Genomic DNA, 57,671 nt, shown 5'->3' on the forward strand with positions numbered 1-57,671 from the left:
TATTTTAAACTGGGGGCGGTGCGGGGGGGCGTGGCGCGGGTCTACCGCCGCCGGCGGTGGCGGCCGGGGGGGGGGCGGGGGCGCGGCGCGGCGCGGGGGGGGGGGGGGGATGCCGGCGGCGCCGGCGACGACCGCGATCTCGATCGTGTCCGGCAGCGTCACCTCCAGTTCGTCCCCGCCATCCAGACGGATGAACGGCCGCTGGTTGTCGGCGTAGCCCTGCGCGGTGCCGGTGCCGCGGTTCAGGCGGCGCACGCCGGCGTCGATCTCCCAGACCGGCCAGAGGTGGCCGTACGCGTAGTCGGTGCGGCCGTTGTGGGTCACGCTCCAGACCAGATCCTGCTCCCGGCCCCAGTCGGCCGGCACGCGGACCGTGAAGACGAACTGCTGCCGGCGGTTGTAGAAGTGGGTCGGCTGGCCGCGGTCGGCCGGCCCCGGCTCGAAGAAGTTGTTCGGCCCGACCGGGATGCTCGGCTGCTCCTGGTAGTTGCGGTTCAGGTAGCCGAAGACCATGGTGAACGACCCGTCGTCGTTCCGCTCCCAGCCCTCGAAGACCGGCTGCACGTTCTGGCCCCGGTTCCAGCGCTCCTGGGCGGACGCCGGCGAACCGATCGCCGCCGCCAGCAGGACGGCCGCGGCCACTGCACGAACGATGCGAATCTGACCCCTCATGATGCTCTTCCCGCGACCTCTCTCGACCGCCGCAACGGCACGAAGCCTCCGCGATCCACGACCGCGAAGGCTTCGCCCGAATGCGCGCGCAGGGCCGCACAGGCCCTGGTCCTAGTTGTCGTTGTTGGCGGACAGCGCCTCGCGCTCCGCCACTTCACTCTCGAACGCCTCGTCGTCGAGCTCGTACCAACTCACCCACGCGAAGCTCATCTCGTCGCTCGACCGCTGTCCGAAGCCGGCCCAGTTGGTCGGATCGTCGTTCCAGCGGTTCGCCTCGGAGTTGTCGTGCCAGCTCGTCACGTGCAGGATCGTGTCCCGCGGGAGCAGCGGCGCCACGTGGTCCTCGTAGTTGTAGACGATGTGCCAGCCGAAGTCCCAGTCGGCGCAGCTCAGGATCTCCTTGCTGTTGTCCGGGTAGATGGCCTCGAGGCACTGCCGCTTGCCGAGGTTGTGCAGGTGCGCCTGGAACGCCGTGATGCGGGAGTTCTCCTTCAGGCGGTAGTAGCCGTCGTGCCGCACGTTCGACGCCCCGGCCGGGATGTCGAGATCCTCGTCGTCGCCGACGTGGGCCGAGATGAGCTTCCGCTCCGGCACGACCCCCCGCGGGTAGAACTGCAGGCCGACCCGCGTGCGGTCGGTCGTCTCCACGCCGATGGCGGCGTAGTGCATGTTGAAGCGGATTTTCGAGTTGGCCTTGATCAGCCGGCCGGTGCCGTCCGGGAAGATGTCGCCGTTCTTGCCGAGGGCGTACTCGTTGAGGAACTCGCCGATGCCGCTGGTGTCCTCGGTGTCCTCGTTCACCATGCCGGTGACCGCGTGATGCACCACCGGGAAGCCCTCGATCGACGGCTTGGTCTCGACCGCCTTGATCCAGCGGTCCTCGGTCAGGCCCGACTCGGACTCGAGGTTGCCCCACCAGTTGGGCGCCTCGGCCGCGACGACGAACGGCTCGGGAATCTCGACCACCCAGTCCGGCTCGCCGATCTTCCACTCGGCGATGTCGCGGAACTCGCGCGGCGGCGGCAGGTCGGCGGGGTTGCCCCGCGGCGCGCCGGCGTCGACCCAGGCGGCGACCGTGGCGATCTCGTCGTCGCTCAGCGAGTAGTCGTACTTGAAGCCCTGGACGCCGATGTTGCGGTCGATGTACCACGGCGGCATCGCACGGGTGACGACCTTCTCGCGGATCGAACGCGCCCAGGGCCGCGACTCCTCGTAGGTGAGGAGCGACATCGGGGCGATGGAGCCGGTGCGGTGGCACTCCTGGCAGGAGCGCTGCAGGATCGGCGCGACATCCTTCGTGAACGTGATCCGCGCATCGTCCTGGGCGGCAACGGTCGACGGCGCGGCGAGGACGCCGAGCGCGAGGACCAGGACCGTGGCAAGACCGAGTCGGCAACCGGTTGTGAGTGACATCTTGGAGGCCTCCAGAGCCGAGCGTGCGTCGTTTACTTCCAGAGCATGAACATGATGTCTCGCCGCGAACTCCCGGACAACGCCGTCCGCGTCGGCGGGGTCCATGCGGTGCAGACTGCTGGCCGTCTATTGTGGACCAGCCGGCGCCGGAACGCCAAACGTTCTTTCGGCGTCGGTGTCTGGTACATTGGACACGGGATGACCGATCTCGAAGGGGTGCGCGACGACGCGATCCGCCGCATCGGCGACGACCTCGCGCGCGGGATGAGCATGGAACCGACCGTCCGGCTCGCCTGGCTGTTCGGGAGCCGGGTCAGGGGCACGGCGCGTGCGGAAAGCGACATCGACGTCGCGGTTCTCGTCGACGACGCCTGTGCCGCCGGACCGGGGGCGCTCAAGGACTCCTACTTCCGCGTGATTGGCGTCCTCGGCCGGACCGTCCGTAGCGACCTGATCGACTTGGTGATCCTTAATCACGCACCCCCGCTATTGCGACACCGGGTCGTGCGGGACGGCGTCCTGCTGTACGCATGCTCCGACGCGGAGCGGGTGCGCTTCGTACGGAGCACGCTCCGCGAGTATCTGGATATGGAACCCTGGTTCCGCGAGCAGACCCGCCTGCTGATACGCCGGCTCAAGGAGGAACGGGCACGCCATGATGGTCGACACCAGGATCTTCGCGAAGCGGCTCGGCGCCCTGGAAGACTATCTGCAGCGGCTGCGCAGCCTCGGCGAAGCCAGTGAGGCCGACTACCTCGCCGACCCGACGATCCACGACCTCGCCGCACGCTACCTGCATCTGGCGATGGAAGCGACAATCGACATCGCCAATCACTGGATCTCGGACGCGCGCCTGCGGACGCCGGACACCTATCGCGACTCCTTCACCTCCCTGGAAGAGGCGGGTGAGCTGGAGCCCGACTTGGCAAGACGCCTCCGAGAGTGGGCCGGATTCCGAAACGTGCTCGTGCACGACTACCTGACCATCGACCACGAAATCGCTTACCGGGCGATCCGCGACGACCTCGACGTACTCGACGCGTTCCGGCTCTGGGCGCTCGGCAAGCTCGACCCCGACGAGGCCTGACCGCCACACCGGCGAACCGCCGGTCACCCAGCCGCCGAAGACCGTCCCGCCGTCGGCCAGTCGCGCTGATGCCGAACTCGAAGCTGCTCTTCCGGCGCCGGTGTCTGGTACATTGAAGTTGGAATGTGTACGCCCGAATATCGAGACCGAAGATGGCTTAGTGCCGGCCCGATGACACGGACTCGGACAGGCCATGCCCAATATGCTCCCTCATCGCGCCCTGCCACGCGGGCGCCTCGCCCCTCTCGGTGCCGCGTGGCGCTTCATCACGGGCTGCTGGCTCTGGCCATGCTCCTGCCCGTGTGGACCGCACCCGCCTCCGATGCACGCGCGGCGACCCGGGAGAGCGACGCGCACGCGCAGACGGCGGAGGAGACAGACGCGCAGATCGAGACGTTGGGCCGCGCTCTCGGGATGGCGCCCGCCGAAATCGAGGCCCTGGGATTGTCACCCGCCGAGATGCAGACCCTGCTCGCCGGCTTCCGGGAGGAGACGGTCGTGGTCGGCTCCCGCGCCGAGGCCCGGAGCGTCACCGCGTCGGCGGTCCCGGTGGATGTTCTGACCGCCACCGACCTCCTCAGGCAGGGAACCGGAGACCTGAAGGAGCAGCTCCGCGCCATCGTCCCGTCGTTCAATACGAATACGCAGCCGATCCAGGGAGCGTCGACGGTGGTCCGCCCCGCCATGCTCCGCAACCTGGCGCCGGACCATGTCCTGGTGCTCGTCAACGGCAAGCGCCGGCACCGTTCGTCGGTCCTCGAATGGCACGGCGGCAACGGCGTCGCCTACGGTTCGCAGGGCCCCGACATATCGGTGATCCCCGCCATCGCGCTGCGGCAGGTCGAGGTGCTGCGGGACGGCGCCGCCGCGCAGTACGGCTCCGACGCCATCGCCGGCGTGATGAACTTCCAGCTCAAGGAGGCCCGCTCGGGCGGGTCCGTCGAGCTCAACACGGGGATGTACGGCGCCGGCGACGGCGAATCGGCCCGGTTCGCCGGCAATGTCGGCCTGCCGATCGGAGCGGACGGGTTCGCCAACCTGAGCCTGGAGTACGGCAACGCGAACCCCACCGACCGGGCCGCGACTCGGCGGGACGCGATTGCGCTCGTTGCCGCCGGCAACACGCACGTCCGCTCCGAGCATCCGCAGGTCTGGGGCGATCCGGACATCGACGACGACCTGATGCTGTTCGGCAACTTCGGCTACGCGCTGCCCGCCGGCGTGCAGCTCTACGGCCACACGAACTTCGCCCGCAAGAAGGTGACCCAGGGCTTCTTCTTCCGGAACCCGAACACCCGGCTCGGCGTGTTCAGCAACGACGGCGGGCGCACGCTGCTGATCGGCGACGTGCTCGCCGCCAACGGCAGGGGCTCGGCCGACTGTCCGACCGTGACCGTCACCGGCCATGTGCCCGACCCGGCGGCGCTGCAGAGGGTGTTCGACGACCCGAACTGCTTCTCGTTCCAGGAGATGTTCCCGGGCGGCTTCACGCCGCAGATGGGCGGCACGGCGCTCGACGCGTCGCTTGCGGGCGGCGTGCGGGGCGCCACCACCGGCGGCTTCGACTGGGACGTGAGCGGCTCGGTCGGCCTGCACGGCAGCGACCTGTTCATCCGCGACACCGTCAACGGCTCGCTGGGCCCCGCCTCTCCCACCGCGTTCGACGTCGGCGCGAACCGGCAGCGGGAGCTCAATCTCCACTTCGACGCTTCGTACGCCGTCACGGACCGGATCAACCTGGCCGCCGGCGCCGAGTGGCGGGACGAGCAGTTCCGGACGCTTGAGGGCGACCGGGAGGGCTGGCTGGTCGGCCCCTACGCGCGGCAGCGCTTCATGGCCGGCGCCAACGGCTTCTTCGGCTACGGCCCGCTGCACGCGGGCGCCTGGAGCCGCTACAACGTCGCCGCCTACGGCGATCTGGAAGTGACCGACCCGGGCGACGCGTGGACGCTGGGCGGCGCGCTCCGCGTCGAGAACTTCGAGGACTTCGGGACCACGACGAACGGCAAGGTCTCGGGCCGGCTCGGCTTCGTGCGGGGCAGCGTGAGCACCGGATTTCGCGCGCCGACCCCCGGCCAGCAGAACGGGTTCAACATCTCGAGCTGGTTCGACCCGACCGTCGGCGACCTGGTCAACAACGCCGTCATTCCGTCGATCTCGCCCGCCGCGCGGCTCCGCGGCGGCCTGCCGCTGGGGCCGGAGCAGTCGGTCAACTACACGGCCGGCGTGGTGTTCGACACCGGCTCGTTCACGCTGACGGCCGACTACTTCCACATCGACGTGTCCGACCGGATCGGGATCACGAGCAACTTCTACCTGACCGACGCGGAGGTCGCGGACCTGGTGGCCGGGGGGTTCGACGCGGCGGAGAGCGTCAGGAACTTCCGCTTCTTCACCAACGCCTTCGCCACCTCCTCGCGGGGCGTCGATGTCGTCACCACCTACACGCCGCTCGCGCTACGCGGGAACACCATCGTCAGCGCCGCCTTCAACCACACCGATACCCGGGTCGCCGACAACGCCAGGGGACTGCTCGACGGCCGGCGGCTCGCGGAGTACGCCTACGCGCTGCCCCGCACCCGCGGGAACGTCGGCGTCACGCAACGCCTCGGACCGGCCAGCCTGCTCGGCCGCGTCAGCTACTACAGCGGCTGGTACGACTACGACAGCGGGTACGGCGAGATCTTCGCGCCCTCGGGCGGCCTTGCCCAGGGCTTCTTCGCCGGCCGGCCCATCGTCGACCTGGAAGTCGGCTTCCCCCTCGGCGAGGGAGCGACGCTGGCCGTCGGCGGCCGGAACGTCTTCGACGTCTACTCCCAGGTATCGGCGATCGCGATGTCCGTCGGCGAGCGGTACAGCGAGTACACGCCGTGGGGCTACAGCGGCGCCTACTACTACGTGCGTATCGGCTACGGCTGGGGTGGGTGAGTCCGGCGGGCCGCGCGCATGCCGGCCGGCGAGATCCCGGCCGGTGCCTGATTCTCCGCCCGGAGTCTGCGTCGCGGGACGGCGCAGACTCCGGGACAGATCCGGTTGAGCGGAAACCGGAGTCAAAGGGCGGCGATTGAAGAGCTACCGGCCCAACTTGAACACGTACAGCGCGTTTCCGGTGTCCGGGTGCACGATGTCGGGGCTCAGCAGCGCCGGGACGCGGCGCGGACTGCCCCCGCCCAGCCCGGTCGACACCGCGATGTACTGCGCGCCGTCGACGCCGTAGCTGACCGGGAATCCCTGCACGGACGTCCCCAGCCGCGTCTCCCAGAGCACCTCGCCGGTGGCCGCGTCGTGGGCCCGGAAGTAGCGGTCGACGTCGCCGGCGAACGCCAGTCCGCCGCCGGTGGTCAGCACCGCGGTCATGAACGCGGCGCGCTGCTCGATGCTCCAGCGCTCCTCCAGCGTGTCGACGTCGTAGGCGGCCAGCTTGCCCAGGTTGCCGTCGGTGCCCGGCATCTCGAACCAGGTCCGGTCCGCCTGCGAACCGCCCGAGCCGATCTCCAGCGCCACCTCGCGGCCGGCGATCTCCAGGCAGCTCTGGCTCAGCGGGATGATCAGCGAGCGCGTCTGGGGGCTGTAGCCCGACGCGTGCCAGTTGTGGCCCCCGGCGGTGCTCGGGCAGACCGAGACCCAGTCGCCGATGCCCATGTCGGCGATGTCCTGCCGGTAGGTCACCACGCCGGTCTCCGGGTCGATGCTCTCGAACACGTTCTGGAAGACGGTCTCCACGTGCCCGAGGTGCTCGCCAGTCTCCCGGTCGAGCTTCCACAGGATGCCGTGCTTGCCGATGGTGAGCAGCGCCTTGCGCCCGTCGCTGTCGACGAGCACCTGCTCGAACCCCTCGTCGAGGTCGAGCGCCTCGCCCGGCACGTGCTGCCGGTACCAGCGGATCGAGCCGTCGGCAGGCTCCAGGGCCAGGGTCGAGTTCGTGTAGAGCGCCGGATCGTAGACCGTCAGTCCGCGGCTGACCGGCACCCACGGCTTGGCCTGCGCGACGGGCCAGTAGAACAGGTCCAGCTCGGGATCGTAGCTGCCGGGAATCCACGAGTCGCCCCCGCCGCGCAGCGCCAGCGGCAGGTCTCCCCACGAATCGCCCCCCGGCTCGCCCGGCGCGGCGATCGTCAGGCGGCGCCACAGCTCCTCGCCGGTCTCCGCGTCGTGCGCGGTGATGAAGCAACTGTCGGGCATGAACCGCGAGCAGCCGTTGATGCCGTTGACGACCCGCCCGCCGGCGACGATCGGGCCGCTGGAGTTCGAGTAGCCGTCGTTGTAGTCGGCCATCCGGCTCTCCCAGACCAGCTCGCCGGTGCGGGCGTCGAGCGCCACCACGTGGGCGTCGCGCGTCCCCATGTAGATCTTGTCGTCGTAGATGGCGAGGTTGCGGCTGTTCGCCCCGCGCAGCGCCTCGGGCAGCGGCCGGCGGTACTCCCACAGCAGCGACCCGGTGGCGGCGTCGAGCGCCTGCACCACGTTCCCGGGGTTGGCCAGGTACATCACGCCGTCGTAGACCAGCGGCGTCGGCTGGTTGCGCCCGTCGGCCATCGACCAGACCCAGGCGAGCTGCAGACCGCCGACGTTGTCGGGATTGATCTGGTCCAGCGGACTGTGCCCCCAGCCGTCGTAGGTGCGTCGGTAGATCAGCCAGTCCTCCGGATCCGGGTCCCGCAACATCTCGTCGGTGACCGGAGCGCGATCGGCGATGGGATGCAACGTGTACGTGCCGCCGGGCAGACCGGCCGCCGCCGCGCGCGCCAGCGGCTGACCGCTGGAAGTCTGCCCCGCCGGGGGCGCCGTCACCACCCCGCCCAGCGCCACGGTCCCGGCCGCGAAGTCGTTCTCCTGCAGGATGTAGGCGACGATGCTCACATACTCTTCCGGCGCCAGCGAGCCGGCGCTCTCCGGCGGCATCGTCACCGCGATGAGCTCCAGCAGATCCTCCACCGGCTGCTCACCCCACCCGGCGCGGAACGTCGGGCCGGCCAGCTCCGGCGCCTCGAACGAGCCCCTCAGGTTCGGCAGGTGGCACGCCGCACACTCCCGATCGTAGAGCGCGCGGCCCGCCTCGGCCTCCGCGGCGGTGTACGACGCCGAGGCGAGCTGCGCCGACGCAACCGCCGGCAACGCCAGCAGCGCCGCCGCGGTCAGCATCCCCCGGACCCCACTCTTCACGTGTCCGCCGAATCGTCGTCGCTGCATCAAGTGCCTCCCCGTCTGCTCCACGCATCGTAGCCGCTGAGACATGGTCGCCGCTACTGATCTCGCCTCGCCTCGGGCAGCCGCACGCTGAGACTGCTCATGATTCCACCTCGACTTGCCGCGCCGGCGTCAGGTGCGCAAACCAGCGCCAGGCGATGTACGAGACCGCGGCCGCGCCCAGCACCGCCCCGAACAGGGCGCCGCCGTAGGCCTGGTCCAAACCGCGCTCCAGGATGCCGGGCACCGTCATGGCGGCCGTCGCGAGCACCGCGACGGCCGGTCGGTCGCGCAACACCAACAGATAGGCGCCCAGCAGCAGCCCACCGCTGAGCAGGCCCAGGACCGCCCAGGACAAGAGGCCGTCCGGCGACGTCCCCGGCGCCAGCAGGGCCCCGACCAGCACCAGGGCGGCCCCGACGGCCACTTGCCGTCGTGTCCAGTGCGCGGTCAGCGTGTTCGCCGCGGTGACGATCAGCAGCGTCAGCACGGCCAAGGTGAAATATCGTTGCAGCGGCGCGACCGCGGCGCCCAGCCAGGGAGCCAGCGCGGAGGCGGGACCGTATGCGGACCACGGCGGCACGCCGCGGTCGAGCATGCTTCCGGCCACGGCGAGCACGCCGAGAGCCCCCAGCCCGAGGGCCAAACCGGTCAGGGCCGCCGGCTGGCGGTCGCTCGCCGCCGCGCCGCTCGCGGCCGCGGCGGTATGCCCGGCCAGCAATCCGAACAGGGCGGCGCCGAGGCCACCGCCGATGAGACCGCCCACCAGAGCGATCCCGACCTGCAGCGGCAGCGGTTGGGCCGTGGACAGGCCGCTCATGAGCAGCGGCCAGTTGTTCGCCATGGTGACGACCGCGGCGGACAACCCGATGCCCGCCACGGCCAGCCCGACTCTGATGTCGAAGGCCCCGCGCGTCCAGCGGACCACGGCCAGCACCGCGCCCGCCACCAGCAGCACGCCCAGCACGACGGCGGAGGCGACACCGGCGATCGACAGCGTCGTCCGCCGCTGCTCGTCGGCCCGGCGCCACTCCTCGGGCAGGAAGACGTAGCGCCGCGTGTCGGCCACCTCGTCGCCGGCAATCTCCACCGCCACGCGAGCCTCACCGCCGGCGAGGTCGCCGACGGCCTCGTCACGGAAGGTGAACGTCCAGTCGACGCGGGCGGGCCGCCGCGACTCCTCCGCCGATACCTCGGACAGATCCGCAACGGCGCCCATTCCGGCGAGCGCCTCCCGCGCCAACGTGCGCGCCTCGTCTTCCGACAGCGCGGCGCCCGCCGTGTCCTCCGCGAGCCGGTGCTCCCGGCGACCCGGTTCCCCGTCGGGGCCGACCCACACGATGTGCTCCTCGGCGCGCGCCGCCACGTCGCCCTCGAAGCGGGCGTAACGCACACGCCAGCCCGGCCTGCCCACGTACTCGTCGAGCAGCGCGCGGTAGCGTTCCTCTCCCGCCTCGGTCCAGACGAAGCGGTGCTGCAGCCCGAGGCCGCTCGCCACCCGGCTCGACTCGGTCCACGCATCGGGATCGACGCCCCGCGCCGCGAGCACTTCGCGGGCGGCGGCCACGGCCTCGGCCCGGCCCACCTCCAGCGGCGGCGACTCGCTCGGCGTAGCCGCGGCATAGGCCCAGAGCCCGAGCCCCACGATACCGATCGCCGCGACCGCCGGCAGGCCCGGCAACCCGGCCGCCTCGCGCACCGGCGGGGCCGCCGGCTCCACGGGCGCCTCCTCCGCGGGCGGGCTCCACGCCTGGTTTCGCAGCGCCGCGGGCGCCTCGATCCATCCGCCGCCGCGATAGCGGGCGCTGCCGACCACCCACAACGGGATCAGGAAGATCAGCCCGAAGATCGACTGATCCACCCACGCGCCCGGCGCCGACGAGACGAACAGCGGGATGCCGAACAGCACCGCGTCGAACGCGAAGTGCATGACGATGGCCGGCAGCAGTCCGAAACGCAGGTACAGCAGCCCGAAGATGGTCGACGGCACGATCAGCTCGATGAGCCGCGCGTAGGACGGCTGCGTCGGGTAGGCCGCGTGGCCGGCCCCGAAGATGACGATCTGCAGGACGAACGCCCCCGCGATCCAGGCCCGGCGGTTGCCGAACCGGTCACCGATGAGGGCGGCGCCGGCCAGCGGGACCGCCCGGAACAGGCACTCCTCCCAGAATCCCGCCTGCAGCGAGATGGCGAGCGGGCTGAGCCACGGCAGCACCGTGGCGAGCGAATCGGGGTTGACCAGCGCGTCGGACGGCGACCACCAGCCGAGGTAGCCGATGGTGAGCCAGTAGAAGGTGACGAGAAACGCCAGGTCGATGCCGACGATCAGGTAGCCGGCCACGGTATGGCCCAGCACCGTCCACGAGCGGGCGCCCTCGCGCGACCAGACGCGCCAGAACTGCAGGTGCTCGGGGAACGCGCGCCGCGACAGGCTCTCGGCGGCCATGAACGAGAGCGTGAAGACACCGGTGAACGCCAGGAACGCGGCGATCTGCGTGGTCACCTGCTGGATCGCGAAGCTGGTTTCGGATGTCGCCGTGTCGTAGCCCATCCACAGCAGCGGCCACTGGTTCAACCCCGACAGCAACTGCGCGAAGGCAATCGACGCGCCCCACACGAGCGGCATGCGCCACAGCACCCGCCGCTGCCGGAGCAGCACGAACAGCCCGACGCCGAGGCCGCCGACGCCGTAGACGAGGAGCATCGCGAAGCTGCCGGCGATGGTGATGCCCTCGTTGGCCGAGCGCATCCGCTCGAAGCGGCGGTCGAAGGCCTCGGGAACCTGCAGCAGGTGCGTCAGCTCGCTCAGCCGGTCGCCGCTGACGACCAGGCGCAGGCGGAAGCGGCCCTCCCCGGCCTGTACGTCCGTCCGCTCGTAGACGAACGTGTGGTCGACCCGCCCGCCCGGATGCTCTTCCTGTGATGCCTCCACCGGCGCGTAGAGATCGAGCGTGACGTTCCACGGGACACCGATCCCATCCTCCGCGATGGCGCGGGCCGCGTCGGGGTCCAGCGCGGGGCCCGGCTCGTCCTCCGACAGCCGCTCGCGGAAGCCGTAAGGCGTGCCGTCGGGACGGAAGCGCACCTCCGCCTCGCGCACCTCGCCCCCGCGGAAGTGCCGGACGACCCACTGGTAGGGTTGGAACGGCCCGTCGGCGAGCAGCCCGGCGAACGCATCGGGTCCACCCCCTTCGAGCTCGACGAAGCTGCGCACCCGGTCGTCCACCCGGAAGCTGGCCGCCTGCCGGAAGTCCGACGGTCCCCAGTCGAGCTCGCCGGCGAGCCGCCGCGCCTCGGACAAGGCCGTGGCCCGGTCCATCTCCAGGTCGAGCTCGACGATGGAGAACGCGCGCGGGAAGTTGGTTACCGCGAACGCGGCGCACGCGACGGCGAATGCGGCGAACGCCGCCCAGAAAACCGGTTTCCGGAACATGGCCTACTCCATGGGGAAGCGATCGCTGCGCGAGGCAATCGAGTTCGGGGCTGCCGGCGCCCTGCTCGTTCGCCTGCGTCTTCCGGCTCGGCGACCCACCGGGCGGGAAGCGCCGTTTGAGTTTCCTCGCTATTCCCGTCAGTGTAGAGCACATCCATGCCACAGGACACACAGTGCTTTATCGCGCTGATGCGCGGCCTCAACGTCGGCGGGCAGAACGTCATCGGCAAGGACGACCTGGTCCGCTGCTTCGCGGATCTCGGGTTCGACAGCGTTCGCACGTACATCCAGAGCGGCAACGTGCTGTTCCGCTCGGAAGAATCGCGCGTGGCGACGCTGACCGGCGCGATCGAGGCGGCGCTTTCCGAGCGGCTCTCGAACCCGGTGCGGGCCGTCGTCCTCGCCCGCGCGCGCTACCGGGCCGCGGTGGCGGCCGCCCCGGACGGTTGGGGCAGCGACGACGACCGGAAGCACAACGCGGCGTTCACCCTCCGCGGCGTCACGCCGCAACGGGTCATCGCGCAACTGCCCCTCCCGAAGGAGGACATCGAAACGGTCACCGCCGGACCGGGCGTGATCTTCTGGTCCATCTCGAAGCGGCACCAGACCCGGACGACGTGGATGAAGGTGGCCGCGGCCCCCGTCTACCAGCACGTCACCGTCCGCAACCACCGGACGGTCTTCAGGCTGCGGGAGCTTCTGGAAGCGCTGTAGGCCGGACCTGCCGGGTCAGCCGCGACAGGTCCCGGCCGCGGCGAGTCGCAGCCGCAGCTACGTCCCGGCCGCGGCGAAGGACTACAACCGTGCGCGCTGCTTGTCGGCGCGTGCCCTCGTCACCAGCAACCAGTCCGGCAGGTGCCGTACGAGGTAGCGCACGAGGACGGACATCCGCCACGGGAACTCGCAGACCTGCTTCTTGCGCCGGATGGCCCGGGCCATGAGTGCGGCCGCGCGCTCGGTCTCCATCAGGAACGGCATGCGGAAGCGGTTGCGGTCCGTCATCTCCGAGCGCACGTAGCCGGGATGGACGAGCGTGGCCCGGATGCCGGCCAGCGCCCAGTCCGGCCGCATGCCCTCGATCAGGCGGGTGAGCGCCGCCTTGGTCGCGCAGTAACCTGCCGCGCCGGGGAGTCCGCGGTATCCGGCGAGACTCGAGATGGCGACGACGTGGCCGGCCCTGCGCTCCCGCATCGACGGAATGACCGCCTCGATGGCGTAGAACGCGCCGAAGACGTTCACGCCGAACTCGGCTTCGAGCGCGTCCGCGTCGGGCTCCAGCGCCTCCGTGCCGAGTGCGATGCCCGCGTTGACCACGAGCAGGTAGATGGGGCCCAGCCGCTCGGCCAGCGTCCGCATCGCCTCGTGGACCTCGTGGCGCTGTGCGGCGTCGGCCGCCACGCATTCGGCGCGGGCGCCGGTCGCGCGAATCGCGGCGGCCAGGCTCTCCAGCCGATCCAGGCGGCGGGCGGTCAGTCCGAGGTTGTATCCGTCGCGGGCCAGCTCGAGGGCCAACGCCCGCCCGATCCCGCTCGACGCGCCGGTGACCACCGCAACTCGTCGCATGCTTCTCTCACTAGTAGAGCCGATCGCTGCTGCATTCTACGCGCTGGCACGCAAGGCTCGGCACACGACTCGATGGACCCGTTTCGTCAGTCCAGCCGGGCCAGACGGTCCGCGCATTCGGCCACGCCGGCCTCGACCCCGACGGCGCTGTACAGGTCTCGAGCCCGCTCCCACAGTATCCGGGCCTCCTCGACCTGCCCCAGCTCCTCCTTGAGGATCGCCATCGGCCGCAACGCATTGGCGTGATCCAGCTTCGCGGCGCCCGTCACGTGACTGCCATAGAGGGACAGTGCTTCCTCGTAGCACGCCTCGGCCTCGGTCAAGCGCCGGGCGTGCCGATGCACGTCTCCGAGATGCCGCACGGCATGGGCCAGCCGGAGCGGATCGGCGACGGCCCGCGCCACCGTGACCGCTTCCTCGAAGCAGGCACGTGCGGCGTCGTGGCGCCCGGCGTCCTGCTCGACGTGGCCGAGCTTTCCGAGCGCCACGACCAGCTCCCGGTCGGCGCCGGCCGCGCGGCAGATGGCGATCGCCTCGACCAGATACCCACGCACTTTCCCCGCGACGGCTCGGGCATCGGCCTCCGCGGCGGGCGGTGCGGCCAGCTTGTCACGACGGAGAGCCCAGGCTTGCCGGATGAGCGTCAACGCGTCAGCGGCTGAAGGCATCCGGGAAGTCTAGTGGCAGGCTCGATTGCGACCTCCGACCGTAGTCATTCGTCCACGGTAGGCAGGGGAAACAGGGCACGTGAACGGGGATGCGACGGAATCGCCGCCGGAAGGAACGAACCCGCCTCCGCGCGGGCGGGAACGGATCCGTCCCCGGTGCTAAACTACGCGGTTTCCGCGGCGCCTCGCTGGCCTCTTCCTGCGCTCGTTGCCGATTTCACCGTGGTCCCATGACCCATCCCTCGCGCGTTTCGCTCGTGGCCGCCTTCGCGGCCGTTTACATCATCTGGGGGTCGACCTACCTGGCCATCAGCTGGGCGGTGGCGGAGATCCCGCCCTTCCTGACGGCAGGCGGGCGCTTCCTCGGCGCCGGACTCGTCTTCGTGGCGCTGGGCGTACGCGCGGGCGCGGCGCGGCCGACCGCCCGCGACTGGCTGACCACGGCGCTCATCGGCCTGCTGATGGCGGTCGGCGGCAACGGGTTGGTGAGCTGGGCGCTGCAACGCGTGCCGTCCGGCATCGGCGCGCTGCTGGTCGCGATGGTGCCGTTCTGGGTGGCGCTGATCGACTGGTTGCGGCCCCGCGGCGGGCGGCCGCCGGGACAAGTGATCCTCGGGCTCGCGCTCGGTTTCGCCGGCGTCGCGCTGCTCGTCAACCCGACCGACATCGCCGGCGCGCGCACCCTCGACCTGGTCGGCGCGGGAACCATCGTCGTGGCCAGCCTGCTGTGGGCGACCGGCTCGGTCTACTCCCGCCACGCGTCGCAGCCGGCGTCGCACTGGCTGTCGGCCGGCATGCAGATGCTCGGCGGCGGCGCCGTCCTGATGGCGCTGTCGGCGACCACGGGCGAGTTCTCCACGGTCGACTGGACCACCGTCTCCCCCACCGCCTTCGGGGCCTGGGTCTACGTCGCGGCGTTCGGGTCGGTGGCCTACGGCTGCTACCTGTGGCTGCTGAAGGCGTCCACCCCGGCCAAGGCGGCCACCTACGCCTACGTGAACCCGGTCATCGCCCTCTTCCTCGGCTACCTGCTCGCCGACGAGACGCTGACGCTCTGGTCGATGGGCTGCTCGGCCGTGGTCGTGGCCGGCGTGCTGCTGGTCGTGTCGCGCTGACGGCTCAATGCAGTTGCGACCCCGACCACAGATTGATGACGGCGACGCCCGCGATGATGAGCCCCATCCCGACGACCGCGGGCGGATCCAGCCGCTGGCCGTGCACGACCAGGCCGAGCAGCGCGATCAGGACGATCCCGACGCCGGCCCAGATCGCGTAGGCGATGCCGACCGCCAGCCGCTCGAGGCATAGCGACAGGAAGTAGAAGGCGGCGCCGTAGCCCACCACCACCACCGCGCTCGGCAGCAGGCGCGTGAATCCCTCGGTCGACTTCAGCGCGGTGGTGGCGGCCACCTCCGACGCGATGGCCAGCGCCAGGTAGAGGTAGTGCATTTGCTCGATTCCCTTGCGTAGCGGAAGGGACCGGAAGGTAGCCGGATCCTCCCGGCTATTCACCCTGTTGGTTGCGCGAAGGATCGAGCCGAAACGTCACCCTGACGTACCGGTTGCGATCGTCCTGTGCAATCTCCGGCTCACTCCCGTTGAACTCACGCATGTCTCGACGCATCATCGGCCAACCTCTTCCCCGCTGCTCCATGAATCCCATGGCAAGCATGTAGTTCGCCAGAGACTCGTTGCGCGAACGGGGATGGGCACCGGCGCGAACGCTCTCCACGCTCATGTGGTTGGGTAGCGTGCCCGGGCTCGTGACGTCGACATGCCGGCCAAAGACCTCGAACAGCACTTTGGATCCCGTAATGGAGTAGTCACGGTGTACGACCGCGTTGACCAGTGCTTCCCGAATCGCCGGCCGTGGCAGCAGCGGGCGATCCTCGCGGATCAGCCCCCGATACGTCTCGAATCGCCCAAGGCCGGCGAACCAGCCGACCGCTCTTTCGACCTGCTCGTCCAGACGTCCGCCGGCATCCGCTACTTGCAGCGAATCAGAAGCCCTGTCCTCCCCGGCGTAGGCGACACACTCCACGCGGAAGCTCCGTGTCTGTGGATAACGCTGCGGGTCCCTGCCGAATGCCAGCACGCCGTAGAGCGTGGCCCGCAACGCGTCCCCGCTCTTCGTCAGGACGCCGCGATTGCGTAAATCGTCTTCCTCGGCCGGCTGCGGCTCCTCCTCGGTGTCGAGACCGAGTGCGCGCAGATAGGCGCCGAATCTCGCCAGGTCGATGTGACTCGACGTTGCAGCCAGTATCGAGCGCTCTTCGGTCAGTATGTACCCGAAGTCGTTGTAGAGATCCTGCAGCTCGCTCGGCGACGGCTCGACGCTGCTGCGTGCACGCCGCACCCACACGCGACCGTCGTAGCGCAACGGCTCGAGGCCGCGCTGCCTGGGAACCTCGATCCAGTGCACCCATCCCGACGGATCGTGATGTCTTCCACACAGCGCCGATACCGGTGCGCTGCAGCCGGTCTGAAGAAAGCTCGTCAGGCGTTCCTGAACGCTCTCCGTATCCTCTCGGACGCCCACGATTGTCTGCGAGTCGTCGACGCCCAGGATGATCACGCCGCCCTCGGTGTTCGCGAACGCGCACATCGCCCTCCCGATCCCCGGCAAATCGAGCCCGCGCTTGAACTCTGTCGAGGCGCCCTCGCCGGCCGCGATGCGTTCGAGTACGCCAAGCCACTCCATCCTGAGATCTCAGAATCCGTATTTCAGACGCCGGAGGCGAAACGCCTCGTCGCCGCCGTCGACGGTCTGCACGATGGCGTCTCGAACGGCCGGCTCTTCGATGGCGCCAGCGCGGGCCACATGGCCACGGCTTGCGGTAGCTTCCAGGTGAATGACCTGATCCGCATCGCCGTTCACGACGATGTTGGCGTTGTGCGTTGCGACAACGATCTGCCGGCGTCCCTTGAGCCGCTTGAGGGCGGGGAGCACCGTTCCAAAGAGGAACCTGTTGTCCAGCTCATCCTCGGGCTGATCGATCACCAAAGGACGATCGTCATTCGTCTCCAGCACCAGAGACAGCAACACGCTCACCCGCTGACCGCCGGAGAGGTCGTCCAGCCGCCGGTAGCTGCCGTCGTCCATCCTGAGCTGGATCAGATAGCGGTCCCGGCATCGAAGGGCCGCCAGTTCTCGTCTCTTCGCGGCGGAGAGACACTCCTCGAAAGTCGCCTCGACAGCGGGACTCATGTCAACCTTCCACAACTGCCCGGCCGTGAGCCCTTCGAGCAGTTCCTCCGGTGAGGGTCGCTGTGCGTCTTTCAGCTCGTTCCACCACCGCGTGATGCCCTTTTGCCTGAATGCCTTCAGGAACTTCTCCAGCGGATCGCGACGACCGGCGTCGACCCGCCGCACGGATATCCGACCACCGAACTCCGTCCGAATCACTTGGATGACTCGGTCGAACGCTTGCCGTTGCTCATTCACGAGGCCCTGCCGGTCGGCAAGCAGCGTGGCGAACGAGCGCTTGGCGGCGATGCACTTGCTGTGCACCTCCTCCAAGTTCGCCTGATAGCTCGGCACAAGAGACGCCTGACGGTTCAGCGCCTGAAACTCCCTGATTCTTGCCCCGTCCAACCCGCGAGCCGCCAGCTTTTGGTCGACCTGCTCTCGTACGGCTCGCTCGTGGGCGCTCAACGCTTTCGCGAACGAAGCAGATGCCGCTTTCGCGCCGGCCAGGTCATCGTTCACGGAGCGAAGCAAGCCGCGAATGCGCTCCCAGCGCGTCTGAAGGTCGTCTTTCGGCTCGCTCAGATTCGCATCCCGCAACACATCCGCTACGTGGTCATCGATCTCCGGCAGTTCGAACCCGTCCACGGCGCCCTGCACGCGTCCTGCCTCTGTCGTCAGCTCCTCCGTGAGTTTCTCGACCTCTCGCCAGCGGCGAACGTCGCGCGAGGCGCGGTGCAGCTCGTCTATTCCAGCATCCGAGAACGCGTCGAGCTCCTCGGCCGCCTTACGAGTCCGCTCGAGCGCCTGCTCCGCGTCGGCAAGCTCCTCGTCGAGCTTCGCGAGGTACCTGGCCGCACGAGCCAGTTCCTCGTCCAGTGCATTCAAGCGCCCGTCACGCACCTGAATGTCCTCCCGCTCCGAGACCACTAGGCGCGCCAGAACGTCCTCCACGGCCTCGGGTTCCTGAGCCAGCCGCTGCAATTCGCTCTGCGTATGGAACACGGCGGGCCACCGCAGGCGCGGCGACTCGGTCGGATCCTGGCCGGGACAGTCCAGCGTGACCTCCGGCGATCCGCCGAGAAAGCCGTCGCGACCCCGCTTTTCGACCTGCTTCCTGAGACCGTCGTCTTGAGGCAGGCTTGCTTCCACGTGCACGCGCAGACCATCGAGCAACGTGCTCTTGCCCGTCATGCTGCCGCCGATGATGCACGTCAGGTCCGGGCTGAGCTCGAAACGACTCTCTGAACGGCTCCCACCGCCGCCACGAAAGAACGACGCTCCCCCCGTTACCGTGACGGACTTGAGCCACGGTCGCGCGTTCAGGGTCACGTCGGGGAGATTGGAAATCTCGGTCAGTTCGCCGTCCGCGCCCCGTTGGTACGCGATCCTCATCCGAGAGTCGCTTGCAATGAAAGCCTGCCGTAGCGCCTCGATCCGTGGATTGGCGAGCTTGAACCACGTGTGTCTATGCCCGACGTCGCTGATCGAATAGGCGTCGCTCCCGTGGAAGAACGCCTGGCGGTATCGGGTCATGCCATCCGCCAGCCACGAGCGATCCTTCAAGGTGTCTTCGGTCAGCTTGTTGTCACCGAGCTCGAGACCCGCCAGCTCGACATGTGGAAAGTCCCGCAACACCTGGGCCTTTTGTGCGCCCAGCAGACCCTTGTCGGTCTCGATATGGGGTGCGAGCGTGAGGTAGTTCCACTGCCTCCCGCCGTCTCGCTCCCTGGGCGACTCCTTGCCGTGAAAGGCCCGCAGCTCGTTGAACGCGTCGCCGGCATCCTTGTTGGACACCTGAAGCTCGTTGCCGAGCCACGGAGTCACGCCGCCCATGGCCAGGTTGAAGGCCCTGAAGTAGCGGTCACGCCCGACTTCCGGATCGAACAGGAACAACAGATGCAGCCCTCGACTCCCCTGCCTGAACGACGGTTCGAAGCCCGGGAACACCGCGTACACCTTGTCCCGGAACGGCGTCCCGTCGTCGTCGTCGCCGCTGCTCCACTCTTCCACGATCCGCCACACCGCGCTGGCGGCGGCGGCACTCCCCATGCGAGGCGAGTGCGGCGTGATGCCGAGCACTCGTACCCCTCGCTCCGCCGCACACTGCAAGAACCGTCGAGCGTAGGAGGTGAGCGTCTCTTCCGATTCTGGAGACCCGCTGACGCCGGGCGGCAGCTTCGCCCGCCCGCCGGGACGATCGTCGATCGTGTGGATGTGGAGGTCCGCCTTGAACCAACGCGCCCCGGGGACCTCCCGCCGCCACCGGTCGGTGTCTCGTCGCACGAACGACATCACGGCCTCCGTTGTCGCGACGAACACACCACGATCGACGTCATTGGCGCTCGGACTCGAGCTGCGCGAGGTAGAGCTGCTCCAGCCGCTCCACCGCTTCGCGGAAGCCCTCCGGGTCGACGAACGTGTCGGGGCTGTACTCCTGCCCCGGCTCGTACTTGTCGTGCAGGCCGTACTGCCCGCCGTGGGCGGCAACCCAGACGTCGACGTCCAGCGCCTTCTGCTTGCGGAACGTCTCGGCGAAGTCGTCGGCCACGCCGGGGTAGGTGGGATCGACGACGAGCTGCTTGCCGGGGTTGATGGTGGCCATGTTGGCGATGGCCACGTTGTAGTCGCGTCCGCCCTCGCTGACCGTCATCAGGTAGCTGGAGCTGCCGGCGGTGTGTCCCGGACTCAGCATCACGGTCAGGCGCGCGTCGCCGAGCTGCAGCACCTCGCCGTCCTCGATGACGCGGTCGACCGACACGGGCCGGAACGACTGCCGGCCGCCGAAGTGCGGATCGCTGAAGCCCCCGTCCTCCAGCACCGGCGCGTCCTCGGCCGTCGCCCACATCTCGGCCCCGACCGCCTCCTTGATCTGGGCCAGCGCGGCGGTGTGGTCCCAGTGCGCCTGCATCTGCAGCAGCACCCTGACGTCCTCGAGCCGGAACCCGAGCGATTCGATGTTGTCGCGGATCAGCGGAATCGAATCCTCGAGCCCGGTGTTGATCAGGAAGTGCCCCTCGTCGGAGGTGACGAGGAACACGGCCAGATCGTAGGTGCCGACGGCGTAGAGGTTGCCGATGACCCGGTGCCCGGGGAACGGGCGCGCCCAGCCGTCCGGCTGCGCGGCGGCGGTCGCGGCGGCCTCCGCTTCGTCCACGCGAGCGCCGCCCAGGATCCCCGGCATGCTGTAGTTCCCCTCGTGACAGGCGTACTCGTACAGCGGCTGGTCGGTCCGCTGCATCGGGATGGACGCCGTCCACGGACGCGTCCAGGTCTGCGGATCGGTGACGGTGTAGGTGTACTCCAGCGTGTCCGCGTCGACGCGGGTGAGGCGTTCGACCAGGGTCATGTCCGGGGTCGTGCCCCGCCATCGGCGCTGGTCGTAGAAGTTCCCGGTCTCGATGACCAGGGTGTCGCCTTCCCAGCGGCCGCGCGAGTCGCCGGACCACTGCCGCATGTGCTCCGGCAGCGGCGGGCGGCCGTCGAGCGGGACCACGCGCACGGTATGGACCATCTCGGTCACCAGCACCACCTCGTCCGGGGTCTGGAAGACCTGCAGGTTCTGGTTGTAGCCGCCGGGGGTGATCGGCGGGCCGGCGTTGAAGCCGAGGATGCAGCGATCGTAGGCGCTGCGGTCCAGCCACGAGTCGGCCGGGTGGTCACGCCGGTAGGCGCGACTGGCCTCCGTGCGCTCCCGGCCCTCCGGCGACATCTCCGGGAGCCGGCCGTTGGGCGGATCGACGATGAGCGACGTGCGCCGCGTGCCGACGGTGCGCGTGCCGCGGTCGAGCCAGAAGTTGTTGTAGAAGCCGGGGGCACCGTCCTCCCCGCGGTCCACGCTCTCGGTGGCCGTGGTGCGCCGGGCGGCCCGGTTGGCGAGCTCCGTATTGCGGTCGACCACCTCCTGCTCCAGGTTGGCGGCCTCTTCCGCGGTCAGAAAAGCCTGATCGCCCAGCTCCTCCGGGCGTTCCAGCGGCGTGATGGTGCGAAAGTCCCAGATGCCCTGCAGATCCGGATCCCCCCACCCCGTCCGCAGGTCGGTCTGGGCGGTGGACGGAGCCGCCGGCAGCAGCACGAGTGCGGCCAGCACGGCCGCGGCGCTCACGGACGCGAATACCCTATGGCGCATCGGAATCCCCCCTGTGTCTTGTCGAGTCTGCCCAATATACCCTCTCGCCCGGCCGCATCAGCGTCTCGTCGGGCAACCGGTGACGGCGTTACACTGCTGATACACGGGACGGAACAACCGACCAGGAGGATCACATGCGCTGCCGATTCCTCGTCGCCGGGTTCGTGCTCCTCATGATGCTGACCACTGCGCTGGCCGTGCCCGCGACCGGCCAGACGCGGGACGGCGCACCGGAGGGTTGGACGGCGCCCCGAACCCCGTGGGGTGACCCCGATCTGCAGGGGCAATGGAACAGCCAGACGTCGACCCCGCTGGAGCGCCCCCTCGAAGGACGCCTGGCCGAGACCGACAACCTGTCGCCGGGAGAAGCGCAGGCCATCGAGGACGCCAACCGCGCCGCCTTCGACCTGCCGCCGCGGGAGGGCAGCGTCGGCAACTACAACGCGTTCTGGCGGGACGTCGGCACGGCACTCACCCGCACGTCCCTGATCGTGGATCCGCCGGACGGCCGCATTCCGCCGCTCTCGGCCGGGGGTGAGGCACGCATCGCCGCCGAACGTGCCGAGCGGAGTCAGCGCGGCCCCGCCACGTCTCCGGACACCTACAGCGACCTGAGCCAGTGGACCCGCTGCATCTCGCGCGGCTGGAACGGCATCGGGAGCTGGTACAGCAGCAATTACCAAATCTTCCAGGTGCCGGGCTACGTCGTCGTCTACCAGGAGCTGATCCACGAGCCGCGGATCATCCCGCTCGACGGCCGCCCGCATGTCGCGGAATCGATCCGCCAGTGGCTCGGCGATTCGCGCGGCCACTGGGAGGGTGACACGCTGGTCGTCGAAACCACGAACTTCACCCCGAAGACCAACTTCCGCGGGTCGCGCGACACCCTGCACTTGACCGAGCGCTACACGCGCGTCAACGACGACACCATCGACTACCGGTTCACCATCGACGACCCGCACACGTTCCAGCGGCCGTGGACCGTCGTGCGGCCGATGAATCGGATCACCGACCGCGTGTCGATCTTCGAGTACGCGTGCCACGAGGGGAACTACTCGATGGAGGGCATCCTGGCCGGCGCGCGGGCCGAGGAACGGGAGCGTTGACGCTCTACGCGGACGATTTCACCAATGTCGTTCAGGGTCGAGAAGCATGACCAGAAAAGGCGGGACCGGAAACGATGCGCGGGCGGTCAGGATTGGCCGCCGAGAGGCCGTGCGCCTGCTGGGAGCCGGAGCAGGAATCGGCGTGGCCACCGCCTGGGCACGGGGTGCGAGCCCGCGGGCGTCCGGTAGACAGGCAGCGGGCCAGGGGGCGTCCTCCATCACGTTCCCGGACGGAGCCGTCGTCAGGACAGTGCTCGCCGACGTCGATCCGGTGGAGATCGGCTCGGGGGCCACGCTGTTCCACGAGCACCTCTCGTTCGACTACGCCAGCCCGCCGGCCGAGCCGCGGCGGCCCGGCACCCCGGCTCCCCCGGCCCCGACGAACGAAGAGATGGTCGACCTGCTGGTCGAGGAGCTGCGCATGGCCGCCTTCGACGGCGTGAGCTGCATCGTCGACTCGTCCATCGGGCCGCGCACGAATCAGCAGCTCGAGAACCTCACCGCCATGGCGACGCGCTCCGGCGTCCACGTCGTGGCCGGCGGCAGCTACTTCCTGCAGCCGCGCTATCCGGAGGAGATAGCCGGGCTGGACGAGGACGCGCTCGCGGCGCACCTGATCGAGCAGGCGGCGGGCGAGCGGTGGGGAGCGCTCGGTGAGGTGGGCAGCTCGTTCCCCGCCATGCACGATGAGGAACGCCGGATGATCCGCGCCGTCAGCAAGGCCCACCGCCGGACGGGGCTGCCGATCTTCACCCACGTCCCGCACGAGAGCTGCCCTTCGTGCGCCATCGAGCAGATCGACCTCTACGAGTCGGCGGGCGTCGACATGGGGCACCTGTGCATCGGTCACCTGTCGACCATCCAGCGGTCGGACGACCCGGGCTGGGAGACCCACAAGGAGATCGCCGGCCGCGGCGCGTTCATCGGCTTCGATACGGTCGGCCACCGCATGAGCGCGTCGTTCATCCCCGAGCGGGAAAAGGTGGACATGGTGCTCAACGCCCTGGAGGCAGGCTACGAGGACCACATCCTGCTGTCGTCGGACTTCGCCAACACGGCGCAGATCAAGGCGAACTGGGGCAACGGCTTCTCCACCGTCCTGGTGCAGTTCGTCCCGAAGCTGCGGTACTACGGGGTGCCGGACGAGACGATTCGCAAGATCCTGGTCGACAATCCGCGGCGCTGGCTGGCGCACGTGCCGGGCGCGGCGTAGCTACCCCCGGGCGTCGTCGCTCTCGATGCGGCCGTCGACGAGGCGGACGAGGCGGCGGGCGCGCGCCATGACCCGCGGATCGTGCGTCGAGAACAGGAAGGTGACCTGCTGCTCGCGGTTGAGGGTCTCCATCATCTCGAGCAGCGCCTCGGCGGTGGCGGAATCGACGTTGGCGGTCGGCTCGTCGGCGAGGACGATGGCGGGACGGGCCGCGATCGCCCGCGCGATGGCCACGCGCTGCTGCTGGCCGCCGGACAGCTCCGACGGCCGCCGGTGCTCCATGCCCTCCAGCCCCACCTGGGCCAGCAGCGCCATGACCCGCTCCCGGCGCTCCGCTTCGGCGACTCCCTGCACCGCCATCACGATCTCGGCATTCTCGTAGGCGCTGAGGACCGGCAGCAGGTTGTAGGCCTGGAACACGAAGCCGATCCGTTCGCGGCGCAGGCGGCTGAGCTCCTTGCGGGTGAGGGCCCCGAGGTCCGCGCCCTCCAGCCGCACGGTGCCCGACGTCGGGGTGTCGAGGGCGCCGATCAGGTTGAGCGCGGTGGTCTTGCCAGAGCCCGACGGGCCGCTGATGGCCGTGAACTCGCCGGCTTTCACTGTCATCGTGAGGCCGCGCAGCGCCTCGACGTGCTGATCACCTTGCCGGTAGATCTTCCTGACGTCGTCGAGCGCGACCACGGGAGTCTCACCGCCGCCACCGTTCATGACGCACTGCCTCCGCAAGTGTCGCGCCGGATCTTCTGGATGCCTGGTCGCGATCTGGACCTGGACCTAAACCAGCCGAATCGTCTCCACCGGATCGGCCTGTCCCGCCCGCCAGGCGGGATAGACCCCCGACAGCAGGATGGCGACGAGCGCCGAGATGCCGATGAGCGCAACGTTCTCGCCGTAGATGCCGACCCGCATGACCGTCGACATGCCGACGCCGGCGACCTCCATCTGGTCCGCCGGGATCAATCCCGATATGTCGATGCCAGTCGACGCGAGATAGAGATACGGTCCGATGGTGACCGCGGCGGCGGCGGTCAGGCCGATCACCGCCAGCCAGGCGCTCTCGATCATGATCAACCGGAAGAGCTGCCCCGGACTGAAGCCGACGGCGAGCATGATGCCGAACTCGCGCAGGCGCTCCATCACGCTGACGAAGAGCGTGTTGAAGATCCCGGCCGCCACGAGCACGGCGAGCACCAGCATCATGACCTTGGCGCCGCCCACCTTCATGGCGATGAAGACCGCCAGGTCCGGCTGCAGCTCGTGCCACGCCAGCACGGCGACGTCCGCCGGGGCCGCCGCGCCGAGGGCGGCGACCGCGGCGTCGCTGGCGCGCTGGTCGTCCACGAAAGCCGCGATCTGGATCGCCTCGTCGGGCGCGAAGCCGACCACCTCCCGCACCGCGTCGATGGGCAGCAGGCAGATGCCCGCGTCGACGCTCGGCGAGCCGGTGCGCACGATGCCGGAGACGCGCGCGAGGGCGCTTACGATCTCGCCCTCCTTGTCGGTCAGCGTGTAGACCAGCTTCGACCCGAGCTCGACGTCCAGGTTCGAGGCGAGCTTCTCGCCCAGGATGATGCCGCCGTCGGTCGACGAGCCGAAGAACTCGCCGTCGACTATGGCCTCGATGAGCGACAGCGTCTCGTCGTCCTCCTGCTCCGGGGAGACCGCGATGAAGCCGGCGCCGACGTTCTCGCGCGCGGTCGCGAGCATGGTGAACCCGGTGATGCGCTCGACGACCCCGATGACGTGGGGGTCGTCCGCGGCCAGGCGCTTCAGAGTATCGGTCCCCTGCACGGTGCGCGTCAGCGTGGGGGTATCGAGATACTCCGGATGCTGGATCGTCACGTGCCCGGCGCCGAGCCGGGCCGCCAGTCGGATCATGTCGGCCCAGTTGCGGTCCTGCATCGCCATCATGATGACGGCGAGGAAGACGCCGAAGACGATCGCCGACAGCGTGATGTACGTGCGGCGGCGATTGCGCCACAGGTTGCGCCACGCCATCGTCGCGAGACTGCTGCCCTTCATCGCGCTGCCCTCATCATTCTCTCCACCGCATCCCTGCTTGCTTCTCTTCTACATTCGCCGGGGGCGCAGCCGGCCGCGACGAGTCGCTTCGCGGCCCCGTGGCCGTTCCGGCCGCGCATCACTGATGCCGCATCGCCTCCACCGGGCTGATACGGGCCGCCTTCAGCGCGGGATAGATCACCGCCAGAAGCACCAGAATGACCAGGTTCGCGGTCGGGGCCGCGAACGTGGCCGGTGTCACCGCCGCCCGCCAGACCGTCGCGATCGTCGCGCTCAACACTTGCACGCCGCCGAGCGCGCCGGTGTCGATGCCGAACTCCACCAGGTACCACAGCGTCGGGACGGCGAGCGCCACGCCGACCGCCAGGGCGAGGCCGGTCTGCAGCCCGCTCTCCACGAAGATGAGCCACACCACCTGCCGCGGCTCGACGCCCAGCGCCTTGAGGACGCCGAACTCGCGGATGCGCTCGAACACCGCCATCAGCATCGCGTTCAGGATGAGAATCGCGACGACGATGTAGATCACCGCCGAGACGATCTGCATCGAGGCGTTGGCGGAGTCCAGATAGGTGGCCAGCGTCGGCAGCAGCGTCCGCCAGGACCGCGTATCGAGGCCTGGGGCCAGCCCCTGCACCGCCTCGACGGCCGCCGGCAGCTCGACGTCGTCCGGCTTGCGCACGACAATCCGGTGCGCGCCCGACGGCAGCACGAACAGCTCGCGGAACGCCGCCTCGTTGAGAAAGACCGTGGAGCGGTCCACGCCGTCGCTCACGCTCTGCAGGATCCCGCGCACCGCGTAGAGATCGTTCGCGATGCTCCCGTCGGCCGCCTGGCTGAGAACGATGAGCTCCCCGCCGATCTCCAGGTCGAGCGAGCGCGCGAGCCGGCGTCCGACGACGACGCCGTACGGATCTTCGGCGTCGAGCCAGGCGCCCTCGGCAAGGCGCGTCGAGATGGCGCTGACGCCGGCGTCGGCCCGCACGTTCAACCCTTGCAGCGACACGCCGGCCGCCGACACCCCGGCCGCGGCGAGCCCGCCGCCCACGAGCCGCGCACTGGCCCGGAACCCCGCCGCCTCCAGCGCCGGAATCAGCGTGTCGACGTCATCGATGCGCGTGTACAGCGACGGATCGTCGAGGTAGGTCGGCGCGTGGACCTGCAGGTCGCCGATCTCGACGTCGATCACCGTCCGCTCCATGTCGGCCAGCAGGCCCTGGAGCATAGCGAACCAGACGACCATGGCGAAGAAGCCGAACGCCATCGCGGCCACCGTGACGACGGTGCGCCGCCGGTTGCGGCCGATGTTCCGCCACGCCATCTTCAGGATGCGCATCGAGGAGGCCTCGCTGCTCTCGTTGCCGCGCGGCGTTTCACAGCGGGCTCCCAGGGAATCCTGGTCGACGCACGGGAACCGTCAGCGCGCCGCCTCCTCGTCGCCGGCGGCCTCCCGCTCCTCGGTCCGGGCGCCGCTCAGCACGTTGACGATGCTGTAGTTGCCTTCGTGGCAGGCATACTCGAAGAGGGACTCGTCGGTCCGCCGCAGCGGCAGCTCGCCGGACCACGGGCTGGTCCAGCGGGTCGGGTCCTCAACGGTGAACTCGTAGCGGAGCGTGTCGGCGTCGACCCGGGTGAACCGCTCGATGATGCGCAGGCTCTGGGTGCGCCCCCCGTTGGCGGCGCGGATGCGGACCACGTCGTTGCCGAACGACGAGCCCTCCTCGCTGCGGGCGATGTTGCGGGTCTCGACGACGAGCGTGTCGCCCTCCCAGCGGCCGCGCATCTCGCCCAGCCACTGCGGGATCGGTCGGCCGAGGCGCGGGCGGCCGTCGAGCGGAATGATGCGGGTGTCGTGGATCATCTCGACCTGGATCGCTACGTACTCGGGCGTTTGCAGGATCAGGTAGTTGTTGTTGTAGCCGGTCGGCAGCATGGGCGGCCCCACCGACCACAGCATGCAGCGGTCGTTCAGATCCATGTCGGTCCAGGTGTCGGCCGGACCGCGGGCGCTGCGCGCGGCCAGGCGCGCGTCCTCGTCCTGCTGTGCTTCCGGCGTCAGCGGCGGCAGGCGCCCGTCGGGCGGATCGACGACGATCGAGGTCCGGCCGGTAGAGGTGACGCCCCGATCCAGCCAAAAGTTGTTGTAGAAGCCGGGCGCGCCGTCCGCGCCGACGTCCACGCTCTCGGTGACCTCCGTCCGGCGGGCCGGCCGCGCCAGCAGCTCCGCGTTGCGGTCGACGACCTCCTGCTCCAGGTTCGCCACCTCCTCGGCGGTCAGCAGCTCTTGCCCGGCGAGCTCCGCCGGGCGCTCGAGGGGCGTGATGGTCTTGCTGGTGTAGGTGCCCTGCAGGTCGGGATGGCCCCACGGCGTGCGCGGCGCGGCCTCCTGGCCGGTCGCCGACAGCGGCGCGAGGGCGACGGCGGCGAGCACCACGGGGACTGCGGTGACGAGAGAGCGGACCTTCATCTTTCGCCTCCTGGAGCTGCGTGACACTGCGCCCATGCTACGCCCTCGGGAAGTGGGCCGCAACCGCGGGCAGCGCCTTCGGGTAACCTGACCGCACGACCCACTGAACCGGAGGCCGACGATGAACCGCTGGATTCCCCTGTCGTTCGCCGCCCTGCTCGCCGTTGTCGCCGCTGCCGGTAGCGCCCGCGCGCAAACTGCCGGCACGGGCCACGGCGAGGAGGCCTTCAACACCCGGCTCGTCGGCATGCACGACCTGCAGGCGCGCTCCGCCTACCAGCCCCTGCCGGTCCGGCAGGGGGAACGCCGCATCGCCTACGTCGGCCACCACGCGGGGGAGCGCCTGAACCCGCTGACCGGCGCCGTCGAACCCAACGGCACGTCGGTCGTCGACGTCACGGATCCGGCGGGCCCCGTCTACCTGGCCCACATCCCGGCCACCGGCGGCGCGAGCGGCGCGCAAATGGTTCAGGTGTGCGCAGGCAACCGGCTACCGGGAGGAGTTGCCGGCCGCTTCTACCTGCTGCGGTCGAACGGCAACCGGAGCCACGAGGTCTGGGACGTCACCGACCCGGCCGGCCCCGCCTTCGTGCGGACGGTGGCCGAGATGGGCCGCACGCCCACGGGCGAGCAGCACACCCACAAGAACTGGTGGGAGTGCGACACCGGCATCGCCTACCTGGCCGGAACCGTGGACGGCTGGCGCGCACCCCGCATCCTGCAGATCTTCGACCTCGCCGACCCGGCCGCGCCGCGGCGGATCCGCGACTTCAGCCTGCCCGGCGTCCAACCGGACGCGAGCGGCCCCATCCCGGGCGGCTCCGGCGTGCACGAGGCGGTCCGGTTGGGGAACCGCGTCTACCTGGCGTACGGCACCTCCAACAACGGCGCGGTGCAGATCCTCGACCGCGAGAGACTGCTGAACGGCGATCCGGACGCCGCGGCGCCGCTGGCGGCGAGCCCGGCCGGGCTCGCCTACCCGCAGATCGGCCGCATCGACCTGCCGTCGTTCTGGGGCGGGCACACCGCCATGCCGCTGCTCGGCGTGGAGATTGCCGACTACGCCGGCAACCGCGACCACGCCACCCGCGACTTCCTGTTCGTCGTCTCCGAATCGGTCGCCAACGCCTGCCAGGAGACACGCCACGTCACGCTCATGCTCGACATCACGGACGAGGCCCATCCCCTCCCGATCGGGACCTTTCAGGTGCCGGAATCGAGCGGCGGCTTCTGCGGCCGGGGCGGCCGTTTCGGCCCCCATGCCCCCCAGTGGTCCATGGAGCCGCCGTTCTACGGGAAGCTGATGGTGGTCTCGTGGTTCAACGCCGGGGCCCGGGTCATCGACGTGCGCGACCCGTTCGACATGCGGGAGGTGGCGTACTACATTCCCGCCACCACCGACCGGACGGATCAGCGCTGCGCCGTCATCGACGGCGTCGAAGACTGCCGCGTGGCGATTCAGACGAACAACGTGGAGGTCGACGACCGCGGGCTCATCTACCTGGCGGACCGCGCCGACACCGGCCTGCACATCGTGGAGCTGACGGGGCCGGCGGGAGCGATCGTCGAGAACGCTCGGGACTGACTCCGGGAGGGCGCCCCGCCACAGGCGCCCCCCGGGCGGAACTCACTTCGCCGCGGCGGCCGCCTCCTCCGCGCGCGATCCGGCCAGGATGTTCGTCAGCCCGTAGTTGCCCTCGTGGCAGGCGTACTCGTAGAGCGGCTCCGAGTTGCGCCACATGGGCAGCGACCCCTTCCACGACTGGGTCCAGACGTTCGGATCGTCGACCGTGAACTCGTAGTCGAGGATATCGTCCGAGACGCGCGTGAACCGTTCCTCCACCACCAGGTCGGGCGTCAGGTCCGCGTCGAAGTTGCGGATGAACGCATGGTCGTTGAAGTTGCGCGTCTCGACGACGAGCGTGTCGCCCTCCCAGCGGCCGCGGGAGCTGCCCGCGAACTGCCGGAGGGATTCCGGCAGGTGGGGCCGCCCGTCGAGGGGGATGTACCGGACGTCGTGGATGTGCTCTTGCAGGATCAGCACGTAGTCCGGGTTCTGCACGATCAGATAGTTGTTGTTGTAGCCGGTCGGGAAGGACGGGACGCCGCGGTACCAGAGGCAGCGGTCGCCCCCGTCGAGCGTCTCGTAGGTGTCGACCGGCAGATCGCCGCGCCGCATCGCCGTCCGGCGGGCCGCCTCGTCCGAGTTGAGCCAGCGTTCCACCTCCGGCGTCACCGCCGGCAGCCGCCCGTTCGGCGGATCGGTGATGACGGATGTCCGCCGGTCCGGCACCACGCTCGTCCCCCGCTCCATCCAGAAATTGTTGTAGGCCCCGACGTTGCCGCCCGCCTCGGTCGCGCGCGCGGGCGCCTCCCACAGCGCGGCGTTGCGGTCGGCGGCCCCCTGCTCGAGACTGGCCGCCTCCTCTTCCGTGAAGAACTCCTGGTCGCCCATCGACTCGGACCGCTGGAACGGCGTCAGGGTGGCGTTGTTCCAGACCCCCTGGAGGTCCGGATCGCCCCACCCGGTGCGCGGACCCGATTCGCTCTGGGCCTGAACGGCCGGCGGCGACAACGCCAGCGCCGCCACCGCGATCACCGCGTACACGACAGCGAAACCTCGAAGGCTCATCGCATCCTCCTCGCCACGCGTTCCGACGTTTCCGATTCCCGGATCCATGCCCATGATGCACCCGGCGGCGGTCCCGTGCAACCAGTCGGGAGCAACGGCGGTTGCCGCCACTACCTGCGCCGTCGTCATCACCTGCCGGCCGCGGCCTCGGCCTCCTCGGCGCGGGCGCCGCCCAGGATGTTGATCATCGCGTGGTTGCCCTCATGGCAGGCGTACTCCCATATCTCGCCCGCGGTCACCCCGCGCGCGGCCTGATCGGTGGTCATCGGCGCCGCCGCGGTCCAGGGCCGCGTGAACGACAGCGGGTCCTCGAGGGTGAACGTGTAGTCGATGGTCTCGGGTCCGACACGGGTGAACCGCTCGACGAGGCGCAGGCCGGGGCGGGCCGCCCGCCACGGGGCGCTCCAGTAGGTCTCCGGCTTGTCGACGAAGTTGATCGTCTCCACCACCAGCGTCTCGCCCTCCCAGCGGCCGCGGGCCTCTCCCGTCCACTGCGCGATGCCGGTCAGGGGCCGGTCGTCGAGGGGTATGACCCGCAGCTCGTGGTACATCTCGTGCAGCATCACCACCTGCCCCGGCGTCTGGAAGATGCGCATGTTCATGTTGTAGGGCTGCAGCGGCACCATGTTGGGGAGGCCGTCGGTGATGCAGCGCTCCCCGGTGTCGAGGTCCGTGTAGGAGTAGAACGGGCCGACGCCGTAGCGCGCCCGCTCGCGGTCGCTCTCGACCTCCCTGTCCGGAATCCAGGGAATGACCCCCTCCGGCGGATCGACGATCAGCGCCGTGCGCCGGTCGCCGACGATGCGCGTTCCCGCATCCAGCCAGACCTGGTTGTAGCCGCCGACGCTGCCGGGGGCGGACTTGCCGTCCGAGGCCGCCCGCCGCGCGGCGGATTCCTGCTCGATGGCCGCCGCCTCCTCGTCGGTCAGCAGCGCCCGCTCCGTCTGGTCCGCCGGACGCTCCAGCGGCGTGAGCGTCGCCGACGTCCAGAGCCCCTGCAGATCGGGGTCGCCCCAGGCGGTCCGCGCCGCCGTCGCGCCATCGTCGCCGCCGGACTGGGCCGCAGCCGCCGCCGGCGGCAGCAGCACGGCAAGCGCCAGTGCTCCCGCGACCGCCGATCCCTTCGAGCCGATCCATCCGCTGCTCATCGCAACCTCTCTTCCGCTCCGGGAAGCTCCCGCCCGCTTCCGATCCGCGCCGTCTCATCCGTCGGAAGAACCGCGCGCCGCCGACCGCGCGGGGCGCGGACTGCACGGACGAACCCGCCGTCCAAGTCGACCGCCGGCAGGTTCGTCTCGCCGGTCAGCGGCGTTCGTAGGGAGCGCCGATGCCGGACGAGCCGACGAAGAACTGCGATCCGTCCGGGAACGTGATGTCCCGCGCGTTGGCGGTGTTCGAGCCGTTCTTGGCGCCGAAGCCGTCGATGACGAGCTCGGTCCCGACGGGAACGGAGTTCTTGTTCAGCCCGCGGCGCATCAGGGCGTTGGGGGCGCCGCACTCGATGGCCCAGGTGACGACCTCGCCGTCCTCGCCCTCGACGTCGACATGGATCCAGGAATGCGGGTTGATCCACTCGGTCCTCGAAACGGTGCCCACGAGCCGCAGGGGGCGATCCGCATCGAACTCGGCGGAGAAGGCGTGATGCCCCGCCGCCGGTGCCGCTCCCGCGAGCAACCCCAGCAGGAGGACGCCGCCCAGCCCCGGTCCCGTTGCAACCGTCATCGCCGTAGCGCGCTTCATTCGCATCGTGACTCCCTCGACCCGGAGGCGGACTACCTGATCCGCACCCGCGCCGCGCCGACGTCGACGCCGGTCATCAGCTCGAGATTGCGTCCGTTGCCCTCGTGGCAGGCGTACTCGAAGAGCATGTGGCCCTCGGGGGCCCGTCTCAGGGCGTTGAACTCGATGGTCCACGGCTGCGTGAACACGTTCGGATCCTCGATGGTGGCGGTGTACCGAATCGTGTCCGCGTCGACGAACGTGAAGCGCTCGACGACATGCAGGTCGCCGCTGTGGAAGACGCCGTGCCCGCTTGTCAGCGCGCTGGCCGGCGCTCCCTCCGGCGGCGCCCCGTGCCCGACCGGCCAGGTGTTGGCGGTGAAGTTGGTGACGTCCACCACGAGCGTGTCGCCCTCCCAGTGCCCGCGCGAATCGCCCATGCCCAGGCGGATGTCGGGCGGCAGGTGCGGCCGGCCGTCGAGCGGGATGTACCGGTAGAGGTGGTTCCACTCGTAGAGCATGATCACGTAGCCGGGAATCTGCAGGATCTGGTACGTGTTGTAACCGACCGGCAGATGCGCCCGCGGCAGCGCCGACGGCAGGCACTTGACGCGCGGGTCCAGGTGGGCCAGCTCTTCCTGCCGCGCCATGATCTCGCCGCGCTGCTCGGCCGCCCACGGCTGCAGCGGCACCCTGCCGTCCGGCGGGTCGATGATCATCGGGCGCGTAATGCGCCCGGGGCGCGGCGGCGCATCCGGATCGGGCTCGAAAAAGCGCGAGAACGCGGCGCCCTGGCCGCGATTGACGCCCTCCGCCTGCCGCCATTCGTCGCTCGCCCGCGTCTCGAGCGGCTGCGACGCGCCCGGCAGGAAATAGCCGCGGAAGTCCGGATCCCCCCACGGAGTCCGGGGCGGCTCGAAGTCCACCGGCTCGCCCCCCTGGGCATGGACCGAAGCGGGCAGCGCGGCCGGGCCGAGCAGGGCGAGCGCCGCAATGGCGCCAACGGCGACGAAACCTCTTCCACACTGGATCACCGCGCACCTCCCTCCGGCGTCTCCAACGCCTGCAGGATGAAATCGACGCAGTCGTAGTCGAGAAGCTGCAGCCCGGCCTCCATGCGGCGATACAGCGGCATGCGCATCGTCCACGGGCGGGTGAAGACCTCCGGGTCCTCGATCGTCACCTCGTAATCGAGGTGATACGGCGTCACCGGCGTGTAGCGCTCGACCACGTGCAACCCGTCGCTGTGAAAGTTGCCGGCCGCGTCGAACCAGGCCCGGCCGTTGAAGTGGGTCGTGTCGACCACCAGGGTGTCGCCGTCCCAGTGACCGCGCGAGTCGCCCATCCAGAAGTCGTTCGGCAGCGGATGCGGACTGCCGTCGGTGTAGATGATCCGTACTACGTGCGCGAACTCGTAGGTGATGACGACGTGATCCGGCGTCTGCAGGATGCGGAACGGGAACGGCAGATAGGTGACGCGCGGCACCCCCGGCAGGAAGCACTGCCGCAACGGGTCCGCGGTGAGCCGGTTCGCGTAGTTCTCACGCTGCTGCGCCGCCGCCCACGGCTGGTACGGAATCTCGCCGCCCTCGACCACGCCGAGACCGGCCGGGACGCCGTCCTGCGCGTTGTGCGCCCGGACGTCCCAGGATGCCGCGTTGAGGGCCTGCCAGATCCCGTTCAGGTCGGGCTGCCCCTCGGGCGTGCGCGGGCCGTCGTATTCGCTGGTCTCGACCGCCTCGACTGCTTCTGCCGCTTCTGCCGCTTCTGCCGCTTCTGCCGCGCTCTCCTCCGCTTCGGCCTCGACCTCCTCCGAAGGAGGCGCCGGCGGGGCCTGCGGCGAGGTCAGGACCTCCAGGTAGGCGGCCACCTGCCGCACCGCATCGTCGTCGAGCTCGCGGCGCGAGATGGGCGGCATCTGGCCGTACCCTTCACGGACCACGGCGAGGACGTACTCGGCGTCGAAGCCGAAGGGGACCAGGGCGGGAGCGATGTCCCCGCCGCCCGCCGCGCCATGGCAGAACTCGCATACCTGCCGGTAGGGCTGGGCGCCGGGTGGATCCTGCGCCGCCGCGGCGGACAGCGGAACCACCATGGCCAGGGTGACGGCCAGCACCGCGCCCGGTGCGTATCGAGAGACCATGGCCGTATTGTAGCGCGCGGGCCCGGTCGCACCTCCGAGTCCGCCGGCGGGCCAGTGACGGCGCCGGCTTCACGGAACGGATACCCGCGTGACTACAACCGACAGTGACCGCCGACGGGGAGCCCGTCCCGCGTCACGGTCGGCCGTCGGCGTTGATGTCTGCGGTGATGTCTGCGGTGATGACCGCCTGCAGCGCGTCCACCCTGCCGGTCAAGCGGTCGACCCTGCCGGTCAGGTGCTCGACCCTGCCGGTCAAGCGGTCGACCCTGCCGGTCAGGTGGTCGACCCTGCCGGTCAGGTGGTCGACCCTGCCGATCAAGCCATCGACCTTGCCGTTGACCAGCAGCACGCCGATCGCGTTCACCAGCGAGATGAGCAGGGTAAGGGTCGCCAGGACGAGACTCACGGCTTCGCGCGTTCCCGTGTTCACGATGCAGCCTCCGTTCACCAGGAAAGGCTCGATGGGGGCAACATCATCCTACCACGTGACTACACTTGGCGGCAACGGAGCTTCGCCCTCGTACGACTCGCTCACGGCGCCGCGTTCTCGTACCACTTGAGATCGCGGTGCGGACCGCCGATGCAGATCAGGCGAACCCACCGGTCAGACGGCGCGCGAACCCACCGGTCAGACGGCGCGCGAACGCACCGGTCAGCCGGTGCGCGGGAGCCACTCGCCGCCGAGCACGGTACCGCGCGGGAACAGGCGCTGGCCGCCGGTGCGCAGGTTTTCGTAGTTGTCGACGAAGTCGAAGAGGCCGTGGCGCAACTCCAGCAGAGCCAGGTCGGCCCGCGCCCCGACGTGCAGCGTCCCGCGGTCGTTCAGGTGCGGGAAGACCCGCGAGGCGTTGGTGGTGACGCACGCGACCACCTGCGTCAGGCTCATCCCCGCGTCGAGGAACTTCGACATCACGTTGGGCAGGTCCACCACCCCCGGCACGCTGCGGCTCGTGGTGTTGCCGTCGGTGGAGATGGTGTCGGGCAGGAATCCGGTCTGCATGACCTGGTCGAACGTGTCCCAGCGGATGTGCCCCCGGCGGCCGTTGGCCACGTCGAAGCGGATGCCCCGGCGCCGCGCCTCGAGCACCGCCGGCCGGATGCGGCCGTCGTCGCCGACGATGGCGTTGGGAGGCGGCGCGTACATGTGGGTGACCACGTCGCCGGGCTTGAGCAGGCCGAACAGCGTGGACAGCGGCGAGACCGTCTGCCCCATGTGGATCATCACCGGCAGGTCGAAGGCCGACGCCGCCGCCTGGGTCCGGCGCAGCACTTCCACGTCGTCGGCCGCCACGTTGCGCGACAGCCGCGCCTTGACCCCGACCACGTAGTCCCGGTGGCGCGCGATCGCCTCCCGCGCCGCCCCGACGTCGGCCAGGTCGAGATCCATCGTGTCGCCGCCGGGCAGGATGCCCTGCCGCCCGATGTTGACGAGCAGGCGCCCCTGCTGCGGCGCCGCGCGCGCCACGGCCACCTGATCGTCGATGGCGTCGGCTCCGGCCGAGCCCGCGTCGACCCACGCGGTCACCCCGTCCTCCAGACAGATCCGCGGCCCCTGGGCCTCGCGGGCGTAGTGCGTATGGACGTCGATGAGGCCGGGCACGACGATCCGGCCGCTCGCGTTCACCACCTGCGCCTCACCGGCGTCGAGGCCCGGCTCCACCGCGGCGATGCGGCCGCCGGCAATCGCCACGTCGCGGACGGCGTCGATACCCAGCGACGGATCGATGACCCGCCCGCCCTGGACGACGAGGTCCCAGGACGCCGCGTGCGGGCGCGCCACGCCGGCGCCGAGCGCCGCCGCAGCCGTGGCGGAGACGAACTGGCGGCGGGTGATCAGCATGTCGGTCCTCCCTCTCGGTGAGAACACATGGTCTGCGCCTTAACGCGGCGTGTCAACCGCGCCGTCACGGCGCCAGCGGCGGCGTGTGCACCGGCAGGCGGCGGGCGCGGGTGGCCTGCTCGAAGGCGTAGCCGAGCGCCAGCAGGCGCGGCTCGTCGAACGCGCGTCCCAGGAACGAGAGCCCGACCGGCAGGCCCTCGCCCGTGAACCCGGCCGGCACGATGAGGTCGGGGAAACCGGTCAGATTGGCATAGCGGGTGGCCGAGCGCCCGCCCCCGCCGGACGGCGCCGGCGCGATGTCGGCCCGGCCCGGCCGCCGGGGCGAGGTGGGATAGACGATGGCGGCGAGGTCCTCCGCGTCCATGAGCCCGGCGATGGCCGTGCGCACGAGGGGCAGGCCGTGCTCGCGTATGGCGCGGTACTCGGAATCCGAGAGCTCGCCGCTTCCCTCCTCCTCGCGCATCAGGCGCCAGCGGCCGGGATTGGGCGCCGCGCCCCCGTCCTCCCGCCCGTTGACACGCACCGCGTCCTCGATCAGCCCGGCCAGCGTGGTCGGAAAGCCGGGCTTCAGGGTCGCGAGATAGTCGGCGATCTGCGCCCGGAACTCGCGGTAGCGGATCGGGGCGTAGAAGTTGCCGGGAGCATCCAGCAGCCAGTCCGGGAAGCGCAGGTCGACGATCGTCGCCCCGGCGGACCGCAGCACGTCGAGCGAGGCCTCGACGATCCAGTCCACCTCGGCGTCCTGGCCGAGAAAGTCGCGGGCGACGCCGATGCGCGCGCCCCGCAGCGCGTCCGAGTCCAGGTACTGCGTGTAGTCGGTCTCGAAGCGTCCTTCGCTCGCCGCGGTGGCGCCGTCGGCGGGGTCGACCCCGGTCATCACGCCGAGCGCGGCGGCCACGTCGTAGACGTGGCGGGCCATCGGCCCCGCGGTGTCGAACGAGAGGGCGAGCGGGACGATGCCGTCGCGGCTGAGCAGTCCGTAGGTAGGCTTGAGCCCCGCGATGCCGTTGGCCGTCGACGGTCCGCGCACCGACCCGCCGGTGTCGGTCCCCAGCCCCACCTGCGCATACGCCGCCGCGATCGCCGCCCCGGTCCCGCCGGACGAGCCGGATGGGCTGCGGGTCGGATCGTGCGGGTTCCGAGTACGTCCCCCGAGCGAGCTCATCGCGCCGCCGGAGGCGAACTCGCTCATGTTGACCTTGGCCAGGACGATGGCGCCGGCGTCGCGGAGCTTGCGCACCAGGAAGGCGTCGTCGGGCGGCAGCGAGCCGGCCAGCAGGACCGAGCCGGCGGTGGTCGGCAGGTCCGCCGTGTCGAGGTTGTCCTTGAGGACGACGGGGATCCCGTGCAGCGGCGATCGCGGTCCGTCCGCGGCCCGTTCGGCATCGAGCGCACGCGCCCTGACCACCGCCTCCGGGTTCAGTTCGATAACCGCGTTGAGTTGCGGACCGGCGTCGTCGTAGGCCGCTATGCGGGCCAGGTAGCGCTCGACGAGCTGCTCCGAGGACAGCGTGCCCGCGTCGAACGCCCGGTTCAGGTCCTCTATCGTGGACGACGTCACGTCGACGCCCTGCGCGCCGGCCATCGGGGCGACGGCGACGGCGAACAGCAGAAGCAGACAGCAGGGCCGGACGTGGTGGATTCGAGTCATTGGGAAACCGTCCTCCCGTTCGGGTCCGCGACGCCGCGCGCCGGTGCGACCGGCCGCATCTGCTGCCAGCGGCCGTCGACCAGAAGCTGCAGCGGCTGATAGTCGATCTTGTACTTCATCTTGGCCGACTCGGCGATCCAGAAGCCGAGATAGAGGTACGGCAGGCCGCGGCGGCGGCACTCCTCCACCTGCTTGAGGATCGCGAACACGCCGAGGCTGCGGTCCGCCAGATCGGGATCGAAGAACGTGTAGATGGCCGACAGACCGTGATCGTGGGTGTCCGTGACGGCGGTGGCCACCAGCCGATCGCCGAGCCGCGCGTTCAGGAAGAACGTCCCGGCCCAGTCCGACCGGGCGATGTGGTCCAACTGTCGCCGCGATGGCGGGTACATCTCTCCGTCCAGGTGGCGGCCGCGGATGTAGCGCGCGTACAGGTCGAAGCCGGCGTCGTCTATCGCGGCCGGTCGCGCGTCCACCGAGAGGTCCGCGTTCTTCTTCAGCACGCGACGGAACCGGCGCCCCCACCGGAAGCGATCCACGGCGACGCGGGTAGCTATGCAGGCCTGGCAGGCGTCACAGCGGGGGCGATAGAGGTCGGGGCCCGACCGGCGGAATCCGGCGCGCGCCAGGGTCGCGTAGTCTTCTGCCGAGCGCGGCTCGTACGGATGGAGCAACTGCGTCCGCGCATCCCGATCGGCGAAGTAGAGACACCGGTGGGAAGCGAGGAGAAAGCGCCGGCTCTTGGCGGTCGCCGATACCGACATCAGTCGTCCAGCAGGTTGCGGTACATGAGACCCGGATACATCGAGAAACCGTGGTCGAGCGTGACCCATTCGCATCCGTGCTCGATCGCGAGCGCCGCGTGATACGCGTCCGGAATCCGGTTGCCGGTCAGGCGGCGCACCGCGAACAGGTTGCGGAAGATACGCCAATGGCCGTCGCCGGGCCGCAGTGTGACGGCCGCGGGCTGCGCGAGCAACGCCTCCACGAAGGCGCCGGCCGCCTCGGTGGGGGTCGGCGGATGAAAGACCTTCGGATGTGTCAGGACGCGCAACACGCCGCTCAACACCAGCTCCGAAAGACCCACAGGCGGTCGACCGGAGAAGGCGTCGTCCAGCCATTCCCGACAGCGATCGTGATGCATCGCGTCCACGCGAAACGCGTTCACCAGGACGTTGACGTCAGGACTCTGCATTCATCCGGTCTTCAAGCGCCGCGTTGTCGGTCAGGTCCACGCCGGGCTGGACCCCCTGCCCGCGAAAGACCGGAATCGGCGGGCCGTCCGTAGCGACACGCGCCGGTCCCGCCAGGAGCTCCCGCAGCGCTTGCTCGACCACCGCCTTCAGCGGCCGGCGGTCGCGGGCCGCGTGGGACTTCGCGGCGCGCAGGAGCTCGTCGTTGATGTCTATCGTGGTGCGCATACACAAAAGCATATCAATGAGTATGTCTTTACGCCACCGCGAGTCGTCGGGATGGACGTCGGACGCGCGTACGGCGAATACCTGTGCTCAACCGCGCGCCGCGGAGGCGATCTCGCCGATTGCGCCGAGCGCCCTCTCGATGCCCTGTCGCGAGACGTCGAGATGGGTCACCGCCCGGATCTGCCCGCCGGCGGCGCCCATTCGCACGCCGGCCGCGGCCAGGCGGTCGACGAACTCCCGGTTGCTCACCCCCAGATCGCTGACGTCGAAGAAGACCATGTTGGTCTCCGGCGCGGTGTTGCGCACCGCGATGCCCTCGATGGCGGCCAGGCCGCGGGCCAGCAGGCGGGCGTGCTCGTGATCCGCCGCCAGCCTGTCGACGTGGTGGTCGAGGGCGTACAGACAGCCCGCCGCGGCGACGCCGGCCTGCCGCATGGCCCCGCCGAAGAGCTGCTTGTAGCGCCGTGCGGCCGTGATGAAGTCCCGCGACCCCGCGAGCACCGCGCCGATGGGCGCACCGAGCCCCTTGGTGAAGTCGATCCACAAGGTGTCCACCTCGGCCGCGAACGCCGCCGCCGGGACACCGCTCGCCACGCGGGCGTTCATCAGCCGCGCGCCGTCCATGTGCAGCGGCACCCCGCGCGACCGCGCACACGCCGCGACCGCGGCGAGCTCCTCCCGCGTCCAGACGGCGCCGCCGCCGAAGTTGTGGGTCTGCTCCACGCACACCAGCCCGACCGGCTGGCCGTAAGGAACAGGCACCGCCACCACGCGGTCCATCGCCGCCTCGAGCTCGACCGGCGTGAAGATGCCCCGCTCGGTATGGATTCCCTGCACCATGACGCCGGAGGCGAGCGCCGCCCCGCCAGACTCCGCCCGGATGACGTGCGCCATCGCCTCGGCCACCAGCGCGTCCCCGGGCCGGGTGTGCGTCTTGACCGCGACGAGGTTGCACATCGTCCCGGTCGGCAGCCACAGCGCCGCCTCCTTGCCGAGCAGCCCGGCAACCCGTTCCTGCAGGCGGGTGACGGTCGGATCCTGACCCTTCTGCTCGTCACCCACCTCCGCGGCGGCCATCGCCGCGCGCATGCCGGCGGTCGGGCGGGTCTCGGTGTCGCTGGAAAGGAAGACGACGGCGCCCAACCCTATTCCTCCGGCAGGGCGAACGCCACGAGCCGCGCGTCGGGACCGGCGCCGGTGGCGATCAGGATGAACTGCCGGCCCGCGCGCGAGCGGTAGGTCATCGGGTTGCCGCTGGTGCGGAACTCGGTGGGCACGCGGCTCACCTCGCGGCCGGTCGCCGCGTCGAACGCGTAGAGATACGGGTCGCCGCCGCCGAGCAGGACGAGCCCGCCACCGGTGACCAACGGTCCGGGAGCGCCCGGCGTGCCGAGCCGCGCGGGCAGCTCGACGCCCCGCAGCAGCGGATGCGCGCGCATCACCCGGCTCCCCTCGCCGAACGGCACGCTCCAGGCGATGTCGCCCGCGTCCAGGTCGATGGAGACGAGCCGCGCGTAGGGCGGCTTGACGAGCGGTATCGGCCCCAGCCGGCTGCGCTCCGCCGGAACGTATCCGCCCAGCCCCCGGAAGATGCCGGCCGAGCCGCCGCGCGGGCAGTTGTTCGTGTAGGCGACGTCGACGTCCGGGAGATTGGGATCGGTCTCGCACACCTGGTTGGCCGAAACCCCCTCCGAGGTCCGCACGTAGAGCCGGTTGGTGGTCGGGTCGAAGGCGGCCCCGCCCCAGTTGGCGCCGCCGTCGACGCGCGGCCGCTGCAGCGTCCCCCGCAAGCTGGGGGGCGTGAAGAGCGGTCCGAGCCGGTAGGTCTGCAGCTCCTCGACGGCGAGGCGATGGATCTCCGGCGTCAGGTCGTTCGCATCATCGAGCGACACCCCCTGCGCGGCGAACGGCGGCGGCTTCGTCGGGAACGGCTGGGTCGGATACGGCACCTCGCCCGGCACGTCGGTCTCGATGTCGACCGGGCGCTCCTCGATGGGCCAGACCGGCTCGCCCGTCACCCGGTCGAACACGTAGGTGAAGCCCTGCTTCGAGACCTCCGCCACCGCGTCGATGGTCCGGCCGTCCACCTCCAGGGTCATCAGGTTCGGCGCCGACGTGAAATCGTAGTCCCACAATCCGTGGTGCACCGCCTGGAAGTGCCATTCGCGCTCGCCGGTCCGCGCGTCGAGGCAGACGAGCGACTCGGCGAACAGGTTGGCGCCGAGCCGCCGGCCGCCCCAGTAGTCGCTGCTCGGCGTGCTGGTCGGGACGTACAACAGCCCCCGCTCGGCGTCGAGGGACATCAATCCCCAGACGTTGGCGTGCCCGGTGAAGCGCCAGGAGCCGCCCTCCCAGGTGTCGGCCCCGAAGGCGTCGTTCGACTGCGGCACGGTGTAGAAGACCCAGCGCCGCTCGCCGGTGTGGACATCGAACGCCTGCACCGACCCGGGGGTATCGAAGCGTTGCTGGATGCGGTCCGGCACCCGGCTGCCGACGATGACCAGGTCCTCGAAGACGACGGGCGGCGACGTCTGGTCGAACATCTCGTGGGTCACCGGATTCGGGAAGTTCTCGGTCAGCAGCACGCGGCCGTCGTCGCCGAACGAGCGGATGAGCGACCCGTCGGCCGCGTTCAGCGCATACAGGCTGTCGCGGCTGTTGATGAAGACCCGCATCTGGTCGCCGGCCCCTGCCGTCCGGTTGGCGGTAGCCGGCCAGACCGCGACGCCGCGGTGCTTGAACCCGCCGGGAGGGCCGCCGTCCGGGCCGGTGCGCCATGCCTCGGGATCGAACGCCCAGAGCTGCTCGCCGGTCTCGGCGTCCAGGGCGACGACCCGCGTGTACATCGTCGACACGTAGACGACGTTGTCGATCATCAGCGGCATCACCTCGAAGCTGCCCGGCCGCGTCCGGAACTCCTGGTTCGGCAGCTCGTTCGGCTCCCACGTCCAGGCGACCTCCAGCCGGTCGACGTTGGCGGCGTCGATGTCGGCCAGCGGCGAGTACTTCGACGCCGCCTGGTCGGCGCCCACGTAGGGCCACTCGACCATCTCGCCGGGCTCCTGCGCCGCGGCGGGTGCCCCGGCCATCAGCGCCGTCGCGAGCACGGCCGCCGCCATCATGATTCGTGTCGCCCTGTGCATCTTCCGAGACTCCTCTCGCTCGTCAGTCGGCCCCTGTGCGGGCTTCCTGCACGCGAACCGCCCGCGCGTCGTCGCGTGGCGGCGGGTTCCGGCTCTCGTCGACCCGGCGCGTCGCCTCTCAGCGGTCGCGCGTGCGCGTCCGCCGGCCGACACGCCGCTGCTGGTCCAGCCGGGCCAGCAGATCCGCCTCGTCGCGGCAGGCCAGCGCGGCGGCGGCGAGCACGGCAGGGTTCTCACCCGCGACCCGGGCGGCCAGCCGCTCGGAGACGTCCAGGCCGCGGTTGCGGAGGATCGCGTGAACGATCTCCGCACACCCCTCGGCACGACCGGCGGCCACCCCTTCCGCACGGCCCGCCGCACGGCCCGCCGCATGCGCTTCCCGGCGCTGCGCCCCGAGCCAGAGATCGTCGTCCGGACCGGTTCCCCGGGCCTCGCCCAGCGCGCGACCGACCCGCTCCAGCACGGCACATGTCGCCTCCGACAGCTCGGCCTCGTTGAAGGCCGCATGGATCTCCGCCGCCGTCCAGCCCGGCAGCGCAACGCTTGCCGGCACGGACCGATAGCCTTCCGTCGACCGCCGGTGAATGGTCAGGCTCGGGCGTCGACGCGGCGAGCCGCCCTCCGGCACCTCGACCCACACCTCCGGGAAACCCCACGCCTCGTACAGCCCCAGCTTGCCCCGCCGCACGTCCGTGGCGTAGTCCACCTCCAGCACCACGTCCGGCAGGTGGTCCGAACCCACCTCGACGGCGGCGCCGCGGGGCCGCGTCTCCACCGGATCCAGAAAGACCACCTGGTCCGCCTCCAGGATGCGCTGCCGCTCGCCCCGCGCGTTGCGGAGCAACAGGTCCGCCGCGCCCAGGGTAAGGATCGGCGCCCCGCGGATGGCCGCGATGCGCGTCAGCAGCCCGCTGAGAACCTGGCTCGGACTCTCGTGGTAGACCGTGTTCGGCTCGCACGCCACCCAGGCCGTCTCCGTCGCCGCGTCCCAGTACTCGATGCGGCTCTCGTGGTCGGCGATGGCCTCGCGCGTGATGCGGATGGGGCGGCAGCCCGGGAACTCCGGGACGGGTTCCGGGACCTCGGCTCGCGCGTACCCCGAGGTTGGCGTCGCGGCGGAGCCGGCCGCTGTCGGGACGGACCCGAGCAGTGCGGAGACAGCCGGCGCCGACACGGGGGCAGCCGGCGTAGACCCACGACGGGAAGTCACCGAGTCATCCTACCACCCGGCCGAGACGGGGGCCTTCCCCTTCGGTTGCGCCTCAGCCCGCGCGTGCTCCCTCTCGGAGCCGCCGCGAAGAAATCGCCGGGAAGAGACTTGACAACCTCTTCGGGAGGGAACGGTTCGAGATCCGGCAGCGATGCCGTAGCGGGACTCAGGCGTGCGACACCTATTGATATGCAGTGAATTGTCACTCCCGGTTCCGCGCCTACCCTTCCCGTTGCATCCCCGTCCAGGACGGGATTGCGCCTCGCGTTCACTGCGGGCGCGTCATGGTGGCTGCCAACCCTGGAATGGCGTCGGTCGTGGTATTCTCAAACTTGGGGAGGCATCATAGCGGCGGCTGGTCACGGAGGCTTTCGGCGACCCGGCACGTGAATTGCGCCAGCTCCCCCGGCCACCGGAAGTGACTGACCTGCAACAGGGTGATCCCCCCCCCTCCCCCCTGTGGTTGGACGGCTACCTCGTCGGAATCGAGGAGGACTGGCCGGAAGCGGATATCTATCGGCTGATTGTGTGCGGCCTTCCGCGCAACTTCCACGTTCTGCCCGCGGCGGAGCAACGCGCGGCGCTCGCGGGCCGGCCCCGGCTGACGGGAACGAAGTGGGACGCGCTCCTTGCGGCGACGGTGGAACACGTGGCCCGGCAGCATGGGCATGATGCGCCGGCCTGGGTGGACGAGCCGGAACGGTTCCTCGACAGCACGTGGGTTGTGTTCTCGTCGCCGTTGATACGGGCGAATGCGTTGATGTACTCTCCGGCCGCGTTCCTGCGGCACGGCGCGATACCGGATCCCCGGGATCTCGACGGCCGCGGGGGGGAACGCCATCAGTGGACCCCCTGGCCGAGCCTGTTCTGACGGCATGGCTGACGAGCTGCTTGACCGCAAGCGCATCGTTGAGCTGTTCGATGAGCTGTCGAGGGAGCTGAGGTTCCAGGGCGCCCGGGCGCAGATCTACATCATCGGCGGCGCGGCGATGAGCTTGGCGTTCGACCGTGAGCGGGCGACGCGGGACGTGGACGCACGGATCGACGCGGGGCACTACCGGCTGACGCAGGCGGTACAGACGGTCGGCCGAAGGCACGGGCTAGCGGATTCGTGGCTCAACGACCAGGCGACGACGGCGATCCCGCGCACGCCGGACGGCCGTGCGCAGACGGTGTACGAGTCGGCGTACCTGACGGTCACCGGCGCGTCGGCCCGGCATCTGCTGGCGATGAAGCTGGCGGCGGGCCGTGGCAAGGACCAGGGGGATATCGGGGTGCTGTGCAAGCACCTCGGGCTCAAGGGTCCAGACGAGGCGATCCGGGTGTATCGGGAGTTGTTCCCCGGCGAGCTGGTGAAGGCGTCGGTGCGTAGCGCGGCGGAGGCCGCGTTCCCGGAGCGGAGCGTCGAACGCGGGCGATAGCTCCGCCGCGGCCCCGATCGTGGCGATTGGGGTAGCACCTGGTGCTTGGGCGACACCCTCGGCCTGCTCACCGTGGTCGATCAGCGTTCGCACAATGTCGACTGCCAGTCGGCGGTACCGCTCGCGTTCGGCCATGTCTCGCCCCTCGTGCCGCCAGCAGGAACGCCAGCAACACGAGTCCCACCGCCGGCAGCGCCGGCACCGGCGCCACGTCTACAACCGTGATCGTCACCGTAGCATGTGCAGTATCCCCGCGGTCGTCGAACACCCTCACGCGCACGTAGTACTTGCCGTCCCGCTCCGGCGCCGTCCATACCGTCTCCGCGTTCGTGTATCATCACAGTATCGTGTTAAAATGAACTCCATTTATGTTGTTTTCATAATATTTCCGAACTACAGTGCCCCAAAAGCGCCCCCGGAGCGGGCGGCAGCGCTTCCGGCGCCGCGGCGCATTGCGGTTCAAGCCGACTGGAGGGAGAAGCCTTGACGGATTCGAGCGACGCGAAGCGGGAGAACGAAGCGCTGCGCGAGCGCATCGCCACCCTGAGCGCGGCCATCCTGCGCATCAGCGCCACGCTCGACCTCGACACCGTGCTCGCCGAGGTCGTCGAGAGCGCCCGCAGGCTCACCGGCGCCCGCTACGGCGTCATCGCCACGGTCGACGAGGCGGGCGCGCCCACCCGGCAGCCCATCTTCTCCGGCTTCACGCCGGAGGAAGAGCAGGAGCTCTTCACCTGGCCCGACAGCGGCCGCCTGTTCGAGCACCTCCGTCACCTGCCGGGGCCGGTGCGGCTCGCCGACCTCTCCGGCTACGTCCGCGCGCTCGGCATCGCGCCGGCGCGGATGTTCTCGCGGACCTTCCAGGGCACGCCGATGCGCCACCGCGGCGCGGAGGTCGGCCACTTCTTCCTCGCCGACAAGGCCGACGGCAACGAGTTCACCAACGACGACGAGGAAGTGCTGATGCTGTTCGCCTCGCAGGCCGCGGCCGCGATCGCCAACGCCCGCACGCACCGCGGCGAGCAGCGCGCGCGGGCGGACCTGGAAGCCCTGGTCGAAACCTCACCGGTCGGCGTCGTGGTCCTCGATGCGCAGAGCGGGCAGCCGGTGTCGCTCAACCGCGAGGCGCGGCGCATCGTCGAGAGCCTGCGGACGCCCGCCCGTCCTCCCGAGCAGCTCCAGGAGGTGATCTCGGTCCGCCGCGCCGACGGGCGGGAGGTGTCGCTGGCCGAGATTCCGCTGGCGCAGACGCTCGGCGCCGGCGAGACGGTGCGCGCCGAGGAGGTCGTGCTCTCGGTCCCCGACGGACGCAGCGTCAAAACGCTGATCAACGCCACGCCGATCCGTGCCGAGGGGGACGCCATCACCTCGGTGGTGGTGACCATGCAGGACCTGGCCCCGCTCGACGAGATCGACCGGATGCGGACCGAGTTCCTGAGCCTGGTGAGCCACGAGCTGCGCGCCCCGCTGATCGCCATCAAGGGCTCGGCCGACGCGCTGCTCGAGGAGGCGGCCGAGCTCGACCGGGCCGAGATGCGCGAGTTCCACCGCATCATCGCCGAGCAGGCCGGCCACATGCGCGGCCTCATCCGCGACCTGCTCGATGCGGGGCGCATCGACTCGGGCACGCTGTCGGTCGCGCCCGAGCCCTCGGAGGTGGCCGCGCTAGTCGAGCGGGCGCGCAGCACGTTCCTCAGCGGCGGCGGCCGGCACGCCGTCCTCGTCGACCTGCCGGCACAACTGCCCGCGGTGATGGCCGATCGCCGGCGCATCGTGCAGGTGCTCAACAACCTCCTGTCGAACGCCGCGCGGCATGCGCCCGAGTCGACCCCCATCCGGGTGGCGGCGGTGCGCGAGGACGCGCACGTCGCCGTCTCGGTCTCGGACGAGGGGAGCGGGGTGGCGCCCGAGCTGTTGCCGCACCTGTTCAGCAAACACGGCGGCGGCGGGCAGGGCGCGAGGGCGGGCTACGGCCTCGGGCTCGCCATCTGCAAGGGGCTCGTCGAGGCGCACGGCGGCCGCATCCGGGCCCACAGCCCCGGCGCCGGCCGCGGCGCCACGTTCACCTTCACGATTCCGGCGGCCGGCGAGGCCGGTGCGGCGGCGGCCCGTAGCCAGACCCCGCCGCCGGCCCCGGAATCGGCCGAGCCGCCGCGCATCCTGGTGGTCGACGACGACCCGCGGGCGCTGCGCTTCGTCCGCGACGCGCTCGCCGAGGCCGGCTTCGCCCCGCTCGTGACCGGCGCGCCGCGGGAGATGCCGCGCATCATCCGGACCGAGAGGCCGCGCCTGGTGCTGCTGGATCTGATGCTGCCCGACACCGACGGCATCGAGCTGATGGGCCAGGTCCCCGAGCTCGCCGACCTGCCCGTCATCTTCATTTCCGGCTACGGCCGCGACGAGACCGTCGCCAAGGCGCTGGAGTCGGGCGCGGCCGACTACCTCGTCAAGCCCTTCTCGCCGACCGAGCTGGTCGCCCGCGTCCGGGCGGCGCTGCGGCGCCGCGAAGAGCCCGCGCCCTTCGCGGTCGGAGAGCTCGCCATCGACTACCCGCAGCGCCGCGTGACGCTCGGCGGCGAGGAGATCGAGCTCACCGCCAAGGAATACGAGCTGCTGCGCGTGCTCTCGCTCGACGCGGGTCGGGTCGTGACGTTCGAAACGCTGCTGCGGCGGGTCTGGGCCAAGTCGGAGAAAGCCGATGCGAACCTGGTGCGCAACTTCGTCAGGAACCTCCGCCGCAAGCTCGGCGACAGCGTATCCAGCCCCGCCTACCTGTTCAACGCGCGCGGCGTCGGCTACCGCATGGCGAAGCCGCCGGACCGCTGAGGGCCAGGCGCCATCGAACCGCAGGCCCGAGCCGAGGCCGACGGGAGTCGTCGCCGGTTGGTGACGACGGGACGAGCGTCTCGCCGCCACCTAACGCGAGTCGAACCGCACCAGCTCGCGGTCGATCATCGCGATGGTCGGGCGCCCTGAAGCCGCCATGTTGCGGGCCAGCTCGGTCTGGAGAATCTCTACGACGGTCTGGACGCCCTCGGCCCCGTAGGCGGCGAGGCCCCACATGGGCGGGCGGGCCACCATGACGGCGGCGGCGCCGAGCGCGAGGCCCTTGAGGACGTCGGTGCCGCGGCGGAAGCTGCCGTCCACCAGCACCGGGACGCGGCCGGCCACCGCGTCGGCCACGGCCGGCAGCACGTCGATGGCCAGCGTGCCGGTGCCGCGGTCGACGAGGCCGCCGTGGTTCGACACCACCAGCCCCTCTGCGCCGGCCGCCAGCGCGGTCTCCGCGGCGTCGACGCTCATGACGCCCTTGACGACGACCGGCACGTCGACCGCCTCGGCGAGCGCGACGACTGCGTCCCAATCCGTCGAGGTCGGCCGATGATCGGAGGACGACACGCCCACCGTGACACAGATCGCCCGGCAGCCGGCCTCGACGGCACGCGCCGCGTCGTCCCCCAGCGAGCCGCTGTCGGCATAGAGCTGGTACCAGACCGGTTCGGCGCTCGCCGCCACGATCTCCTCGATAGGGTGGCTCGACTGTCGCGTCGCCACCATGACCGCCTTGCCGGCCGATGCGCCGCGCGCGGTGGCCAGCTCGCCTTCGGGATGGATGTCGCCCTGGTTGCCGACCGGGCCGACGATGATCGGGGCGAACATGTCGTACCCGTACAGGCTGGTGGTCAGGTCGAGGTCCATGGCGTAGACCATCAACCGCTGCCGGAACGTCATCCTGTCGAACGACGTGCGGTGACCGCCGCCGATCGCCTCGAACCGCGCGGGCGCCAGCACCAGGCGCGCCTGCTCCTCGAACTCGGGGACGTTGACCAGCTCCAGCACCGGAGCCTGCCGGTCCGAGGGAGGCGCCCCGCCGCCGGGCTCCCCCTGCGCACGAGGTTCGCCCTGCGCCAAGGGCGACCCGGCCACGAACGCACCGAACTTCCGCAAGGATTCCCGCCTGTCGACCTTCATCGTCGTGACCTCTGCTGCGCGTGCTGCGTGAACCGCCCCGCCGGCGCCGCTGCGCGGCGACCTGTCCGGAAGCGGGCAATCGTTTCGGCGTTCCCGACTCCCGGGCGGAGCTCGCTACGGGAAGTTCGTCTTCACGATGCTGCGGTCGATCTTGGCGATCGAGCTCACGCCCGCCGCTGCCATCGCCTGCCGCAGCTCGGCGTTGAGGATCTCCATCACCTTCTGGGCGCCCTCCTCGCCGAAGGCCCCGAGGCCCCAGCGGGACGCGCGCCCGAAGCAGACCCCGTCGGCGCCGAGGGCCAGCGCCTTCAGCGCGTCGCTGCCGCGCCGGAAGCCGCTGTCGATCAGCACCGGCACCCGGCCGCCCACCGCCTGGACCACCTCTTCGAGCACTTCCAGGCTGGAGGGGCCGTAGTCGATGGCGCGCCCCCCGTGGTTCGAGACGATGATGCCGTCGCAGCCGTGCTCCAGGCACTTCTTCGCGCCCTCGCCGGTCAAGATGCCCTTGGCCAGCATCGGCACCTCGCACATCGGCCGCAGGTCGTCGAAGAGCTTCCACTCGTACCACAACCGGCCGGCGCCGACCCGGTAGGGGTTCGGAGGATTCGGCGGCGTGCGCCGCGTCACGCGGCGGGGGGTGCCGTCCAGGTGCCGGTCGTGCAGATCGCGCTCGTAGTAGGAGGCCTGCTGGTCGATGGTCACGACGATGGTCTGCGACCCCACCTCCTGCGCGTCGCCGAGCGCGACCCGGTTCGGCTCCATTTCGCGCGTGGCGTAGCGCTGGAACCAGAGCGGCCCCTCGGCCCCCGCCCGCGCGATTCTCGTGAACGGGAAGCTCGACGCGTTGCTGACGATCATCGTCGTGCCGGTCGTGGTCGCCGCCCGGTGCATCCCCAGCTCGCCATCCGGGTGCAGGGTGCGCTGGCGTGCGGTCGGCGCGAGCATGATGGGGCTCGGCATGCGGTGCCCGAAGAGCTCCGTCGACGTGTCCACGTCCTTCGCGTCGACGCCGCCCCGGTCGATGAGATCCACCCACCCGAAGGCGTCGCGGTTGCGGTAGAGCGTGAACTCCGACTCGGTCCCGTGCGCCGTGTAGTCGTAGACCGACAGCGGCACGTTGGCGCGGAAGATCGGCTCGAAGTCGAACACGTCGCGCATCTCGTCGAAGCCGAGGAAGCGGCGGTGCGGCCCGAGCGGCCACGGGTCGCGCTGCGCGTGCAGCAACGGCGACGCGGCCAGGAACGACGCGAGCCCGGCCAGCGCCTCCCGGCGCGACATGCCCGTACGCCAACGCTTCTCGATCTTGCCCACGATGGCCTCCTGGTGCAGAGCGGAAAACGTCCAGGCCGCGCGAACCGGAAAGCGCGGCCTCTGGAGTGTATCAGCGGTCAGATCAACCCGACGACCCAGAGCGCGTACACGACGGCCATCGCCGTCACCCCGTTCACCAGCGTGACCCCGCCGTAGGAGAGCAGCGCCGACTTCAGGGGCATCCGCGACAGCGACGTGCAGACCCAGAAGTAGCTGGAGTTGACGTACTTGATGATGATCGAGCCGGCGGCCCCGGCCAGCATCGTCGCCTCCGGGCTCAGGCCGAGGGTGTCCATCATCGGCGCGGCCACCGACGCGGCGGTGATCACGCCGACCGTCGTCGAGCCGGTGATCAGGTTGCCGGCGATGCCGAGCACGAACGGCAGGAAGATGGGCGGCAGCCCGGTCGCGGCCACCGCTTCGGCGATGGCGTCCACGGCGGGCGTGGCGCGCAGGATCTGGCTGAGAGAGCCGCCGAGCCCGGTGACCATGATGATCATGGCGGAGCCGCGCAGCGCCTCCTCGATCCACTTGCTCGTGCGGGCCTCCGCCTGGTCGGGCCGCGTGTTGCTGTAGGCGATGAGAATGCCGATGCCGAGCGCGACGACCGGCCAGCCCAGGTACAGCATCGCGCGGTTGATCAGGTGCTCGGCGGGCAGGGCGAACGCGGTCACGCTCTGGCCCGCGATGAGCGCCAGGGGGATGAGAATGGGCGCATAGGCGCGCCAGGTCGCCGGCAGCTCCGCCTCGCGCCCCTGCTCGATGAACGACTGGCCGACGAACTCGCTCGACGGCGGCGACTCGATGTACGGCCCGGCAGCTCGCGCGTAGGCCCAGCCGGCGAGCGAGGCGATCAGGGTGGCGATGCCGCCGTACAGGATCACGCTGCCGATGTCCGCCCCCACCAGCGCCACCGCGGCCAGCGGACCGGGCGTCGGCGGCACCATGGCGTGGGTGAGCTGCATCGCGCCGACCAGCCCCGTCGCCATCACGCTCATGTTCAGGCCGCTGCTGATGGCGGCGGAATGCACGAGCGGGTTGAGGATGACGTAGCCGACGTCGGAGAAGATCGCGAGGCCGATGACGAAGCCGCTCAGGGTCAGCGCCAGCGGCATCCGCGACTGACCGACCCAACGGATCATCGACGCCGTGATGCGCTCGATGCCGCCGGTGTGCTTCAGCGCCTCGGCCAGCACCGAGCCGAGGACGATCACCACCGCGATGCTCTGGATCGTGCGGCCGAAGCCCTGCTCGAAGGCGTCGATGAACGTCTGCCGGTCGATGCCCGGAATCAGCGCGAACAGCACGATGGGCACGAGCAGCGACAGAAAGACGTGCCACTTGAAGCGCGTGATCAACAGGAAGAGGAGGGCGACGATGGCCACCAGGCCGGCCAGGGCGACGAGCGTGCTCTCGGTGATCATTGCGGTGCCTTCCTCCCCTCTGCCGACGACGCTGCGTGCTCAACATACCATCGGTTGCGGGCGAACCCGCGACGAAGTACTGTAGGGGGTCCGGCCGGATCTCAGGAGGAATGTCAGCGATGAAGGCTCAGCACGTTCTCGGTTTCGCGCTTGCCGGTCTCGTCGGCTTCATGGCGCCCGTCGCGGCGAGCGCCCAGTCGGGTGACGGGGCGGACGCGGGGGTGACCTACGCGAAAGACATCGCGCCGATCCTCCAGCGGAGCTGCCAGCAGTGCCACCGGCCGGCGTCGGTCGCGCCGATGTCGCTGCTCACCTACGAGGAGGTCCGGCCCTGGGCGCGCGCCATCAAGATGCGCACCGGCCTGCGGAGCCAGCGCGGCGCCATGCCGCCGTGGTTCGTCGAGCGCGATCTGGGCATCCAGCACTTCAAGGACGATCCGTCGCTGAGCGAGGAGGAGATCGAGAAGATCGCGATCTGGGCAGACAACGGCGCCCCGCTCGGCAACCGCGCCGACCTGCCGCCGCCCATCGACTTCGGCGACGCGAACGAGTGGGCGATCGGCGAGCCCGACCTGATCCTCGAATCGCCTATGGTGACCGTGCCCGCCGCCGCGCCGGACAAGTGGACGTCGCTGGGCACGATTCCGACCGGGCTTACCGAGGACCGTTACGTCGCCGCGGTCGAGGTGAAGGAGTTCAACGACATCCCGCCCGACGCCACCGGCGACACCGTCGGCGGCCGCTACGTGTTTCACCACATGACCTACGGCGCCGTCATGCCCGAGGGCGCGGACGTCGAGTCGGCGACGCGCTTCCCCGTCCACGAGGTCGGACGCAACGCGGACATCTTTCCGGAAGTGGCCGGCCGGCTCCTCCCGGCGGGATCCCACCTGGAGCTGGAAACGGCGCACCTGCACTCGAACGGCCGCGAGACGCAGGCGCACCTGAAGTTCGCCTTCAAGCTGCACCCGAAGGGCTACGCGCCGGAGATCTCGCACTCGCGGACGTTCGTCGGCAACGGCGTCGACATCGACATCAAGCCGAACCAGGCGGACCAGGAGCTGCACGCGTATCGGGTGCTCGACACGCACACGAAGATCCTGTCGTTCGAGCCGCACCAGCACGCCCCCGGCATGCGCATGTGCGTGGAGGCGATCTGGGGCCACAACATCGAGACGCTGAACTGCGTCGGCTACGACCACAACTGGGTCAAGCAGTACATCTACCAGGACGACTACGCGCCGCTGCTGCCGAAGGGCACCATCCTGCACATCATCGGCTGGCTCGACACCACCGCCGCCAACCGCAACGTGGCCGATCCGCGGAACTGGTCGGGAGGCGGACGCCGCTCGGTCGCCAACATGTTCATCGACCTCGGCGAGGCGCTGGAGCTGACCGACGAGCAATTCGAGGCGGAGATGGCCGCACGCCGCGAGCGGCTCGCCCTGACCCCGAACGACCACGTCATCGGCTGCCCGCTGTGCCTGGTGGAGTTCCCGTCGCAGGTGCGGGCGGCGGACGACAACGACCAGTAGTCGGGCGGAGGTCGGAGCGATGCTGACGCAGTGGCCACGCCCGGGGGCGGCGGCCCTCGCCCTCCTTCTCGTGCTGGCGCAGGCGCAGGCCGGCGCCCAGACGCGCTTCACCTACTCGCGGGGCCAGAGCGTGTCCCCCGCCTACGAGGGGTGGTGGCAGAACGACGACGGCTCCTACACGATGTTCTTCGGCTACATGAACTCGAACTGGGAAGAAGAGATCGATGTGCCGATCGGGCCCGACAACCGCATCGAGCCCGGCGGCCCGGACCGGGGGCAGCCGACGCACTTCTACCCGCGGCGCAACCTGTTCCTGTTCACGGTGGAGGTGCCCCCCGATTTCGGCGACGACGAGGTGATCTGGACGCTCACCACCAACGGCCGGACCGAGCGCGCCTACGGCACGCTGCGCACCGACTACCTGCTCGACCGGCAGACCATCGCCACCGAGATGGGCGCCAACTTCGGCCGCGTGCGCGACGAGTGGCGGGACAACGAGTTCCCGAACCTGAGCCTCGCCGTCGACCAGCCGCGCCGCGTGCGCGTCGGGGAGCCGCTGCGGCTGGTGGCGTTCGTCAACGACGACGGGCTGCCGTCCGGCAACTACGCGCCGCCGCGGGTGGAAGCCGGAAGGCCGCACCCCGCCTACACGCCGCCCCGGCAGATCGTGCCCGGCAACCCGCCCGGCCTGCGGTTCGCGTGGATGGTCTACCGCGGGGACGCCTCGAAGGTCGCGTTCGGACCGCACCAGTTGAAGACGTGGCAGGACACGCGGGTCTACTCGAACTCGCCTTGGTCGCCGCCCTACATCCTGCCGCCCGTCCCGCCGGACGGACGCTGGGAGGTGGACGCCACCTTCGACGAGCCGGGAACGTACGTGCTGCGCGCCGTCGCCGGAGACGGCGCGTTGCAGACCGGCGAGAACCTCACGGTCACCGTGACCCGCTGAGGCGGAGCGGCGGCAGCGGGCTTCGTGCGCCGAGTCCCCGGCCCTGCCGCAGGGAGAGCGAGGGGTCGGTCGTTGCAGTGACGTACAGGCAGGGAGAGACCGATGGACGTGCACTACCGCCGACGGGTCGCCGCACGGTTCGTAGCCCTGCTGCTTGCGTCCGCCGTTGCGGGCGCCGCGCCCGAAGCCGCCGGCGCGCCCGGTCGGCATCAGGATCTCGTCGCCGCCGCGGCGGCGCAGGACCGGGCGGCCGTACGCACCCTGCTCGACGCGGGCGTCGACCCCGACACGCCGCGGGCGGACGGCGCCACGGCGCTTCTCTGGGCCGCCCACCGCGACGACCTCGACCTGGTCGACCTACTGCTGCAGGCCGGCGCCGACGTCGATGCCGCGGACGACAATGGCGTGACGCCGCTGCAGCGGGCCGCGGAGAACGCGAGCCCGGCCATGGTCGATCGGCTCCTGGCCGCGGGCGCGGACGTGGACGCGGCCCAGACCAGCGGCCTCACCGCCCTGATGATCGCCGCCCGGACCGGCAGCGCGAAGGTCGTGAACCAGCTCGTGAATCATGGCGCGGACATCGACGCCGGCACGGCGGAGACCCGCAGCACGGCGCTGATGTGGGCGGTCGCCGAGTCGCACGCGGACAGCGTGCGTGCGCTGCTCGACGCCGGCGCCGACCCGCGGGCCTCGACCGCCTCCGGCTTTACGCCTCTGCTGTTCGCCGCGCGCAACGGCGACATCCCGATGGCCCGCCTCCTGCTCGACGCGGGGGTCGGCGTGAACCACACCGGCGTCGACGGCACCCACGCGCTGCCCTACGCGATCGTCCGCGGCCACGACGACTTCGCGCGGTTCCTGCTCGATCGGGGCGCGGATCCGGACGGCGCCATGGGCGGCGTGACGGCCCTGCACGCCGCGGTCGGCCGCGTCGACACCTGGCTGGCCGACTGGAACCGGCGGCACGGCGGCGGCGCGCGCTACAGCACGCGGGGCAGCTCGGCGTTCGATCCGGTGCGGGCGCTGCCGCTGGTGAAGGCGCTGCTGGCCGGCGGCGCGGACCCGAACGCGCGCGTCGCGACGTCGGCCATGTTCATGAGCTACATCGGCTACCCGAAGAAGGGCGCGTTCGAGCCGTTCGCCGTCGGCACCGGCGATCTGCTGGGCGCAACCCCCTTGTGGATCGCCGCCTACAGCGCGAACGCGCGGGTCAAGGACATCCGCTTCGGACGGCCCGAGGGCACGGGAGCGGTCGAAGGGGCCGCGAGCCGCGCCAGCGGCGAGATCCTCCGCCTGCTCCTGGCCGCGGGGGCCGACCCGCACATGACCACGTACGACGGCACCACACCGCTGATGGTGGCGGCGGGACTCGGCCGTTCGACGTACACGCCGCGCGAGCCGCGCGGAGCCCGGTCCCCGGGCGCGGAGCATGCGATCGAGATCCTGATCGAGGCGGGAGCGGACGTGAACGCGGTCAACGAGGCGGGGTTCACGGCCCTGCACGGGGCCGCGTTCCGCGGGTTGAACGAGGTGATCGAGTACCTGGTGGCGCAGGGGGCCGCCATCGACGCGCGGGACTTCCGCGGCCGTACCGCCTACCGGATGGCGGAGGGGTCCAAGCAGTCCTTCCAGTTCCAGAGCTGGCCGCAGACCGCGGCGCTGATCGAGCGTCTCGGCGCCAACGCCCGGCTGGGAATACCGGGAACCGTGCAGGAGCGCCTGCGCGACGTATCGGCGCCGGCGGCCGACCAGTAGCTGCCACCAGCGGCGGCCGTCGCCGATTCGCACCCGGCGCCGACGGACTGCAGCCTTTCGGGGAGAAGAGACAGCCGAGAGGAGGAATCCCCGCAGGCGTCTTGCGCCTCCAGGGAACGGAAGCGCCCCCCGGAGGCCAGGACGGCTCTCCGGGGGGCGGAATCGAGTACTACCCGGCGAGGTGCCGCCGGAAGAAGCCCACCGTGCGGTTCCACGCCAAGTTCGCGGCCGCCTCGTTGTAGCGCGGCGTCGAGTTGTTGTGGAACCCGTGCAGCGTCCCCGGGAACATGTGCATCTCGTGGTCGACGTTGTTGGCCTGCAGCGCCGCCTCGTACTCGGGCCACATGGCGTTGATGCGCGGATCCGACTCCGCGTAGATGACCATCAGCGACGCCTCGATCTTCGGCACGTCCGCCGTGGCCGCCGTGGCGCCGTAGAACGGCACGCCGGCCTGCAAATCGCTGCCGAGCTCGGTCGCGAGCCGGTTGGTCATGCCGCCCCCCCAACAGAAACCGGTGGCGCCCAGTCGGCCGTTGGAGAGCGCGTGCCCCTTCAGGAAACGCGCGCTGTTGATCATGTCCTGATCCAGCGTCGCCGGATCGATGCTGCGCTGCAGCGTGCGACCGTCGTCGTCGTTGCCGGGATACCCGCCGACCGGCGACAGCCCGTCCGGCGCCAGCGCCAGGAACCCGGCGACGGCCGCGCGCCGCGCCACGTCCTCGATGTGCGGATTCAGGCCGCGGTTCTCGTGGATGACCAGCACCGCCGGGAACGGCCCGTCGCCGGCCGGCTGCACGAGGTACCCGCGCATCTCGCCGGACGTGCCGCCCGGCGAGGGGTAATCGACGTAGGTCCCCTTCATGCGCGGGTCGGTGAAGGAGATGGTCTGCGCCTCGGCGTACCGCGGCATCAGCGCCTGCGCCATCCAGAGCGCGGAGACGCCGCCGACGGTGAGGGCCGCGGCCCGGCTCAGAAACTCTCGCCGGTCGATGTAGCCGTGGCAGTACTCGTCGTAGAGGTCGAAGACGCGCCGGTCGATCTGCTGCTTTTCTTCTGCCATCATCGCGCTCCTGGATGATGCCGCGCACACCGTGCACCACGGCGCGGGCGGCCGGACGGGGTTACCGCGGGAACGCGGGGACGAAGCGGCGCGCCGCCGGCCGTCCCCGCGTGAAACTGCGACCGTACGGGACTACGAGCGAACCTTGATGACGACGCGCCGGTTCTGCGCGCGGCCCTCGCGCGAGTCGTTCGGCACCGCCGGCTGGTCCTCGCCGAAGCTGATCGTGTTCATCTTGTGCAGCGGGACGTTGTGCTGCCGGTAGAGGTAGTCCTTCACCGCTTCGGCGCGCCGCAGGCCGAGGCGCATGTTGTAGGCCGCGTCGCCGGTGTTGTCGGTGT

The 57,671-nt window shown here is 70.3% G+C and carries 46 protein-coding genes (1 of these 46 running past the window's edge); 14 read left to right on the forward strand and 32 right to left on the reverse strand.

Annotation, left to right across the window (positions count from 1 at the left end):
* Positions 1-783 precede the first annotated feature (783 nt).
* A complete protein-coding gene (locus F4X11_06355) occupies positions 784-2,085 on the reverse strand; it encodes a hypothetical protein (GenBank protein ID MYN64635.1) in 1,302 nt (433 codons plus the stop codon).
* A gap of 45 nt (positions 2,086-2,130) precedes the next feature.
* Here F4X11_06355 and F4X11_06360 point away from each other — a divergent pair, with 45 nt between their 5' ends.
* The 3 genes from F4X11_06360 to F4X11_06370 all read left to right on the forward strand — a co-directional run bounded on the left by F4X11_06360 (position 2,131) and on the right by F4X11_06370 (position 6,100).
* Positions 2,131-2,829, forward strand: coding sequence for a nucleotidyltransferase domain-containing protein (locus tag F4X11_06360; protein MYN64636.1), 699 nt, complete (start codon positions 2,131-2,133; stop codon positions 2,827-2,829).
* The gene (locus F4X11_06365) at positions 2,741-3,172 is read left to right on the forward strand and encodes a DUF86 domain-containing protein (protein ID MYN64637.1); all 432 of its coding nucleotides are present in this window, start codon (positions 2,741-2,743) and stop codon (positions 3,170-3,172) included. Before F4X11_06360 ends, F4X11_06365 begins: the two co-directional genes overlap by 89 nt.
* Positions 3,173-3,295: 123 nt before the next feature.
* Positions 3,296-6,100: a TonB-dependent receptor gene (locus F4X11_06370; GenBank protein ID MYN64638.1), complete on the forward strand. Its 2,805-nt coding sequence runs from the start codon at positions 3,296-3,298 to the stop codon at positions 6,098-6,100.
* Positions 6,101-6,244: 144 nt separating this feature from the next.
* Here the strand turns inward: F4X11_06370 and F4X11_06375 are convergent, their stop codons facing one another.
* Positions 6,245-8,407 carry a PQQ-binding-like beta-propeller repeat protein gene (locus F4X11_06375; protein MYN64639.1) on the reverse strand — a complete coding sequence of 721 codons (2,163 nt, stop codon included), beginning with the start codon at positions 8,405-8,407 and terminating at the stop codon, positions 6,245-6,247.
* Positions 8,408-8,459: 52 nt separating this feature from the next.
* Positions 8,460-11,792, reverse strand: a complete 3,333-nt coding sequence (locus tag F4X11_06380) for a CPBP family intramembrane metalloprotease (protein MYN64640.1) — start codon at positions 11,790-11,792, stop codon at positions 8,460-8,462.
* A 156-nt stretch (positions 11,793-11,948) separates the two neighbouring features.
* Here F4X11_06380 and F4X11_06385 point away from each other — a divergent pair, with 156 nt between their 5' ends.
* Positions 11,949-12,506, forward strand: coding sequence for a DUF1697 domain-containing protein (locus F4X11_06385; protein MYN64641.1), 558 nt, complete (start codon positions 11,949-11,951; stop codon positions 12,504-12,506).
* A gap of 81 nt (positions 12,507-12,587) precedes the next feature.
* Here the strand turns inward: F4X11_06385 and F4X11_06390 are convergent, their stop codons facing one another.
* The gene (locus tag F4X11_06390; protein MYN64642.1) at positions 12,588-13,355 is read right to left on the reverse strand and encodes an SDR family NAD(P)-dependent oxidoreductase; all 768 of its coding nucleotides are present in this window, start codon (positions 13,353-13,355) and stop codon (positions 12,588-12,590) included.
* A gap of 86 nt (positions 13,356-13,441) precedes the next feature.
* Positions 13,442-14,023 carry a tetratricopeptide repeat protein gene (locus F4X11_06395; protein ID MYN64643.1) on the reverse strand — a complete coding sequence of 194 codons (582 nt, stop codon included), beginning with the start codon at positions 14,021-14,023 and terminating at the stop codon, positions 13,442-13,444.
* Between the two features lie 89 nt (positions 14,024-14,112).
* Between F4X11_06395 and F4X11_06400 the strand changes: the two genes are divergently transcribed.
* On the forward strand, positions 14,113-15,138 hold the full coding sequence (locus tag F4X11_06400) for an EamA family transporter (protein MYN64644.1): 1,026 nt from the start codon (positions 14,113-14,115) through the stop codon (positions 15,136-15,138).
* A 4-nt stretch (positions 15,139-15,142) separates the two neighbouring features.
* Here the strand turns inward: F4X11_06400 and F4X11_06405 are convergent, their stop codons facing one another.
* From F4X11_06405 to bla, 4 genes are all read right to left on the reverse strand, one after another.
* Entirely contained in the window at positions 15,143-15,472 is a 330-nt protein-coding gene (locus tag F4X11_06405) for a multidrug efflux SMR transporter (GenBank protein MYN64645.1), read from the reverse strand.
* A 55-nt stretch (positions 15,473-15,527) separates the two neighbouring features.
* Positions 15,528-16,724, reverse strand: a complete 1,197-nt coding sequence (locus tag F4X11_06410; protein MYN64646.1) for a transcriptional regulator — start codon at positions 16,722-16,724, stop codon at positions 15,528-15,530.
* Positions 16,725-16,733: 9 nt separating this feature from the next.
* Positions 16,734-19,292, reverse strand: a complete 2,559-nt coding sequence (locus tag F4X11_06415; GenBank protein MYN64647.1) for a hypothetical protein — start codon at positions 19,290-19,292, stop codon at positions 16,734-16,736.
* A 253-nt stretch (positions 19,293-19,545) separates the two neighbouring features.
* Complete coding sequence (gene bla / locus F4X11_06420; GenBank protein ID MYN64648.1) at positions 19,546-21,339, reverse strand: subclass B3 metallo-beta-lactamase; 1,794 nt, start codon at positions 21,337-21,339, stop codon at positions 19,546-19,548.
* Between the two features lie 134 nt (positions 21,340-21,473).
* On the opposite strand from bla, the gene F4X11_06425 reads away from it, so the two are divergent.
* Together F4X11_06425 and F4X11_06430 are read left to right on the forward strand one after the other, a co-directional pair.
* Positions 21,474-22,445, forward strand: a complete 972-nt coding sequence (locus F4X11_06425) for a hypothetical protein (protein ID MYN64649.1) — start codon at positions 21,474-21,476, stop codon at positions 22,443-22,445.
* A 46-nt stretch (positions 22,446-22,491) separates the two neighbouring features.
* Positions 22,492-23,658 (forward strand): amidohydrolase family protein, encoded by a 1,167-nt coding sequence (locus F4X11_06430; GenBank protein ID MYN64650.1) that lies wholly within the window; start codon positions 22,492-22,494, stop codon positions 23,656-23,658.
* Here F4X11_06430 and F4X11_06435 read toward each other — a convergent pair whose 3' ends face one another.
* From F4X11_06435 to F4X11_06450, 4 genes are all read right to left on the reverse strand, one after another.
* Positions 23,659-24,366 carry an ABC transporter ATP-binding protein gene (locus F4X11_06435; GenBank protein MYN64651.1) on the reverse strand — a complete coding sequence of 236 codons (708 nt, stop codon included), beginning with the start codon at positions 24,364-24,366 and terminating at the stop codon, positions 23,659-23,661.
* 66 nt (positions 24,367-24,432) lie between these two features.
* A complete protein-coding gene (locus F4X11_06440; GenBank protein ID MYN64652.1) occupies positions 24,433-25,680 on the reverse strand; it encodes an ABC transporter permease in 1,248 nt (415 codons plus the stop codon).
* A gap of 118 nt (positions 25,681-25,798) precedes the next feature.
* Positions 25,799-27,013, reverse strand: a complete 1,215-nt coding sequence (locus F4X11_06445) for an ABC transporter permease (GenBank protein MYN64653.1) — start codon at positions 27,011-27,013, stop codon at positions 25,799-25,801.
* A gap of 81 nt (positions 27,014-27,094) precedes the next feature.
* Complete coding sequence (locus F4X11_06450) at positions 27,095-28,144, reverse strand: hypothetical protein (GenBank protein MYN64654.1); 1,050 nt, start codon at positions 28,142-28,144, stop codon at positions 27,095-27,097.
* Between the two features lie 121 nt (positions 28,145-28,265).
* Between F4X11_06450 and F4X11_06455 the strand changes: the two genes are divergently transcribed.
* Positions 28,266-29,729, forward strand: coding sequence for a hypothetical protein (locus tag F4X11_06455; protein ID MYN64655.1), 1,464 nt, complete (start codon positions 28,266-28,268; stop codon positions 29,727-29,729).
* A gap of 42 nt (positions 29,730-29,771) precedes the next feature.
* On the opposite strand, the gene F4X11_06460 is transcribed toward F4X11_06455, so the two are convergent.
* The 14 genes from F4X11_06460 to F4X11_06525 form a co-directional block, all read right to left on the reverse strand.
* Positions 29,772-30,776 carry a hypothetical protein gene (locus F4X11_06460; protein ID MYN64656.1) on the reverse strand — a complete coding sequence of 335 codons (1,005 nt, stop codon included), beginning with the start codon at positions 30,774-30,776 and terminating at the stop codon, positions 29,772-29,774.
* Positions 30,777-30,904: 128 nt separating this feature from the next.
* Entirely contained in the window at positions 30,905-31,924 is a 1,020-nt protein-coding gene (locus F4X11_06465) for a hypothetical protein (protein ID MYN64657.1), read from the reverse strand.
* Positions 31,925-32,078: 154 nt separating this feature from the next.
* Positions 32,079-32,498 carry a hypothetical protein gene (locus F4X11_06470; protein ID MYN64658.1) on the reverse strand — a complete coding sequence of 140 codons (420 nt, stop codon included), beginning with the start codon at positions 32,496-32,498 and terminating at the stop codon, positions 32,079-32,081.
* A gap of 50 nt (positions 32,499-32,548) precedes the next feature.
* A complete protein-coding gene (locus F4X11_06475; protein MYN64659.1) occupies positions 32,549-33,529 on the reverse strand; it encodes a hypothetical protein in 981 nt (326 codons plus the stop codon).
* Positions 33,526-34,638 (reverse strand): cytochrome c, encoded by a 1,113-nt coding sequence (locus F4X11_06480; GenBank protein MYN64660.1) that lies wholly within the window; start codon positions 34,636-34,638, stop codon positions 33,526-33,528. The genes F4X11_06475 and F4X11_06480 overlap by 4 nt, the downstream gene beginning before the upstream one ends.
* A gap of 133 nt (positions 34,639-34,771) precedes the next feature.
* Positions 34,772-35,068 carry a hypothetical protein gene (locus F4X11_06485; GenBank protein ID MYN64661.1) on the reverse strand — a complete coding sequence of 99 codons (297 nt, stop codon included), beginning with the start codon at positions 35,066-35,068 and terminating at the stop codon, positions 34,772-34,774.
* Positions 35,069-35,290: 222 nt separating this feature from the next.
* Entirely contained in the window at positions 35,291-36,478 is a 1,188-nt protein-coding gene (locus F4X11_06490) for an amidohydrolase/deacetylase family metallohydrolase (GenBank protein ID MYN64662.1), read from the reverse strand.
* Positions 36,479-36,542: 64 nt separating this feature from the next.
* Complete coding sequence (locus F4X11_06495; GenBank protein ID MYN64663.1) at positions 36,543-38,129, reverse strand: glutamyl-tRNA amidotransferase; 1,587 nt, start codon at positions 38,127-38,129, stop codon at positions 36,543-36,545.
* The gene (locus F4X11_06500; GenBank protein MYN64664.1) at positions 38,126-38,893 is read right to left on the reverse strand and encodes an arginyltransferase; all 768 of its coding nucleotides are present in this window, start codon (positions 38,891-38,893) and stop codon (positions 38,126-38,128) included. The genes F4X11_06495 and F4X11_06500 overlap by 4 nt, the downstream gene beginning before the upstream one ends.
* On the reverse strand, positions 38,893-39,324 hold the full coding sequence (locus F4X11_06505; protein ID MYN64665.1) for a type II toxin-antitoxin system VapC family toxin: 432 nt from the start codon (positions 39,322-39,324) through the stop codon (positions 38,893-38,895). Before F4X11_06505 ends, F4X11_06500 begins: the two co-directional genes overlap by 1 nt.
* The gene (locus F4X11_06510) at positions 39,311-39,550 is read right to left on the reverse strand and encodes a DUF2191 domain-containing protein (protein MYN64666.1); all 240 of its coding nucleotides are present in this window, start codon (positions 39,548-39,550) and stop codon (positions 39,311-39,313) included. Before F4X11_06510 ends, F4X11_06505 begins: the two co-directional genes overlap by 14 nt.
* Before the next feature lie 87 nt (positions 39,551-39,637).
* Positions 39,638-40,693, reverse strand: coding sequence for a low specificity L-threonine aldolase (locus F4X11_06515; GenBank protein MYN64667.1), 1,056 nt, complete (start codon positions 40,691-40,693; stop codon positions 39,638-39,640).
* Between the two features lie 2 nt (positions 40,694-40,695).
* Positions 40,696-43,065, reverse strand: a complete 2,370-nt coding sequence (locus tag F4X11_06520; GenBank protein ID MYN64668.1) for a PQQ-binding-like beta-propeller repeat protein — start codon at positions 43,063-43,065, stop codon at positions 40,696-40,698.
* Complete coding sequence (locus F4X11_06525) at positions 42,812-43,903, reverse strand: hypothetical protein (protein MYN64669.1); 1,092 nt, start codon at positions 43,901-43,903, stop codon at positions 42,812-42,814. The genes F4X11_06520 and F4X11_06525 overlap by 254 nt, the downstream gene beginning before the upstream one ends.
* A gap of 418 nt (positions 43,904-44,321) precedes the next feature.
* On the opposite strand from F4X11_06525, the gene F4X11_06530 reads away from it, so the two are divergent.
* From F4X11_06530 to F4X11_06540, 3 genes are all read left to right on the forward strand, one after another.
* On the forward strand, positions 44,322-44,774 hold the full coding sequence (locus F4X11_06530) for a hypothetical protein (protein MYN64670.1): 453 nt from the start codon (positions 44,322-44,324) through the stop codon (positions 44,772-44,774).
* A gap of 4 nt (positions 44,775-44,778) precedes the next feature.
* Positions 44,779-45,324 carry a nucleotidyl transferase gene (locus tag F4X11_06535; protein ID MYN64671.1) on the forward strand — a complete coding sequence of 182 codons (546 nt, stop codon included), beginning with the start codon at positions 44,779-44,781 and terminating at the stop codon, positions 45,322-45,324.
* A gap of 483 nt (positions 45,325-45,807) precedes the next feature.
* Positions 45,808-48,150: a response regulator gene (locus F4X11_06540; GenBank protein ID MYN64672.1), complete on the forward strand. Its 2,343-nt coding sequence runs from the start codon at positions 45,808-45,810 to the stop codon at positions 48,148-48,150.
* A 90-nt stretch (positions 48,151-48,240) separates the two neighbouring features.
* Here the strand turns inward: F4X11_06540 and F4X11_06545 are convergent, their stop codons facing one another.
* The 3 genes from F4X11_06545 to F4X11_06555 all read right to left on the reverse strand — a co-directional run bounded on the left by F4X11_06545 (position 48,241) and on the right by F4X11_06555 (position 52,031).
* Positions 48,241-49,296 carry an alpha-hydroxy-acid oxidizing protein gene (locus tag F4X11_06545; protein ID MYN64673.1) on the reverse strand — a complete coding sequence of 352 codons (1,056 nt, stop codon included), beginning with the start codon at positions 49,294-49,296 and terminating at the stop codon, positions 48,241-48,243.
* 114 nt (positions 49,297-49,410) lie between these two features.
* Positions 49,411-50,607: an alpha-hydroxy-acid oxidizing protein gene (locus tag F4X11_06550; protein MYN64674.1), complete on the reverse strand. Its 1,197-nt coding sequence runs from the start codon at positions 50,605-50,607 to the stop codon at positions 49,411-49,413.
* 77 nt (positions 50,608-50,684) lie between these two features.
* A complete protein-coding gene (locus F4X11_06555; GenBank protein ID MYN64675.1) occupies positions 50,685-52,031 on the reverse strand; it encodes a GntP family permease in 1,347 nt (448 codons plus the stop codon).
* A 119-nt stretch (positions 52,032-52,150) separates the two neighbouring features.
* Here F4X11_06555 and F4X11_06560 point away from each other — a divergent pair, with 119 nt between their 5' ends.
* The 3 genes from F4X11_06560 (at position 52,151) to F4X11_06570 (ending at position 56,270) form a co-directional block, all read left to right on the forward strand.
* Positions 52,151-53,566 (forward strand): hypothetical protein, encoded by a 1,416-nt coding sequence (locus F4X11_06560; GenBank protein MYN64676.1) that lies wholly within the window; start codon positions 52,151-52,153, stop codon positions 53,564-53,566.
* A gap of 19 nt (positions 53,567-53,585) precedes the next feature.
* Positions 53,586-54,515 (forward strand): hypothetical protein, encoded by a 930-nt coding sequence (locus F4X11_06565; protein ID MYN64677.1) that lies wholly within the window; start codon positions 53,586-53,588, stop codon positions 54,513-54,515.
* Positions 54,516-54,617: 102 nt separating this feature from the next.
* Positions 54,618-56,270, forward strand: a complete 1,653-nt coding sequence (locus F4X11_06570; protein MYN64678.1) for a hypothetical protein — start codon at positions 54,618-54,620, stop codon at positions 56,268-56,270.
* A gap of 169 nt (positions 56,271-56,439) precedes the next feature.
* Here F4X11_06570 and F4X11_06575 read toward each other — a convergent pair whose 3' ends face one another.
* Both F4X11_06575 and F4X11_06580 read right to left on the reverse strand, forming a co-directional pair.
* The gene (locus F4X11_06575) at positions 56,440-57,330 is read right to left on the reverse strand and encodes a dienelactone hydrolase family protein (protein MYN64679.1); all 891 of its coding nucleotides are present in this window, start codon (positions 57,328-57,330) and stop codon (positions 56,440-56,442) included.
* A gap of 132 nt (positions 57,331-57,462) precedes the next feature.
* Positions 57,463-57,671 carry the 3' end of an OmpA family protein gene (locus F4X11_06580; protein MYN64680.1) on the reverse strand. Its footprint extends 466 nt past the window's final position, so the window shows 209 of its 675 coding nt (coding positions 467-675); the start codon falls outside the window, past its right edge — the gene reads right to left on this strand; the stop codon is at positions 57,463-57,465.

It is taken from the genome of Acidobacteriota bacterium (genome assembly GCA_009861545.1).
Taxonomy (GTDB): domain Bacteria; phylum Acidobacteriota; class Vicinamibacteria; order Vicinamibacterales; family UBA8438; genus WTFV01.

Bases quoted from the DNA above. Each gene is read 5' to 3' on its own strand.
- F4X11_06355 (MYN64635.1), bottom strand. From the start codon at position 2,085: ATGTCACTCACAACCGGTTGCCGACTCGGTCTTGCCACGGTCCTGGTC.
- F4X11_06360 (MYN64636.1), top strand. From the start codon at position 2,131: ATGAACATGATGTCTCGCCGCGAACTCCCGGACAACGCCGTCCGCGTC.
- F4X11_06365 (MYN64637.1), top strand. From the start codon at position 2,741: ATGATGGTCGACACCAGGATCTTCGCGAAGCGGCTCGGCGCCCTGGAA.
- F4X11_06370 (MYN64638.1), top strand. From the start codon at position 3,296: ATGTGTACGCCCGAATATCGAGACCGAAGATGGCTTAGTGCCGGCCCG.
- F4X11_06375 (MYN64639.1), bottom strand. From the start codon at position 8,407: ATGTCTCAGCGGCTACGATGCGTGGAGCAGACGGGGAGGCACTTGATG.
- F4X11_06380 (MYN64640.1), bottom strand. From the start codon at position 11,792: ATGTTCCGGAAACCGGTTTTCTGGGCGGCGTTCGCCGCATTCGCCGTC.
- F4X11_06385 (MYN64641.1), top strand. From the start codon at position 11,949: ATGCCACAGGACACACAGTGCTTTATCGCGCTGATGCGCGGCCTCAAC.
- F4X11_06390 (MYN64642.1), bottom strand. From the start codon at position 13,355: ATGCGACGAGTTGCGGTGGTCACCGGCGCGTCGAGCGGGATCGGGCGG.
- F4X11_06395 (MYN64643.1), bottom strand. From the start codon at position 14,023: ATGCCTTCAGCCGCTGACGCGTTGACGCTCATCCGGCAAGCCTGGGCT.
- F4X11_06400 (MYN64644.1), top strand. From the start codon at position 14,113: ATGCGACGGAATCGCCGCCGGAAGGAACGAACCCGCCTCCGCGCGGGC.
- F4X11_06405 (MYN64645.1), bottom strand. From the start codon at position 15,472: ATGCACTACCTCTACCTGGCGCTGGCCATCGCGTCGGAGGTGGCCGCC.
- F4X11_06410 (MYN64646.1), bottom strand. From the start codon at position 16,724: ATGGAGTGGCTTGGCGTACTCGAACGCATCGCGGCCGGCGAGGGCGCC.
- bla (MYN64648.1), bottom strand. From the start codon at position 21,339: ATGCGCCATAGGGTATTCGCGTCCGTGAGCGCCGCGGCCGTGCTGGCC.
- F4X11_06425 (MYN64649.1), top strand. From the start codon at position 21,474: ATGCGCTGCCGATTCCTCGTCGCCGGGTTCGTGCTCCTCATGATGCTG.
- F4X11_06430 (MYN64650.1), top strand. From the start codon at position 22,492: ATGACCAGAAAAGGCGGGACCGGAAACGATGCGCGGGCGGTCAGGATT.
- F4X11_06435 (MYN64651.1), bottom strand. From the start codon at position 24,366: ATGAACGGTGGCGGCGGTGAGACTCCCGTGGTCGCGCTCGACGACGTC.
- F4X11_06440 (MYN64652.1), bottom strand. From the start codon at position 25,680: ATGAAGGGCAGCAGTCTCGCGACGATGGCGTGGCGCAACCTGTGGCGC.
- F4X11_06445 (MYN64653.1), bottom strand. From the start codon at position 27,013: ATGCGCATCCTGAAGATGGCGTGGCGGAACATCGGCCGCAACCGGCGG.
- F4X11_06450 (MYN64654.1), bottom strand. From the start codon at position 28,144: ATGAAGGTCCGCTCTCTCGTCACCGCAGTCCCCGTGGTGCTCGCCGCC.
- F4X11_06455 (MYN64655.1), top strand. From the start codon at position 28,266: ATGAACCGCTGGATTCCCCTGTCGTTCGCCGCCCTGCTCGCCGTTGTC.
- F4X11_06460 (MYN64656.1), bottom strand. From the start codon at position 30,776: ATGAGCCTTCGAGGTTTCGCTGTCGTGTACGCGGTGATCGCGGTGGCG.
- F4X11_06465 (MYN64657.1), bottom strand. From the start codon at position 31,924: ATGAGCAGCGGATGGATCGGCTCGAAGGGATCGGCGGTCGCGGGAGCA.
- F4X11_06470 (MYN64658.1), bottom strand. From the start codon at position 32,498: ATGACGGTTGCAACGGGACCGGGGCTGGGCGGCGTCCTCCTGCTGGGG.
- F4X11_06480 (MYN64660.1), bottom strand. From the start codon at position 34,638: ATGGTCTCTCGATACGCACCGGGCGCGGTGCTGGCCGTCACCCTGGCC.
- F4X11_06490 (MYN64662.1), bottom strand. From the start codon at position 36,478: ATGCTGATCACCCGCCGCCAGTTCGTCTCCGCCACGGCTGCGGCGGCG.
- F4X11_06495 (MYN64663.1), bottom strand. From the start codon at position 38,129: ATGACTCGAATCCACCACGTCCGGCCCTGCTGTCTGCTTCTGCTGTTC.
- F4X11_06500 (MYN64664.1), bottom strand. From the start codon at position 38,893: ATGTCGGTATCGGCGACCGCCAAGAGCCGGCGCTTTCTCCTCGCTTCC.
- F4X11_06505 (MYN64665.1), bottom strand. From the start codon at position 39,324: ATGCAGAGTCCTGACGTCAACGTCCTGGTGAACGCGTTTCGCGTGGAC.
- F4X11_06510 (MYN64666.1), bottom strand. From the start codon at position 39,550: ATGCGCACCACGATAGACATCAACGACGAGCTCCTGCGCGCCGCGAAG.
- F4X11_06520 (MYN64668.1), bottom strand. From the start codon at position 43,065: ATGCGGCGGGCCGTGCGGCGGGCCGTGCGGAAGGGGTGGCCGCCGGTC.
- F4X11_06535 (MYN64671.1), top strand. From the start codon at position 44,779: ATGGCTGACGAGCTGCTTGACCGCAAGCGCATCGTTGAGCTGTTCGAT.
- F4X11_06545 (MYN64673.1), bottom strand. From the start codon at position 49,296: ATGAAGGTCGACAGGCGGGAATCCTTGCGGAAGTTCGGTGCGTTCGTG.
- F4X11_06555 (MYN64675.1), bottom strand. From the start codon at position 52,031: ATGATCACCGAGAGCACGCTCGTCGCCCTGGCCGGCCTGGTGGCCATC.
- F4X11_06560 (MYN64676.1), top strand. From the start codon at position 52,151: ATGAAGGCTCAGCACGTTCTCGGTTTCGCGCTTGCCGGTCTCGTCGGC.
- F4X11_06565 (MYN64677.1), top strand. From the start codon at position 53,586: ATGCTGACGCAGTGGCCACGCCCGGGGGCGGCGGCCCTCGCCCTCCTT.
- F4X11_06570 (MYN64678.1), top strand. From the start codon at position 54,618: ATGGACGTGCACTACCGCCGACGGGTCGCCGCACGGTTCGTAGCCCTG.
- F4X11_06575 (MYN64679.1), bottom strand. From the start codon at position 57,330: ATGGCAGAAGAAAAGCAGCAGATCGACCGGCGCGTCTTCGACCTCTAC.